The sequence below is a fragment of the Mucilaginibacter arboris genome, assembly GCF_009754915.1.
In the GTDB taxonomy this organism is placed as follows: domain Bacteria; phylum Bacteroidota; class Bacteroidia; order Sphingobacteriales; family Sphingobacteriaceae; genus Mucilaginibacter_A; species Mucilaginibacter_A arboris.
The window spans coordinates 287,668-334,738 of sequence record NZ_WPIK01000003.1; the positions used below are offsets into that span (position 1 = coordinate 287,668).

Sequence of the window (47,071 nt, forward strand, 5' to 3'; positions counted from 1 at the left end):
ACAAATTGAATACTTGCTTCTGGATTATTAATCACGCTGCTGTATAATAGGAATTGTTAGATAATAATAAAGTATTTTGATTATTTGGCTGAACTTCGTAGGAAACAGTAGTTGGCTGGGTAAATGTTAAATATTCAATTACCTCATCAGCGTGCGGGCCTTGAAAACCTAAATCTTCAATTCCAGCCCAGTCCCGGTCAAATTCTTCCTGGGAAGTATTTGAAAGAATCTCTTTTAGTTTTTGAGCCATTTCTGAAATCATTTTACTAAGTTAAGTATTTATCCGGATAAATTACCTTAAAAGGCCGTAATATTACCTCTTCTATAGCTATTACGCAAACTTGTACCCTTTGGTTTATAAACATGTATTCATGTCTCTTTTCATTAAAATGCATCGTAACTACTTTGTTGTAATTATCATTAGCTCTTATAGATTTGTATGGAAATAAACCTTTCAATTTTAAGTATGCGATAATGTTTGGAAGGATAAATTTACTGTCTTCCTTAAGTTTTCCACTTTGTTTCAACACTTCAATGGTTTGTGCAATATATCCTGCTGGTGATTTACATTACCCATTAAATCATAACAATCTTTTGATAGATCGAGCTGACAACGACCAATAATATACTCTTTGCCTCTCTTTTTATATGAACCTTCTCCCCAAGCTTTTGCCCAGTCCATATTCGTATCCCAAAAGTAATAACCAAAGCCTAACCAAGCGTCAGCGCGACGGCACTCATAAGGGCCGTCTGTTTCAATTTCATCAACGTTGTCTTTATCCTCTAAAGTTTGATAGGCAGTAATAATCATTGTTAGCTTATTGTAAGATCAAGAATTTTAAACTAACAGTTCTATTAACAATGTTATGAGGAATAATCTTGTACTCCCATTTTTTACCATCATGTTTTGTTGTGTATTCTGATGCATACTTGCAATACTTTTCTGCCGCAATCTTTTTTGCTAAAACCTCATCTGCTTCTACCTGGTTAAACATTTTTGTTTCGAGCATATAAATTGTGTCAGCTGTTTCAACGATAAAATCTGGTTCATATCGTTTAGAATTGTTATCCCAATAGATACGAAATTGATTACGAGCAGGTCTAAGCCATTTTAACACTGCCTGATCGTTTTCTAATATAAAAGCCAAATGCTGTTCTGTTTTAGAATCAAATTTATACTCGAAATGGCAGGCTTTTGTAAATCCTCTGAAAATGTATTTTGTAATTGCACCTGTTGGTTGTACCGTTTCCCTATAATCTTTGTGTCCATTATTGATTAAAGCTGAGAAATTCCATGGTTCAATTGCTACAAAAGGAAAAATCTTTGGTTCCGGGTAATCAGGTTCGATAAGTTTAAAGTTGGCTTTCATTTGCCAATAAACCTTTTCGGCAATTGCAGCTTTAAATTGAAAGATTACCTGATCGATATCAGCGGGATTTGAAAGGTTTGCTTGTAAAGCCTTGTAAGCCTGACCAGCTAATTTATATAGTAAATCTGCATTTTCATCGTAATCAATCTCCGGATAATTAATAACCTCAGCAATAATCGTTTTTACAGAATTGCCATAATAACCGCTGCTGCGCGCCGACAATGTTTCTATCTGATTATCCTTCAAACCCATTCTTATGATTTCCTGATCTAATGCCTGATAAGTTAAACCGGTAGTATCTAAATTAAAATCAGTAAAATAAGCTTGTACATCACCAAGGACTAAATCCATCCTTGGTATTTCGATAATGTTATTTTTATAATCTGTCACTATTGATTTATAAATAACTTTTGCTTCTTCTAAAATTTGTTTGGCAAATAGATTGCCTTGGCCTCTGTTCAGGTTTGTTTCGACTTGTGCTATAACCTTTCTCTCAACTTCATCTTTCTTTAAATCATCTACTTTATTTATACCTAACATTGAACTAAAATCAGGTAATACATTAATAATGGCTTGTTTTGCATCAAGCGTATTTTGTGCCTGCTGCTTTTGCTGAACGTCAGCTATTTTATTTACTTCCTGCTGTTCTGTATCTAATTTAGTTTGAACAACTGTTTTTGATGTTACGATTTCTGTTTTAATATTCAAGTCTTCTACAGCTATCTCTATAAAACTGAGTTTGTTTAATACAGAGTTTGGGTTTTTAGCTGCTTCAATAATACTGTCAAAATTTTCATGTGCTACAATTGTAAGTTTATCAATCTTGTCCACTCCGGTACGTTTTCCGTTGTAAGGAAGCCGCAATCCTCTGCCAATGGTTTGTTCTACCAGTACGGAAGCATTTGCAGCCCGAAGCGGCACAATGGTATATAAGTTGGTAACATCCCAACCTTCCTTCAGCATGTTAACATGGATAACGATTTCGATTTCGTTATCAGTAGATTCAAGAGTTAAAAACTGTTTTTCAATGTCTTCATCCCGCTTTGTGGTAGAATCTATTTGCAATACTTTTCCTTTATATTCACCATCATAAAATTCCTCCGAATTAATTAGCTCAAAAATCTCTTTTGCATGAGCTATATCTTTACAAACTACCAGGATAAAAGGCTTTACTAATTTTACTGCTTCGTTTAAGGCATATATTTCTAATTCCTTTTTAGTATCCTGATGAATGCTGATCGCATCTTCCAACTTTATAATTTCTAATTGTCTTTCGTCAATTCCTTTAGCATCAAAATTTTTCCGTTTGGCGATTGCAGGGTTCTTTACATACTTACCATCAGCCAATGCCTGCGCTAAAGAATATTCATAAACTACGTTTTTAAAATAATTCCCTTTTTCATCAATTGGTGTAGCGGTTAATTCTAAACCTAAAACTGGCTTTAATTCATTAATGGCATTTTTAGATGCATCTGCATGGTAACGGTGTGCTTCATCCATCAAGATTACCAGATCATCCAAATTTGAAAGATATTCCCAGTAAGATTGCCCCAAATATTCCGACAACCGTTTAATACGCGGAGCCAAACTCACGCCATCTTTTTTGCCGCCTTTATTGTCTGAATTAAATTTTGAAATATTGAAGATGTTGATCCGTATTTCACTATCACCAAACAAAGCGCCCTGTTGTGTATAATTATCGCCGGTGATGATAATTGGCCGGTTATGTACAAACTCAGAAATACCGTTAAATACATACTTGTGATAAGCAGGATTGCCAAAATCTTCAATCAGTTTATCGTAAATGGTTAAGTTGGGAGCTAAAACAAAGAAGTTCCGGATTCCCTTTTCCAAGTACAAATAAGCAATACAAGCACCCATTAAACGGGTTTTGCCTACGCCTGTTGCAATAGAAAAAGCAAGTGATGGAAAGGTCCTTTCAAAATCTTTGCATCCCGGAAATTGGACTTGTACTTTACTTAATTCTTCAGCAAGGTTTGCTTCTTTTAGCAGGGAAATTTCATCAGTTATACTTACAACTATATCTAATGCTTTTTGCAGTGGTTCCCGTAAAGATAAGCGTTGTTTTATATTGTTTGCAATCGTGTTCATCAAGGCTTATTCGAAAAGGGATTGCTGGTTTTTTGATTTCTTTTTGCTTTTCTGGTCAGCTATTTCCTGTACAGAAATGGTAGCTTCATTTTCTTCGGATGCTTCTTTTACCGGCATATTTACAATGTTCAAACTGTAATCATCTTTGCCAAATTCGCAGCGGCCCAATAGCATTTGCGGAATTTTTTTGATGCTGATATTGGCATATTTGTTTTTGCAACCTTGTTGAAAAGCTTTGCAGCAGATTAAAAGCGTTTCGCCGGCTTGCATTTCGTTATGGATGCGGTCGAGGCTTTCTACAGTTAAAAACTGCGTGGTGGTAAATATAAAATCCTGTTCGGCGGATTGCCCTTGTTTCCAATAAACGTGTTGGTGTGGCTGGTAACGAAAGCCTTCCTGTTTGGCCATGGCTGCGGCCAGCATTTGTGGGTTGTATTCTTTGGAGATAATCCAGTTGCCGTATTGGTCCTGGTTGAGCAGGGAAGGTGCCAAAGTGTAAAATTTAAAACCGCCGCCGCCTTGCCAATTTACGGCTTTGCTAATTCCGCCTTGCTCACCATCAACTACTTGTTTTAAACGCGGGTAACAATGTGTTTTGGCATGTTCTCCTAATTCGATACCGATCCATTTTCTGCCCATTTTGTGCGCCACGGCTGCTGTTGTACCTGAACCGAGAAAAGAATCAAGAACAAGATCATTAGGCTTGGTACTTAATTCTAAAATTCGTTGAATTAAACGTTCTGGTTTAGGTGTTGCAAATACATTATCAGAATTGAATTGTTTAGCTTCTTTTTTTGCATCTTGATTATCACCAACTTCAACACGAAACCAAATCGTTTTAGACACAATCCCATCTTGCACTTCTGATAGAAACTTTTTTACTGAGGGAACATTGTTTCCAGATTCTCCAAACCAAATTCTATTATCCTTAATTAAAACTTCAAACCTTTCTTTTGAAGTTACCCAACAACGACTTTGTGGAGGTTTAACGATTCTTCCAGAAGGTAAAGTTATTGGATAATCATTTGTGACAGAATAGGTCTTCACAGAAAAATCTGCTGCTTTCCAAACACCTCTTAAATCACTATCTGGATTCTTATACCTAGCATTCATTTCATCTGTTCTTGGTAACAAAAATGGCCGCCAGACTTCTTTACTCTTCGCATAAACTAAAATGTGATCATGGCTATCAGACATCCATTTAGCATCATTTTGAGGTGAATATTTTTTTTCCCAAATAACATTGGAAACAAAGTTTATTCGGCCAAAAACTTCATCACAAAGCACTTTTAAATAATGGCTTTCGTCATCATCAATACTAATCCACATTGATCCTTCATCTGATAATAGATTGCGGAGAATAGTTAAGCGAGGTTTTATTAAATTCAGCCATAAAGAATGCTCAATTCCGTCATCATAATGTTCAAAAGCATTGCCCGTATTATATGGAGGATCGATGTAAATACATTTTATTTTCCCTGCGTAATCCTGTTCTAATGCTTTTAAGGCTAAAAGGTTATCGCCGTGAATAATCATATTTTGCGTATCTGCATCACCATAAGAATATTCAGGGTTTTCAATCAATATGCGTGGTTCCAGCTTCGGTTCTTCACCTTTGCCAATCCAGGTCAGTTCTAATTTCTGGTGTTTTTGTTTCGGCATTCTTTAAATCAATTTCCACTTAATGGTAAATAGTTCTTTGGTTCCCACTTTTTGCTGTAAGCGTTTTTCTACGTCGCTAAGTAAGGTTTCTTTCTTCTCGTCAATTTCATCCTGGGCTTCATATAGAATGCGTCTTTTATCGCCTCTTTTTTTCTCCAGGTCTTTAATTTGCCTTTGCGCTTTTACTTTTTCTTCCAGGTTAAGCATTTTTTTAGCTTCGGCTTTGCGTAGTTTTATTTCGGCATCAAAATCTTCTATTTCTTTTTGCAGTCCAATTTTCATATCGTCTGCCCATTGATCAAGTTTCTCGATCTCCACATCAAAAAATTCCCGGTTTCTTTTCGTGTTTTTCTCAACCAGATTTTCCTGCTCGTTGATAAAAATTTCTTTAAAATGGTTTTTAGTATGATATGGAAGATTGCATTCTTCTCCTTCGGTTGCCGTTAACGAAAAGAAGCGTGCAGATAAACCGGATTCGATAACTTCACCGTCATCGGTTGTATTAGCGATAACGATATAATCTTCTTCATCAAAAGCGGAAATGGTAATCAGCGAAAGCTGCATCCAGCCTTGTTTGCCAATAAAGTTTTCTAATGGCGTGCTAACCGTTTGATTTTTAGGATATTCAAAAACTAATTCTTTTGCTACAGTAATACTGTTTTTACAGGCAATTAATAGGCGTTGCGCTAATGGATGGCCAACGCGGTAAATGTTGGTATCATCCGGAACATACACTTCCGACTTTTTCTGGCCTTCTTTAGGCTTCAAAACCATATACGGGCCGGGATGAATATTTTCGGCAGGAAACGGGTTTTTGTTTAATGTAAAAGCATAATTTTCATTGCTAAAAGAAGCATGTCCGTTTAGGTAATATTTGGTTACTTCCCATAAATTACGCTCAAAAATATTTAGGTAACCTTTGGTTTTTTCGTAATCTATTCGCAGTTTTTCTCTTACTTCTTCATCAATATTTTCTAAAAGCCTTTTTTTTGTATCTTCAATACGTTCGGTAATGTCATCTTTTAATTCGTCTTGCAGCTCATCAAAAGCCTGTTCTATACTTGCCGGATCCCTGCAATCGTTATAAATTTTGGCAATCCTTTTTTCAAAATCAATTCCGCTTCCAATACTGCCTAAAACCTCATCACTCGCCCCAAAAACGCCATCAAATAGTTTAAACTTTTTATCCAGCAGTTCATACACTCTTTTATCGGCAGCGTTGGCTTTATTTAAAAAGTTAACCACAACCACGTCGTATAACTGCCCGTAACGATGGCAGCGGCCTATGCGTTGCTCTATACGTTGTGGGTTCCAGGGCAAATCATAATTAACCACCAAAGAGCAAAACTGCAGGTTTATGCCTTCAGCAGCAGCTTCTGTAGCAATCATGATGGTAGCTTCATCCCTAAAATAATCTACTAAAGCAGCTCTTTTGTCCGCAGTAGGAGAGCCGGTAATCCTGTCCGTGCCTTTGTGTTTTTCGAGCCAGTTGCGATAAATATTGTTTGAATTTTTATCGTTGTTTGTGCCGTTAAAAAGTATGACTTCTCCTTCGTATCCTTTGCCTGGTTCGGATAAAAGGTTAAATAAATATTCCTGTGTCCGTTTTGATTCTGTAAAAATCAGAGCTTTTTTATTGGCACCTAATTCGGATAATTTTTCAAAGCCTTTGTTTAATGCTGTAAACAGTTTTTCGGCTTTTGTATTAAATGGGATGTTATCGGCCAGGTCACGAAATGATTTTAGGTCATTTATTTCATCTTTAATTTGTGCAACTGCTTCGTCTGATAGTTCAACTGCCGTATTATCCGGAAAATTGTCTTCGTCTGCTTCTGCAGTCCATTCATCTTTTATCTCATCAAATAATTCATAATCGCTTTCGACGCGCTCCTCAAATATATGCTCCGAAATTTTATCTTCCAGCCTGTTTGCTAAAGCACTAAGTGTACCTGATATGGCATAGGAAGAAGAAGCCAAAAGCTTTCTTAATATTAAGGTAATAAGCTGTCTTTGGCCTACCGGTAAAGCAAATAATACATCTCTTTGCAAGTAATCCGACACTAAATCGTAAAGTTTTTGCTCATTTTCAGAAGGAAAGAATTCCTCAACAATGGCATAACGATTGGTGTAATTGATGTACTCTTTAACCTGCCTTCTTAAAGTTCGCTGGCAAACAGGTTGCAGCCTTTCTCTTAAAGTATCAAAATTTTCTTTGTCTGCTAATCTTGAAAACTGACTTTTAAAGCTTTTTAAATCACCAAAAACGTAATCATCAATTATGCTTACTAATCCGTATAGTTCTAAAATCGAATTTTGAAGTGGTGTTGCTGTAAGCAGTACTTTTTTTCTTTCAGATAAGGCATTTTTAATAGCATTTCCAATCTTATTAGAAGCTTTGTAAACATTTCTTAATCGGTGCGCTTCATCAATTATTACTAAGTCCCAGGTAACTTTTTTTAAATAAAATTCTTTATTCCTGGCAAAGTGGTAAGAACAAATAACAATTTTATTTTCCTGGTTAAAAGGATTAGCTACGCCATCTTTAATCATTTGGTTAAACGACTTTGCTTCCAAAATAACAGAAGGAAGAAAAAATTTGTCCATCAGCTCCTGGTTCCATTGTTTACGAAGATTAGAAGGTGCAATGATTAAAAGTCTTTGTTTTTTTTCTGCCCAATTTTGGGAAAGTATAATACCAGCTTCAATTGTTTTGCCTAAACCTACTTCATCAGCTAATATCGCCCCATTAGAAAGCGGAGATTTAAACGCGAACAAAGCGGCATCTACCTGATGTGGATTTAAGTCGACTTGGGCGTCTTGCAGAGAAGCAGTAAATTTGTTTATATCATTTGCCGGCTTTCTTATAGTTAAATCATAAGCTAAAAATTTAGCATGATAAGCGGTTAAATTCATTTTAGTAACTGCTGCTGGTGTTTGTTTCGTTATAAAGAAAAGTATAGCAGTTGCTAAAATTAGTCATTTAATCTAATTTTTATAATTGAAATTGACCTTTCTAAATTAAGGGGAAGATTGCTATTAAAAAGTTTGGCCCTGGATTCAATTATCTATTTTTTGTTCGTTGAGCGTTTTAATGCTTAAAAATGGTTGATAAAAGAAGCATGGCTATCAACACTCATACTTCTTTTATCAACTCAAAACTTACAACTCATAACTCACAACCGGCAACCGATTTACTTGATCAAATGGATCACGCCCGTCCGGCTTGGTGCACTGTTTTTATAGCTCATGCCCATCCATTCATTGCCATTTAAGTAAGTTGCTTCTATTTCCCAAACGTAAACACCTTGTGGTGCCGGCTGTCCGTTCATCATGCCATCCCAGCCTTCGGCAGGTTCTCCGCGTGCGGTTAGTTTGGTGGTTTCCCAGATTACTTGTCCCCACTTATTAAATACCCGCATGTGCCAGCGTTTAATGCCCGAGCCTTTGGCTTTAAACGTAACGATCTCGTTAAATTTACTGGTTGGCATAAAGGCATTCGGTACAAAAAGCTGTCCCGGAACGCCGGTTATTTGTACGGTATGCGTAATAGAATCGGCACAGCCCTGCAAATTGTAAACAATCAATTGAACTTTGTAAATACCCGTATCGCGGTAAGTATGTTCCGGATTTTGTTTGCTTGCACTGATGCCATCGCCAAAATTCCATTTCCATAAAATAGGGTTGTTCGTGCTTTTATCAGCAAAAGAAAAACTATAATACGGATACGCTATTACACTGTCTGGTTTTGCTGCAAAGGCTGCTTTTGGTGGAAAATAGACATTGATGTAGTTTTTCATCGTCAGGGTATCGGTACAGCCCAAACCATTTTTGGCAATTAAAGTAATGGTAAAAGGAGTATTCCGGGCAGTAAAAGTATGCGTTGGGTTAGGGGATACAGCTGTGCCGCCATCACCAAAATCCCACATATAAGTGTTATCTCCAGTAGTTTGGTTTTTAAAGTTAACGGTAAGTTGTTTACAGCCGCTTTGCACATCCGCAGTAAAGCTTGTTTTTGGCTGCGGATAAACGGTGATAGACTGATAAGTAGAAGTATCGGAACAACCGTTGGTAGCAGACAATTTTACGTTAAAAACCCCGTCTTTCAGGAAAGTATGGCTTACTACTTCCGGTGCGCTTTGCGTATTTACAATTGTGCCATCACCAAAATCATAAGTAAAATAGGTGCCGCCTTTGGTATTGTTGTAAAACTGGACTGTCCATGGTGCACAACCTGCTTTCTGGTCTCCGTTTACAACCAATTGCGGGAAAACAGAGTTTGGCGAAATGCGGATATTATATTGGGTTACACTTGTACCGCATTCATTTGTTGCAGTCATTTTAACTACATAGGTTTTGCTTACTGCAGAAGTATAAATGTGGGCAACGCCCTGGTTATCGTGGGTAACCAGGGTTTGGCCATCACCAAAATCAAAAGTATAAGTGTTGTTGGTTCCCGGAGAAGTATTGTTAAAGTTTACGGTGAAAGGAGAGCAGCCAACTGTTTTATCAGGCGTAAAAATAGAGATAGGTTTCGGCCTAACGGTTACACCGGAAGTAAACGTACGGATGCCGCAAGCTGTTAAAGCTTTCAGCGTAACGGTATAAGTAGTGTCTTTGCCATCAGTACGCGGCAGGAAAGTAACCGGCAGCGGATTTACTTGGGTCGAAGTGCTTCCGTTGCCAAAGTTCCAGGTATAAGTAGCGGCATTTTGCGGGTTGGAAGTATTGGTGAAAGTTACTGTTAATGGCCCGCATCCTTTGGTTTGATCTTGGGTGAAGCCCGCGGTTACTTCTTTTATCGTAGTAAAAGTATGGGTAAAAGAAGCATCAGGGCAACCATATTTGCTTGAAACTACTAATTTAATCACTACCTGTTTATTATCTTCTGTAATGGTATAACCTGGAAAAGTAAAACCACTTCCAAAGAAAACACCATCTGCATACCAGGTATAAGTATTGTTGCCTGCCGCTGCAGTTGCGTTGATGTTTTGCGCATCTAATTTAAAAGGGATGCAGCCTAAATCATTTTTGTAAGTATAAGTTGCGTTGGGCAAAGGGTTAACTGTTACGGTGATAATATTACTAACGCTTTGCTGCGGGCCGTTACATAAAACCGAAGTAACAATTCTGCGGAACTGCGTAGTAACAGTTAAGCTGTTTACCTGGTAATTCGCTGTATTTGCCCCGGAAATATTTGTCCAGGTGGCACCATTATCAGTACTGCTTTGCCAGTTATAGGTGTAGTTGCCATCGGCACCGGCAGGCGCGCTTCCATTAAGCAGTTTCGGTGTATTGTTATAGCACACTTCCTGATCGCTTGCTACCGTGTTATTGGTAATTGGAGGTTGTACGATGATATAAACCGGCTGACTGATTTTAGTACAAGGGCCGGAAGTTACAATTCTTCTGATATACAAGTTTTGCGTTCCGGTGAAGGAATAATCTTTACCCGTTTGATTAGCAATAGTGGTCCAGGTAATTTGATCGGTACTGCTTTCCCAGCTATAAACAAAGCTTCCGGTTCCACCAGTTGGCTGATCACCTAAAGCGGTAACCGTTTGTCCGTAACAAACAGCGGTGCTGTTAAAGCTGATGGTATTGGTTAAATCGCGTAAATCAGAAATTGTTACATCATCCGCAGAAGTAGAACAAGCACCTGTACTGGTAATGGTCCAGCGGAAAGTGTAACTCTGGCCCGGCTGTAATCCGTTTACAGTTGTGTTATATTGGGTATCATCTGCAAAACCAACGCCGGTTTGTCCGGAAGTTAAAGTCCATTTTCCGGCAGAAGGGGCAGGATTGTTCCCCTTTAAAACATAGTTGCTGGCACTACAAATCTGTTCGTCTGCACCAGCGTTTGCTTGCACCGGTTGCGGCAATACGGTAACGCTTGCATCTACCGTTGGCCCTTCGCAGCCGCCCGGACTAATTGGGGTGATGTGATAAACAATCGTTGCCGCAGTAGTTAAATCAGAAATCAGGATATCATCAATCCGTGTGGCAATTACCGGTTGTTGATTAACTGCATTTCCATAGATACCTTGTACATTAGCCGAAGTCCATTTCAGCAAAACACCCGGCGTGTTGGTAGTAAAAGTGATACCGGTAGGGCTTCCGCTGCAAATCTGGTTTCCTGAATTGGTAAGGGTTACCCTTGGAATTGGCGTAACGGTAACGGTTAGGGTGAAAGGCGTGCCCGGACAGTTGTTGTTAATTGGCGTAATGGTATAAGTAACCGTTCCATTGTTGTTCGGATCAGCATTAACCAGTACATCGTTAATATCGCCTGTTCCGCTTGCACTATTTCCGGTAACAGAAGCAGATGCAGAAGAAACCCAGGTAAAAGAAGTATTATTTTGTTGCGCCGTTGGATGATAACTCAGCGCAGTTCCGGTACAGATAATTTTGGTTGATGCACTGGTTATGGTGTTGGTATTTGGCGGATTAACCGTTATCGTTACTGCATTGCTGATATTATGCTGAGAACCACTGCATAGCGCAGTGCTAACTACCCTCCGATACTGGGTAGTTGCAGTAAGTGCGCCCGGCTGATAAGTGATCGTGTTGCTGTTGCTGATGCCAAGCCAGGTTGTGCCGCCATCTGTACTGTTTTGCCATTGATAGGTAAAGTTGCCGTCTCCTCCGGTTGGTGTACTTCCGGTTAATAATGCAGGAACATCATTATAACAAATGCGCTGATCGGCAGTAATGGTGTTATTGGCAATTGGAGGTTGTACAATTACATAAACCGGCTGAGAAACTTTAACGCAAGGGCCGGAACTTACAATTCTTCTGATGTAAATATTCGCCGTTCCTGTAAAAGACAAATTCCTGCCGTTCTGGCTGGCAATACTTGTCCAGTTAATGCCGTCGCTGCTGCTTTCCCAGCTATAAACATAGCTGTTGGTCCCGCCTGTTGGCTGATCGCCATTTATGGTAATAGTCTGTCCGTAACAAACAGCCGGACTAACAAAACTGATGTTATTTGTTAAGTCTAATAAATCAGTAATTATAACATCATCAAGACTTGAAGCGCATTGCGAAGCGCCGGTAATGGTCCAGCGGAAAGTATATTGCTGGCCTGGTTGTAGTCCGTTTACCGTTGTATTATATTGAGTATAATCAGCAAAACTTATACCTGTTTGTCCGGAAATGATCGTCCAGTTGCCGGAAGAAATCCCCGGATTGTTCCCTTTTAAAGTATAACTGCTTGTACTGCAAATTTGCTCATCAGGCCCGGCATTAGCTTGTAAAGGTAAAGGCTGAACTGTGATGATTACGGTTACTGGTACACCTTCGCATCCTGATGCACTTACTGGTATAATCTGGTAAGTTACAGTACCGCTGGCAGTAGAGGAGGAGTTGTTTAAAACATCATCAATCCGGCTGGCATAAACAGCGGCTTGATTATTATTACCGGAAATGCCTGCCGAAGCAGTACTTGTCCATTTAAACTTTGTACCGCTTAAGTTAGCCGTAAATGTGATACCGGTAGGCTGTCCGCTACAAATGGTGTTACTGGTTTGGTTAACGGTAATTACCGGCAGTGGTGTAACGGTAACGGTTAAGGTAAAAGTCCTGCCCGGGCAGCCACTGTTAAACGGGGTAATTGTATAAGTAACCGTGCCGTTATTGTTTGCATCGGTATTGGTAAGTACATCATTAATGTCACCTGTTCCGCTTGCTGTATTTCCGCTAACCGTACCTGATGCAGAAGAAACCCAGGTAAAAGAAGTATTGGCAGCCTGCGCAGTTATATGATAACTAAATGTTGCCCCGGTACAAATAGTTGCACTGGAAGCACTGGTTACGGTATTTGTATTTTGCGGACTAACCGTTACCGTTACTACGTTACTAACATTTTGCTGTGCACCGCTACAAAGCGCTGTAGTTACTATCCTGCGAAACTGTGTAGTAGTAATTAAGGATACAGGCTGATAATTGATACTTGTAGCGCCACTAATCGTATTCCAGTTTGCACCGTTATCAATACTTTGCTGCCATTGGTAACTATAGCTGCCATCACCTCCGGCAGGTGTACTTCCGTTTAATACAGAGGGAGTATTGTTATAGCATATTTGTTGATTGGCTGTAACTGTATTGTTGGAAATGGGAGGCTGTACCTGAATATAAATAACGTTACTGGTTTTAACACAAGGGCCGGAAGTTACTATCCGCCTGAAATAAATAGAACTGGTTAAAAGCATAGAAAGGTTAGCGCCAGATTGTCCGCTTACACTGGCCCAGTTAAGCCCGTCGCTGCTGCTTTCCCAGCTGTAAACGTAGCTATTGGTCCCGCCGGTTGGCAAATCTCCGCTTACTGTAACGGTTTGTCCTGAGCAGACAGCCGGACTGGCAAAGCTGATGGTATTGGTTAGATCTGACAGGTCATTAACAATTACATCATCAGAAGTTACAGCACACTGTGCAGCGCCGGTAATCGTCCAGCGGAAAGTATAGGACTGGCCGCCCTGTAACCCGCTAACTGTAGTATTATATTGAGTGGCATCTGCAAAAACCACTCCTGTTTGGCTGGAAACCAAACTCCATCTGCCAGAAGAAATTCCCGGATTATTTCCTTGTAAAACATAAGTCGGAGCAGAACAAATTTGCCCGTCCGGCCCTGCATTGGCCTGTACCGGCAAAGGCTGTACGGTTATGGTAACGGTAACGGGCGTTCCTTCACAGCCCGAAGGGCCAATAGGCGTAATGGTATAAGTTGCAGTGCCCGCAGCAGTAGTGGAAGTATTGGACAGAACATCATCAACGCGGCTGGCAACTACAGGAGATTGACTATTATTTCCATAAATACCACTTGAAGCAGAAGTTGTCCATTTAAAAGTCGTCCCGCTCAAGTTAGAAGTAAAAGTGATACCGGCAGGTTGTCCGCTGCAAATGGTATTAGCAGTTGAATTTACTGTGATGATCGGCCGTGGCGTTACCGTAACTGTTAATGTAAAAGAAGTACCCGGACAGCCATTGCTGCTTGGAGTAATAGTATAAGTAACTGTTCCGTTGTTTAAAGGATCGGAATTGGTAAGTACATCATTGATGTCGCCCGAACCAGTTGCCGTATTTCCGGTAACAGTGGCAGAGGCAGAAGAAGTCCAGGTAAACGTACTTGCGGTAACTTGTGCCGTTGGGTGATAACCTACCGTATTTCCGGTACAAATGCTTTGACTTGAAGAACTGGTAACCGAATTTCGCGGATTAATAGTAATGATTATTTCATCCGAAAGCTGGTCACAAGGTACAGGATTGCCAGTTATTACCACCAATGTTAATTTTACCTGCCCGGCATCAATTTCAGCGTTTGAAGGCGTATAAGTTGCTGTTAAAGAAGTTCTGCCAGGCGAAAATGTTCCGTTTCCGCCAGTCCATTGGTAGCTTTGTGCCGGCGGACCGGTAATTGTACCTGCAAGTTGTACTATACCATTAGGACAAATGGTTTGATCCGGCCCTGCATTTATAGTTGGTGATTGCTTAAAATTAAGCTGTTGTGAAGCAGAAGCCGAACCGCAATTATTGGTTTCTGTAGCGGTAACCGTATAAACACCAAAATCTGTAAATAAAATTTGGGGATACTTTGAACTGGCGCTTGTTCCGTTCTGGTAGCTGTAAGCACCTCCGGTTACCGTCCAGCTATAAGTATTTGCCTGGTCTGTAGTTGTACCCGTAAATATGGTTTGGGTATCGCCGACGTTATTGGCAAAAGTAAGTGTCTGGTTAGTTCCGCAATAATCTTTATTAGGTGATAAAGTAACCGTTGGTGTGGTATTTACAGTAATGGTTTGGGATGTACTAACGGCACCGCAATTTTCTGTTCCTATAGATAGAGTAAGGGTATAAATTCCGGGAGAAGAAAACTTGATCTGAGGATTATGACTTGCAGGAGTTGTATTGTTAATAAAAGCTGCTGTTGCCGGCCCGGTTACAGACCAGGTATAAGCATTATTTTGCGGAATGTTATCACAAGAAGGATCAATGGTTGATTGATCTGTTGGAGAAACTACATCATTGCTGCAAATTGTTGATGCAGCCAAAGCAAACTGTGGCTGGGGTTTAGCTAAAACACAAATGGTTTTGGTTACGTCCGAGGCCCCGCATGCACCGCTGCTTCCATTTTGCAGTTTTAAGGTAACAGTATGCTGGCCTGGTGAAGTAAATGTATAGGTAAAAGGAGTTCCTAAAGTATAATTAAATTGTATGGCAACCCCATCTACAAACCAGGTATATTTTGCATTATTATTACTGCAGTTTGCACTTGATGCATCCTGCCCGGGATCTGAAGTATTGGTAAACGAAACGGGTTCATTTAAGCAGGCACTAAGCTGCGCTGTAAAATTATTGGATGGAGGACGGACTACCTTTGCATAAACACTTGTAGGCGAACCCAATGTACCGCAAATCCTACTGCTTACCTGAGCATTAACCTGGAAACTGTTGGTTTGGCCACCTCCTGTATAACCGCATGAACTTTGAGTATAGTCATGCGTTAATCTCCCGCTTAAATTAATAATATCACACAAAGTGTAAATGGTTGTGCTTCCGTCTCCCCAATTAACAACATAAAGGTTCCCTGGATAATTATATTCAATACCGTTAGGTGAGGTATAATCAACAGTATAACTTAAAGTACCATGTCCGCCGCTTAAACAAACTGTATTACTACCCGAAGTACCAAAATTAGTATTTAGATTATTGTTAATTAGCTGATAGGCTTTTGTTCCTTCATGCCCACCCTGTGTAGCTTTAACAAGAATGGTGTAATTAGCGTAATTGGCATTAAAAGCAGTGCTTGGGTTCAGGGTAACAGTAGTTTCATTAGTTTGGGTTAGTTCGTTACGAAAGGTTGCAGTTACGGCAGAGCCGGAAGTAGACGCATTTCCGAAATAATACGGATCAGTTGTCCCGGAACAATTGCCAAATATCTCAGGGTTATCACTATTGATGCTTGAACCGGCTATTGCCGCCTGTACAGCAGTTCCGGCAACTATATTGATACTTGCAGTGGAAGAGGTAACCGCCGGAAGGCTTGATTTTATTGCTAAATTATAGCCATTTCCTGGTGCCAGGTTAGCAGGAATGGTACCGTTAAGAAAGGTTGCATAAAAGCCCGTATAACTGCCAATCTCTATATCAGGGGTTCCACCCGGAACAGAAGAAATATACAGCTTATAAACATTGTCAGGACTGATACAGTTATTGCCAGAGGTAATTGTAAACGGCACCGCAATACTCGAACCAGGCGTATAAGGGCCGGCATCAACAGTGCTAATTGTTAAAGTTTGTGCTTTAGATAAAGTAGCAAAAAGTGTGAAGAACGCAACCAAAAAAATTACTTTTTGCAGCATATAGTAAAATTGTTTCATTCCTTCATCAGCTTAAAAAGTTCAAATGAGGTTGTACGTTTTTTAATACAGCAGGTTTCGATGATAATTTTCTACAGCTTTAAACCGGGTAACATAAAAATTACGATACGTTTTTTAGGTGATAAAAACAGTATAGTGAATTGTTAATGAAATAATTAGAAAATAATGGGCAATGCGGCAGGCGAGTACAGGATGCAGCTTCGTTTTATTTTACAGATTTTGATCGCTGATTATAAACCAAGCCCGGCAACAGCTTTATTAATGGCGATATAAAACCAGAACTACTGATGGTAAAAGCAATTTTATGATTTGTAATGAATTTTGGAAAACGAGGATTAAAGCAGGATTTGGTAAAGCTGACCGGGGGATAAAAATGAAATTATGGGCCGTATAAACTGTATATCAAATGTTTTTTTAGGTGCTAAAAGAAGCATGTTGTTTTTGCTGTGTACTTCTTTTATCGGCCAAAAATTGATGGCACAAACCGCAGGCACCAAAATGGATTGGGTCAGCAAAGTTGGCGCGCATTCATCTCCCATAAAAAAAACAGAATTTAAAGTAAATGCTTACGGTGTTGTAAATGATAGCACGGCTTTAAATACAAAAGCCATCCAAAAAGCTATTGATGCCTGTGCAGCAAAAGGCGGCGGAATAGTAACTTTTGCTCCCGGAAAATATTTGACCGGCTCTGTTTTTTTAAAAAAAGGTGTTCAGCTACGTTTGGATAAAGGCGTAGAAATTAAAGGCAGTCAGGATATTAAAGATTACCCGGAAATTGATACGCGCATTGCCGGTATCGAAATGAAATGGCCTGCTGCATTAATTAATGTTCTCGACCAACAGCAGGTTGCCGTAACCGGGGAAGGATTGGTTAACGCCCAGGGAAAAGTTTTCTGGGATTACTACTGGAATTTAAGGAAGGAATACGATCCGAAAGGCCTGCGCTGGATTGTAGATTATGATGCCAAAAGGCCCCGCACTTTGCTGGTTTCCAACTCTTCGGATGTAACTATAAAAGGAATTACTTTACAACAGGCCGGTTTCTGGACGGTGCAGCTTTTGTACTCCAAAAACGTAACGGTTGATGGCATTACGATCCGGAACAATATTGGCGGCCATGGCCCTTCAACTGATGGAATTGACGTGGATTCTTCTTCCTGGGTTTTAATCCAGAATTGTGATATTGATTGTAACGATGATGATTTCTGTTTGAAAGCTGGCCGCGATTGGGATGGTTTGCGGGTAAACCGGCCAACGGAATATGTAGTGATCCGCGATTGTGTTGCCCGAAAAGGTGCCGGATTATTAACACTTGGAAGTGAAACTTCAGGCAGCATCAGGCATGTTTTGGCAACTAATTTAGTTGGAAACGGAACCAGCAACGGCTTAAATATCAAATCGGCAACAACGCGCGGTGGTACAATTGAAGATATTCACTTTGAAAACATCACCATGAACGGCGTTGGAACAGCGATGCAAATTACCATGAACTGGAACCCGAGCTACAGCTATTCTAAATTGCCGGAAGGTTATACGGAAGAAACTTTGCCGCCGCATTGGAAAAAAATGCTGACCAAAGTAGAACCGGCATCCAAAGGAATACCTCATTTTAAAGACGTTTTTTTAGAAAACGTTAAAGTTACCGATGCCAAAAAAGCAATCAATGCAATTGGTTTGCAGGAATCGGAACTGATCAATTTCAACCTGAAAAATGTTACGATAGAAGCAGCAACTGCAGGCGATATTGAATTAGCGCAAGGCTGGAAGTTCGATCAGGTATCCATTAAAACAAAAGACAACTCGCAGCTTGGGGTTAAAAGTTCTTCCAACATGAAAATTGCAATGTCAGAAAAGTAAGATAACATGAAAATACTTGTACAAAAACTGTTATTGCTTGCTTTTACACTTGCTGTTTTTAACACGGTAAAAGCTCAAAATACTTCGCCGGTTTCCATACAAGTTGATTTTAATAAGGAAACCGGTCCAATGAAATCAGTTTGGGCATGGTTTGGAAACGATGAACCAAACTATGCTTACATGAAAGACGGGCAAAAGCTGTTAACAGAACTGGCTGCTTTAAGTCCGGTCCCGGTTTATTTAAGAACACATAATTTAATGACTTCCGGTGATGGTACGCCTGCTTTAAAATGGGGTTCAACGAATATTTATACGGAAGATAAAAACGGCAATCCAGTTTATAATTTCACCATTGTTGACCGGATTTTTGATGCCTACATCAAACGAGGAATGAAGCCACTGGCACAGATTGGTTTTATGCCCGAAGCTTTATCCACGCATCCGGAACCTTATCAGCATCACTGGCGGGCAGAAGCTGGTTATCAGCAAATTACAACCGGCTGGGCTTATCCTCCGAAAGATTATCAGAAATGGGGCGAATTGGTTTATCAATGGGTGAAACACTGCGTGGAGCGTTACGGCAAAAAAGAAGTGGAAAGCTGGTACTGGGAAGTTTGGAACGAACCAAACGGTTATTACTGGAAAGGCACCGTTCCGGAATTTTACAAACTGTATGATTATGCTGCTGCTGGTTTAAAACGCGCTTTACCGACAGCAAAAATTGGCGGGCCAAACGTTGCAGGAACAGGCGGAGCAGGCGGAAGCAAATTTTTAAGAGGTTTTATAGAACACTGTATTTCGGATACCAACTTCGTTACCGGCAAAATAGGTTCTCCGCTGGATGCGGTTTTGTTTCATGCAAAAGGTTCGCCAAAATTTAAAAACGGCATAGTAGAAATGAATATGGCACCGCAACTTCGCGATATTGAAACCGGATTTAAAATAGTAAGGTCTTATCCTCAAACTCAAAATCTCCCTGTTATTCTGGGCGAATCTGATCCGGAAGGCTGCGCAGCTTGCGGTATTCAAACCAATCCTGAAAACGCTTACCGCAACGGAACGATGTTTTCCAGTTACACCGCTGCTTCTTTTGCAAGGGAATATTTATTGGCGGATGAATACCAAGTCAATTTTAAAGGAGCAGTTTCCTGGTCGTTCGAGTTTGAAAACCAGCCTTGGTTTGCCGGTTTCCGTGATGTAGCTACAAATGGCGTAGATAAACCCGTTCTAAACATTTTTCGGATGTTCGGGAAGATGAGCGGAACGCGCGTTCAAGTAACAGGCACCAATTTTTACCCGCTAAAAACAGTACACGATTCCAGCGTTAGGAACCAAACGGATATTGGCGGACTGGCTTCAAAAGATAAAAACACTGCTGCGGTAATGATTTGGAATTATCATGATGATGATCGTTTAGAACCTGCAACTCCTGTTAATATCAGCCTAAATGGTTTACCAGCTAAAACGGTAAAAGTAACCCGATATTTAATCGATCAAAGCCACAGCAATTCCTACAATATCTGGAAAAAAATGGGATCGCCGCAAAAACCAACCACAGCACAAATTACAGCACTTGAAAAAGCAGGAATGCTGCAAACGGATGGAAACCCGCAGCAAATGTTGGTGGCAAATGGACAACTAAAAATGAATATTAATTTGGAACGGCAAGGTGTTGAACTGATTAAACTGGACTGGAAATGAGGTTAGTTCTGTTATCGACCGCAGGGAGAAATCTTCATCAAAGAAGAATTACTTATTAGATGAAGGTCCTTCGACAGGCTCAGGATGACAAGGCGCATATCTTGCAATGCCAAAAAAGAACGCCAAGAAAAAAGAACGCACAAAGAAATAGAGGTTCATCCGCAATATTTTAATAAAGTTTTAGGATGACAGAACGAAATATTTTAGATTAAAAATGAATCAAAATTTACGCTTTTGCTTGCTATTGATCTTGCTGCCATGCTGTTTTTATGCAGAAAAAACTTGTGCGCAACGGCAAATGGAAAACCTTGGCCGGGGCGTAATTGCTGTTCGTAAAAGTGCCGATTCAGTTTATGTAGGATGGCGTTTGCTGGGAACTGATCCTGATGAAATAACCTTTAACCTGTATCGTCAATCAGGAAATGCAAGTCCTGTTAAACTCAACTCTTCTCCAATAAAACAAACTACTGATTTTATCGATGTAAAAGCAAACTCGTCCGAACCCAATTCCTATTTTGTAAAACCGGTACTAAAAGGAGCAGAGCAGCAGGCGGGTAAAGCTTATACGCTGGCAGCAAATTCGCCCATTCGGCAATATATTTCTATTCCAATTCAAGCTCCTCCTCCCGGAGAAGTGATGGGAAGCAAATTTTCGTATAGCGCTAACGATGTTTCTGTTGGAGATTTAGATGGTGACGGCGAGTACGAGCTAATTTTAAAATGGGACCCTTCCAATTCTAAAAATCCACCGCAAAAAGGCTTTACCGGAAACCAGATTTTAGATGCTTACAAAATGGATGGAACAAGGCTTTGGCGTATTGATCTTGGTAAAAATATTCGTTCCGGAGCAGCTTATACGCAGTTTTTGGTTTATGATTTGGATGGAGATGGCAAAGCAGAAATAGTTTGTAAAACTGCTGATGGAACGATAGACGGACAAGGAAAAATCATTGGCGATGCTACGAAAGACTGGCGGTTTAAAGAACCGGAAAGCGACCCGAAATACGGAAAAATTGTAGAAGGGCCGGAGTATTTAACCGTTTTTAACGGATTAACCGGAGCGGCTTTAGCGACAGAAAATTATACGCCAAACCGTTATCCGTTAGATGGTTGGGGCGGGATTGGCGGAAACGGCGGAAACGATAATACCGGAGGCAGGCCGGATCGGTTTAGCGCTTGTGTTGCCTATTTAGATGGCGTGTACCCAAGCGTAGTAATGGTCCGTGGTTGGTATGGCCGTTCGGCTTTATCTGCCTGGGATTTTAGGAACGGAAAATTAACGCAGCGTTGGATTTTTGATTCTAAGGATGCTAAAAATCCTTATTCCGGTATGGGCAACCATAATTTAAGTGTTGCAGATATGGACGGTGATGGAAAAGATGAAATTTGCATTGGCGCCATGACAGTGGATGATAACGGAAAAGGTTTGTACACAACAGGTTTGCGCCATGGCGATGCTTTACATGTAAGTGCGATGGATCCGTCAAAATCAGGTTTACAAGTTTTTGGCATCCACGAAAGTGAAGAAAAAACGCTTGCATTAAAAACGCCAGGTGTGGCAATGTTTGATGCTAAAACAGGAAAAATTCTATGGAGTTTAGGGCCGGGAGTTGATGTAGGAAGAGGAGTTGCTGCTGATATCGATCCAACTCATGCTGGTTTTGAAAATTGGGGCGGGCCTGGCGGTTTACGAGATATAAATGGTAAAACCATCACAGAAAAAGCACCTTCATCAACTAATTTTCTGGTTTGGTGGGATGCGGATTTAACGCGCGAATTATTAGATAAAAATCACATTGATAAATGGAATTGGAAAACTGAAACAACTGACCGCTTATTGACTGCTGAAAATTGCGTTTCTAACAACGGCACCAAAGCTACACCTTGTTTAAGCGCAGACTTGTTTGGCGATTGGCGTGAAGAAGTGGTCTGGCGAACAGCAGATAACAAAGAACTTCGAATTTACACAACCACTATTCCTGCTAAAAACCGCATTTACACTTTAATGCATAACCCGGAATATCGGCTAAGTATTGCCTGGCAAAATGTAGCTTATAATCAACCGCCTCATACAGATTTTTTTCTGGGAGAAGGTATGGCAAAACCACCCCGGCCTAAAATTTATGTGCTAAAAGAAGCATCAGTTCAAATTAAAAATATCAAACCTGCAAAACCATAAGTTATGAATCAAAAATTACGCTTCTGCTTTTTATTGTTTTTTGTGCCATGCTGTTTTTATGCACCTAAAATTAGTGCGCAACGGCAAATGGAAAACCTGGGCCGTGGTATCATCGCCGTACATAAAAGTGCTGATTCTGTTTTTGTAAGCTGGCGCATGTTAGGCACGGAGCCGCAGGATATTGCCTTTAATTTGTATCGTAAAACAGGAAATGCAGCGCCTGTAAAACTCAACAAAACACCAATAACAGAAAGTACAAATTATGAAGATGCCAGGGTAAATTTCTCTCAACCCAATACTTATTTTGTAAAACCGGTTTTAAAAGGCGCGGAGCAGGAAGCGGGCAAACCTTATACATTGGCAGCAAATGCGCCGGTGCAGCAGTACATCAATATTCCACTTAAAACACCGCAAGGTTATACGCCCAATGATGCTTCTGTAGGCGACCTGGATGGTGATGGCGAGTACGAAATTATCCTGCACCAAACCGGCCGCGGCCGCGATACGCCTTCGCCTGGGCTTACAGATCCTCCTATTTTCCAGGCTTATAAGATGGACGGAACATTATTGTGGACGATCAATCTCGGTAAAAACATCCGCGAAGGCGCGCACTACACCCAGTTTATGGTTTATGATTTAGATGGAGATGGCATAGCAGAATTTGCCTGTAAAACCGCAGACGGAACGGTAGATGGAAAAGGAAAAGTAATCGGCGATTCTACCAAAGACTGGCGTACATTAAATGTTGAACCAAGAAACGTGATGTACGGGAAAATAATGAACGGACCGGAATACTTTACCATCTTTAGCGGCAAAACCGGCGAAGCTTTGGCTACTACCGATTATATTCCAAGCCGTTATCCAACCAATGGCTGGAACGGTCATGGTGGTAATGGCGGCCACGATGATACTGGTAACCGTGTTGATCGTTTTACGGCTTGTATTGCTTATCTCGATGGCGTTCATCCCAGCGTTGTAATGTGCCGTGGTTATTATGGCAGGTCAGTTTTGGCTGCCTGGGATTGGCGGAATGGAAAACTGACTTCACGTTGGGTTTTTGATAGTAAAGATGGCGAAAATCCGTATTCCGGCCAGGGTTATCATAATTTGAGCGTAGCAGATGTGGATGGCGATGGCAAAGATGAAATTGTTTACGGATCGATGGTGGTGGATGATAATGGCAAAGGGCTTTTTAGTACCGGTTACCGTCATGGCGATGCGTTGCATGTTTCCGATCTGGATATTTCAAGGCCGGGTTTAGAAGTTTTCGGCATCCACGAAATTGAAGAAGGGACAAAAGGGCCAGGCGTTACGGTTTATGATGCCAGAACAGGAGAAACTTTATTTAAAGGTTCCATGGACCAGGATGTGGGAAGAGGCGTTGCCGACGATATTGATCCGGCTTATCCCGGAGCAGAAATGTGGTGGTCGGGCTCCAACGGTTTATACACCATAAAAGGGGTACGAATTGGAGATGCGCCCAGATCAACCAACTTTTTAAGCTGGTGGGATGGCGATTTAAACAGAGAATTGCTTGATGGCAATCACATTGATAAATACAAAGGCGGCAGATTATTAACGGCGGAAGGCTGCGTTTCCAACAACGGAACCAAATCAACACCTGCTTTAAGCGCTGATTTATTTGGCGACTGGCGCGAAGAAGTGATGTTCCGCACGGCCGATAACCAGAATTTAAGAATTTATACCACAACCATTCCTACCAAACATAAAATTTATACGTTGATGCACGACCCGCAATACCGGTTAAGTATCGCCTGGCAAAACGTGGGTTACAACCAGCCGCCGCATACGGGTTTTTATTTGGGAAGTGATATGAAAATGTTGCCGAAACCCAATATTGTGTTGGTAAAAAAAGCATCAGCACAAAAGAAATAAGCACCATGAACAGCAACAGATGGAGTTTTTTAGGTGGTAAAAGAAGCATGCTTCCTGCTGTCATGCTTCTTTTATCAGACAAAAGCTCAACTTAAAAACCTAAATCATTAAACTTATCACTATGTTATTTTTTACAAGATCAATTCAGTTAAAAACCAGGAGCAAATGGATGGTTCCGGTGCTTGGGTTTTTGCTGGTCCTGTTTCCCGTTTTTATCCAGGCGCAAAGCAACTCGGATGGACGAAAAATTACTTCTTTCGATCCCGACTGGCGCTTTTTAAAAAATGATGCAACCGGGGCAGAAAAACCGGCTTTTGATGATGCTAAATGGCGAAAACTGGATGTTCCGCACGATTGGAGCATTGAAGGCCCATACGATCAGAACAATCCAACTGGTCGTGGTGGTGGTTATCTTCCTGCCGGAATTGGCTGGTATCGTAAAACTTTTACCTTAGACGAAGCAGATGCCAAACGCAAAGTTTCTATAGAATTTGATGGTGTAATGGCTAATAGTGATGTCTGGATCAATGGTTTTCATTTGGGAAAACGTCCTTATGGTTACAGCAGTTTCAGTTATGATTTAAGCGGACATCTCAACTTTGGCAAAGGAAAAACAAATGTAATTGCGGTTCGTGCAGATAATTCTTTGCAGCCGGCTTCCCGTTTTTATACTGGCGCAGGTATTTATCGGCATGTTCGTTTGGTTTCTACGGATGATGTTCATTTTGATCATTGGGGAATTTACATTACAACATCGCAGATTACTTCTGCAAAAGCACAGGTAAAAATTCAAACTAAAATCAGCAATACATCTTCCGCATCTAATGAAATTACTTTACAAACATCTTTAATTGATCCTTCCGGGAAAGCTGTAAAATCAACAGAAAGCAAACAAACTCTTGCTGCCGGAAAAACTGCTGATGTTACTCAGGAATTGGAAGTAAGCAATCCACAATTGTGGGATTTGGAACAGCCGAACTTGTATCGCGCCGTTACCAAAATCATTGCTAACGGAAAAACTTTGGATGATGAAACCACAACTTTCGGCATCCGAGATAGCAAGTTTGAGGCAGCAACCGGTTACTGGCTCAACGGAAAAAATATCAAGATAAAAGGAGTATGTCTGCATCATGATGGCGGCGCAGTTGGCTCGGCAGTTCCTTTAGCAGTTTGGGAACGAAGATTTAAGCTGTTAAAAGAAGCAGGCGTAAACGCTATCCGCACTTCACATAATCCGGTTGCGCCCGAGTTTCTGGATTTATGCGACCGGATGGGTTTCCTGGTAATGGACGAAACTTTTGATACCTGGACAGCCGCAAAAGCTAATGGTGAAAAAGGTTATAACCTGTACTTTACTAATTGGTGGGAAAAAGATACCCATGATATGGTTGTTCGTGATCGTAACCATCCATCCATCATTATTTATAGTGTTGGCAATGAAATTCATGATAATTTGGATAATCCCGAAGGATTTAAAAAATACAAAGATCAGCAGGATTTGGTGCATCAACTTGACCCAACTCGTCCGGTTACAATGGCTTTGTTCCGCCCAAATGTTTCCAAAGTTTATTCAAATGGTTTTGCAGCGATGATGGATGTAGTTGGCCAGAATTACCGTGAAAATGAATTGATTGCAGCACATGAAGCGCATCCGGATTGGAAAGTCATCGGTACAGAAAATACCCACGTATTAGCCCAATGGTTGGCATTGCGTGATAAACCTTATATGGCTGGCCAGTTTTTGTGGACTGGCGTTGATTATTTAGGCGAAGAAGATTGGCCGAATGTAACGAATAATCAAGGTTTGTTTGACAGGACCGGAGCTTGGAAACAGCAAGCTTTGCAGCGGCAAAGCTGGTGGTCGGATAAACTGGTTGTACATATCGTCCGCAAATCTGATAATGCCGGCGCAGGAAATTGGGTTAACGATTGGACGCCGACTGATTTCGATACTTATGATAATGCCAAAATTCAGGTTTACAGTAATTGTGATGAAGTAGAACTTTTTTTAAACGGGAAATCTCTCGGCACAAAACCAAAACCCGCCAATGATTCGCCAAGGGAATGGGACGATGTAACTTTTGAAAAAGGTACGCTCAAAGCAGTAGGCAAAAATAAAGGTGCAGCGGTTGCTTCCGAAGAATTTAAATCTGCCGGAGCACCTGCTAAAATTGTGCTTTCTGTTGATAAAAGCAAATTAGCAAATATTTGGGATGACGTTTCTTATGTTACTGCAACTATTGTTGATGCGCAAGGAATTCCTTGTCCAAATTCAGATAAATCCATTAAGTTTAGTATAAGTGGCGGCGGAGAAATTGCTGCTGTGGATAATGGCAATATTGCCAGTCACGAACTTTATCAAACCACCGAAAGAAATGCTTATCGCGGAACTTGTATTGCTTTGATCAAAGCCAAAGCTGCATCAGGAAAAGTTACTGTAAAAGCAGCATCGACAGGTTTGGCTGATGGTTCGGTTTCGATTGATTTAATTTCATCTCCAACAAAATAAAAATATGAAAAGAAATAGATCTTTCAACCCTAAACCAATGCTGTTTTTAGCAGCACTTTTTGTGGTTTTCTGCGGATTTATTTGGCAGCAAAACCAGCATACACTTTATGTTATAGGTGATTCTACAGTAAGAAACTCTAACAAGGAAACCTGGGGCTGGGGAACTTTTATCGGCGGTTATTTCGATACCACGAAGTTAAAAACCAGCAACCAGGCAATGGCCGGAAGAAGCACACGAACTTTTATAAAAGAAGGCCGCTGGGATAAAGTATTATCTACTTTAAAAGCAGGAGATTTTGTAATGATGCAATTTGGTCATAACGAAGGCAGCGTTCCGGATACTACAAAAGCTGGTTACCGAGGCGTTTTAAAAGGTATTGGCGACGAAACAAAAGAACTGGTTTGGCCGGATGGAAAACCCGAGACCGTGCACACTTACGGCTGGTATTTAAGCAAATTTGTAAAAGAAGCCAAAGCAAAAGGCGCAACGGTTTTCATCTGTTCCATGATCCCGAGGAACGAATGGGCAGACGGAAAAGTTAAAAGAGCAAACAACGATTACGGCAAATGGGCGCAGGAAGTGGCGCAACGTGAAGGAGCTTTTTTTATCGACTTAAATAAAATTACTGCTGATAAATACGACAAAATGGGACCGGATGAAGTGAAAAAACTTTTCCCCGGCGATCATACACACACCAGCCAGGAAGGTGCAAAAATTAATGCCCAATCTGTTGTGGACGGCTTAAAGGAATTGAAAAATGACCCGTTGAAACCGTATTTTTTATAAAGAAAACACCGATAAAAGAAGCATTGAAAATTAAGTTAGCATTGGAAATTCAAAACTAAATGAACGCATCATTCCCCTAACCCCCTTCAAAGGGGGAAAAGAACCTGGGCGCATATCTTTCTATCAAATATTTTAGGTTTAGAAAGGTAGGCGTTATACAATTCCCCCTTTGAAGGGGGTTAGGGGGATGACCTTATTTCAACCTAAAAAGCATTACAACCATGAACAAAAAACATCAACTCAAAACCCTGTTGCTCACAGCAATCACGCTCCTCGCTCTTTCCTCCTTCATCCTATATCAACAAAACAAACCAACTCTTTACCTCATCGGTGATTCCACTGTTAAAAACAGTAAAGACAAAGGCGACGGCGGTTTATGGGGTTGGGGACATTATATTGGTGCTTACTTCGATCAGAATAAGATCAATGTAGAAAACGATGCTTTAGGCGGAACAAGCAGTCGTACTTTTCAATCCAAAGGTTTGTGGGACGCTGTTCTCGTAAAGCTGAAAAAAGGCGATTACGTAATGATGCAGTTCGGACATAATGATAGCAGTCCGTTAGATGATACCGCCCGCGCCCGAGGCACCATTAAAGGTGTTGGCGAAGAAAGCAAGGAAATTTACAACCCGATCCTGAAAAAACAGGAAGTGGTGCATACTTACGGCTGGTACATGCGCAAGTTTGTAAACGAAGCCAAAGCAAAAGGTGCAACCGCAATTGTGTGTTCGCCCATTCCAAGAAACGAGTGGAAAGACGGCAAAGTAGTGCGTTCTGTAAACAGTTACGGACAATGGGCGCAGGAAGTAGCCAAACAAACCAATGCTTCTTTTATCGACCTAAATTCGATCACTGCGGATAAATATGACCGGTTGGGTGCCGAAAAAGTAAAAGAATTTTTCCCCGGAGACCACACGCATACCAATGAAGCAGGCGCCATATTAAATGCAGAATCGGTTGTGGCAGGATTAAAAGAATTGAAAAATTGTTCGCTGAACGAGTATTTGTTGAAGAAATAAGGTTAAAGAATAGGTTATCTTGTTAAATTATTAATTGCAATTACACATAATTTGTAATACATATTTTGTAGTATATTTGTATATGATTATCAGATTTAGCAACAGTTATTTGGAAAGTATAGCTAAAGATGAAAGCATAAAAGGCAAGCCGAAGTATGATAAAAGCGTAATTATAAAGTTTAAAAAAACTTTAAAGATTTTACAAAGGATGCCTGATACAAAAAGTTTGCGTTTGTTAAATAGCTTGAATTTTGAACCTTTAAAAGGAAAGCTTAAAGGAAAATATTCGGTAAGGGTAGATTACCATTACAGGTTGATTTTTTTGATTGAACAAGACGAAATAACAGTAACAGAAATACTACTTATAGAAGATTTAAGTAATCATTATCAATAAAATGGGTAACGATAAAATTTTAGATAAAGAAGGCAATGAAATAGTGTTAGCTATTGAATTGCACCCTGGCGAAGTTTTAAAAGATGAATTAGAGGCCCGGAAAATAACAAAATCGGCCTTTGCTATGAAGATTGGAATGTACCCGGGCCATTTTGGAGATATTGTAAAAGGTAAGCGGAATATTACGGCTGCTATCGCTTTAAAGCTGGAAGCGGAACTCGGAATAGCAGCCGAGTTTTGGATGGCCTTGCAAACAGATTATGATTTGCACAACGAACGCAGTAAACTTAAAAATAGCGCTTAAAAAGCTTTCAGAAAACTATTCTCCTTTTACTCTTCAGGATACTACAGGATGCATACCAAAAAATAATCAGCTAATATGCGGGCTTAAACCAATAAACCTGCTTCAGCCTAAAAGCAGATCGTTAAATTGTATGCAGTTGAAATTAAACCGATTGCTGAAATGGTATGCAGGCATTTTGCTTGCATTGCTTTTATTTTCAGCATTTACAGATGAACAAACCATTTCGCTTACCGGAACATGGCGTTTTAAAACCGATCCTCAAGATGTAGGCATTCAGCAGAAATGGTTTAACAGAACGCTGGACGAAACCATCAAACTTCCGGGTTCTATGGCCGAAAATGGTAAAGGCGATGACATCACTTTAAAGACCAAATGGACGGGCAGCATTTACGATAGTTCCTGGTATTTTAACCCACATCTGGCTAAATACCGACAGCCCGGCAATATCAAAATTCCATTCTGGCTGACACCTGCTAAACACTATGTTGGTGCGGCCTGGTATCAAAAAGATGTTACGATTTCCAAAGACTGGAAAGGCAGGCACATTACGCTTTATCTGGAATATGCGCATACCGAAACCAGGGTTTGGGTAGATGACCAGGAAATCGGGATGCAAAACAGCTTGGTTTCTCCGCATATTTATGATCTCACCCAGTATCTTTCGCCCGGAAAACACACGATCAGCATCAGGATCGATAACCGGATTAAGGAAATCAACGTTGGGCCGGATTCACATAGTATCACCGATCATACCCAAGGCAACTGGAATGGTATTGTAGGAAAAATGGCTTTAACAGCAGGTTCTCAGGTTTACCTGGATGATATTCAGGTTTATCCTGATCTCAAGAATAAGCTGGCTCGTATTAAGATCAGCATAAAAAGTGATGTAAAAACAGCATCGTCCGGCTGGTTGAATATTTCTGCAAAAAGCTTCAACACCAAAACTATCCAGCAAATTAAAATGGTTAAAGGTGAGTACAAGCTTGAAAATGGAGAAGGAACGGCCGAAATTGTTTTACCAATGGGTGCTCATTTTTTAACCTGGGATGAGTTTAATCCTGCGCTCTATCGTTTAACTGTTCAATTAGTTTCCCGGAACGGAAGTGAGCAAACCAAACAGGTTCAGTTTGGAATGCGGGAATTTAAAGCAGTAGGCCGCCATTTTGAAATGAATGGCCGTCCTGTTTTTCTTCGCGGAACAGTTAATAATTGCGAATTTCCTTTAACCGGATATCCGTCTATGGATGTTCCGGCATGGACACGCATTTTTAAAATTGCACGCGTCCATGGCTTAAATCACATGCGATTTCATTCTTTTTGTCCGCCGGAAGCTGCTTTTATTGCTGCTGATCTGGCAGGATTTTATTTACAGCCCGAAGGGCCAACCTGGGCCAATCACGGTACTTCTATCGGCGACGGCAAACCGATCGATCAGTATATTTATGATGAAACCAACCGAATGGCGAAGTTTTACGGCAACTATGCCTCGTTTTGCATGATGGCTTACGGCAACGAGCCGAGGGGAAAGCAGGTGGAATTTCTAACCAAGTTTGTAGATTACTGGAAAGCGAAAGACAGTCGCCATTTGTATACCGGCGCTTCTGTTGGCGGCAGTTGGCCGGTTATTCCAAATAACGAATATATGGTTCGTGCAGGCGCGCGGGGTTTGGCCTGGGATAAACGGCCGGAAAGCGAATCGGATTACGCTTCGCAAATTGCTTCTTTTACCGTGCCTTTTGTGGCGCACGAAATGGGACAATATTGCGCTTTTCCGGATTTTAAAGAAATTAAAAACTATACGGGCGTTTATCGCGCTAAAAACTTTGAACTTTTTCAGGAAGATTTACAAGATCATCACATGGGCGATGAAGCTGAAAAGTTTTTAATGGCTTCCGGTAAATTGCAGGCGTTGTGCTATAAAAATGAGATTGAAAAGGCTTTGCGTACGCCTAATTATTCCGGTTTTGAATTGCTTTCTTTGAATGATTATCCTGGACAAGGAACTGCGTTAGTTGGCGTATTAAACGCTTTTTGGAATGAGAAAGGATACATCACTCCAAAACAATTCAGTCGTTTTTGTAATAGTACTGTTCCTTTGGCGCGTATTCCAAAATTTGTTTTCAGTAATAATGAAAGCTTTAAAGCAGCGGTAGAAATTGCGCATTTTGGTGCAGCTCCGCTTACTAATGCACATACTTCTTGGAAAATTACCGATAAAAAAGGTATTGTGCTGGCAAAAGGAAGTTTTGAACCGAAAACGATTCAAATTGGTAATAATATCAGTTTAGGCGAGGTTAATTTTCCGCTTTCCAACATCACCAAAGCAACAGCATTAGATCTGGAAGTTATGGTTAACAACACTTCTTTTGCTAATGATTGGGATTTCTGGGTTTATCCTGCAAAACTTCCCGAAGCAAAATCTGATAACATTTATTACTGTACTACTTTAGATGATAAAGCCAAAGAAACGCTGGATAAAGGCGGAAAAGTGTTTCTGGAAGCAGCCGGAAAAGTGGTAAAAGGCAAAGAAATTGTGCAAACGTTTTTGCCGGTTTTCTGGAATACTTCCTGGTTTAAAATGCGCCCGCCGCATACTTTAGGTATTTTGTTGGATCAAAACCATCCGGCTTTTAAAGATTTTCCAACTTCTTTTCATAGCGATTTGCAGTGGTGGGAAATCGTAAACAAAGCGCAGGTAATGCACCTGGAAGATTTTCCGCCGGGTTTCCGTCCGCTGGTCCAACCGATTGATACCTGGTTTTTAAACCGTCGTTTAGGTTTGATCATGGAAGCGAAAGTGGGCAACGGAAAACTCCTGGTTTCCAGCGCTGACCTCACTTCCGATCCCGAAAATCGTCCGGCTGCACGCCAATTGTATTATAGTTTGCAAAAGTATATGGCTTCAGATCAGTTCAACCCAAAAACCAGTGTTGATTTTAACGTGGTAAAAGATGTATTTGAAACTGCATCGCACGAAGTTTTCAGCACTTATACCAAAGATAGCCCAGATGAACTGAAGTCAAAACCGGAGCAAAAGAAATCAACCTAATGCTTCTTTTATCACCTAAAAATATGAATAAACTTAATTTATTAAAGAAGATAACTTTTGCCGGGATTGCATTTCTCGCTGTTGGAATTTCTACGCAGGCGCAACCGCTTCCATCTAAAAAAGAAGTGTTAAAAGTGATGCAGCTCACCAATAATTACTTTATGCAAAAGTGGCCTGACCCCGGAAAAGAGATCACCACGAACAGGACGCGGCCAAGTAATATCTGGACGAGAGGCGTTTATTATGAAGGCTTGATGGCTTTATATCAAATAGATAAAGACAAAAAATATTACGATTACGCGGTAGATTGGGGACAAAAACACCAGTGGAACTTACGTAACGGCATTACCACCAGAAATGCGGATGACCAAACCTGCGGCCAGACGTACATCGATCTGTACCAAATGGACAAACAGCCGGAACGCATCAAAAACATCAAGGCATCGATTGATTTGATGATGAAAACGGATAAAATTGACGACTGGACCTGGGTTGATGCCTTGCAAATGGCCATGCCGGTTTACGCAAAGCTTGGCGTTCAATATAAAGACAACGCTTATTTCGAGCGGATGTATCAAATGTACAATCATACCAAAACAGCAGAAGGCGGCGGTTTATACAATACCAAAGAACATTTGTGGTGGCGCGATAAAGATTTTGTGCCGCCTTACAAAGAGCCAAACGGCGAAAATTGCTACTGGTCGCGCGGAAACGGCTGGGTTTTCGCAGCTTTGGTCAGGGTGATGGATTTGATACCGAAGAACGAAGCGCACCGGGCAGAATATTTACAAACCTTTAAAGAAATGGCGGCGGCTTTAGTGCCCCTGCAAAGAACAGACGGATTTTGGAACGTAAGTTTAAAAGATCCAACCCATTTTGGCGGAAAAGAAACTACCGGAACTGCGCTTTTTGTTTACGGCATGGCCTGGGGAATTAACAACGGCGTTTTGGATGCGAAAATTTATCGTCCGGTTCTGTTAAAGGCATGGAATGCGATGGTAAAAGATGCCGTTCATCCCGATGGCATGTTAGGTTTTGTACAGGGTACCGGAAAAGAACCAAAAGATAGTCAGCCGGTAAGTTATACCAATATTCCTGATTTTGAAGATTACGGCTTGGGCTGTTTCCTGCTGGCCGGAAGCGAAGTTTATAAATTGAAGAAATAATAAGATGAATTGTAAACCACTGATTTTATTTTTCTTACCGGCCATGCTTCTTTTACCGGCAAAAAAAGTGTGCGCGCAAAAAATAGCGGTTTCCAATGTTTATCAGCCAGCTTCTTTTCCGCTTGTTCATCAGCAAAAAGCGGCTTCCATTTATATTGATTCGAAGGATGCAGCAGTCGTGCCGGTTGCTGCCGAAGCTTTCAAAAACGACTTAACAGCCATAACCGGAGCTGTTTCCGAAGTAAAAAAAGATGCTGCAGGTTTAGATACTTTCCCGGTAATCATCGGAACTTTAGGACAGTCAAAATGGATTGATGCTTTAGTAAAATCCAATAAAATTAAAGCCGAAAAAGTTCGGGGAAAATGGGAAACTTTTTCTATTTCGGTAGTTGATGCGCCTTTTACCGGCATAAAAAAAGCATTGGTGATTTTCGGAAGTGACCGAAGGGGAACAGCTTTTGGCGTTTTTGAATTATCAAGAATGGTGGGCGTTTCGCCTTTATGCTGGTGGGCAGATATTGTACCCGAACATCAAAATGCTTTATACATTTCTCCAGGAGAAAGCCTGGAAGGCCCGCCTTCTGTTAAATACCGCGGTATCTTTTTAAACGATGAAGATTGGGGTTTGCAACCCTGGGCAGCCAGAAATATGGACAAAGAGGTGAAAGACATCGGCCCAAAAACTTATACCAAAATTTTTGAACTGCTGCTTCGGATGAAAGCCAATTTCATCTGGCCGGCTATGCACCCTTGCACCAAAGCTTTTTATTTTTATCCTGATGACCCGAAAATTGCCGATCAATATGCCATTGTAGTTGGTTCCAGCCATTGCGAACCGATGCTGCGGAACAATGTTTTTGAGTGGGCGGAGAACTTTCAGAATGAATACGGACAAAAACCGGGCGAGTGGCGTTACGATCTGAACCAAAAACAAATTGATCAGTATTGGTCGGACAGGATTCAGCAATCCAAAAATTACGAATCGGTTTATACGGTTGGCATGCGTGGGATCCACGACGGAAGTATGCCCGGGCCGAAAGATAAAAACGAAAAAGTGAAGCTGCTGGATAAAGTAATTACTAACCAGCGTTCCATTTTTGCTGCTGATTTTACCAAACCTGTTAACCAGGTTCCGCAGATATTTTGTCCGTATAAAGAAGTGCTTTCCCTTTACCAGGCCGGTTTAAAACTGCCGGACGATGTGACGATTGTTTGGGCGGATGATAATCATGGTTATGTTCGTCAGCTTTCCAATCCGCAGGAACAGAAACGTTCTGGCGGAAGCGGCGTTTATTACCACATTTCTTACTGGGGCGCACCGCAGGATTATTTGTGGTTGTGCAGCACTTCGCCTTCGCTCATCTCGTACGAACTCTCTAAAGCATATCAATACGACGCTAAAAATTTATGGGTAATTAATGTGGGGGATATTAAGCCGGGCGAAATGGAGACGCAATTTTCCATGGATTTAGCCTGGAATGTAAACCGCTGGAAACCAGAAAATGCTTCTCAATATGCAGCATTTTGGGCTGAAGAAACGTTTGGAAAAGCATTTGCAAAACCAATTGCAAAAATTAAAAGTGAATATTACCGGCTTTCCCAGACTGCAAAGCCAGAACACATGAACGCTGTGATTTTTACGGATGCAGCAGTAGATCAGCGTTTAAAAGAATATCAGGCAATTGCAAAAGAGGCAGAAGAATTGCAAAAGCAAATTCCGCAGCGTTTACAGGATGCCTATTTCGAGCTCATTTTTTACCCGGTAAAAGGAGCATGTTTGATGAACGAAAAGGTGCTTTATGCGCAGAAAAGTTTAGAGTTAGCAGCAAATGGAGACAAAACAGCTTTAGATTTTTCCCGAAAATCTGAGGCAGCTTTCCAACAAATCCAAATCATCACCAAAAAATACAATGAACAAATTGCGGGCGGCAAATGGAACGGTATAATGAGCTGGCACCCGCGGGACCAGGAAGTTTTTAAAATGCCGAAAATAGCAACAGAAGAGATGGTTGAAGAAGGGAAAAAGTTAAAAGTTCCGACTAATTCTAAAGATAAAACGATCACCATTCAGGCTGCTTCTTTTACCACTAAAAAAGATGCGCCTGATGCAAAAATTACCACTATAATCGGATTAGGAGCAGGTGGAAATGGGGAAACTTTGCTTCCGGTAATGATTAATCCCGTTGATCAGAATCAGCTTAAAAATGCAGCTTACTTAGAATATCAGGTGGATTTGCCCAAAGGCGATCATCGCATCAAAATTAAATGTTTGCCCACTTTTGGTGTTTATGAAGGCCGTGGCGTTCGATATGCAATTAGCGTAAATGATGAAACTCCTCAAGTAATTAATGTGGCTCCAGCTTCAGAAAATGCAGTTTGGAAACAGAACGTTTTGCAGGGATATGCTTCCGGCGAAACACTGCATCACCTAAAAAACAGTGGTAAAAACAGCATTAAAATTTATCCGCTTGATCCCGGAACGGTCATTAATCAGTTAGAGATCAGGTAAAAAAACCGGCATGAAAAAAATACTTTTACAACTCGTTATACTTCTTTTACCGGTTATAAATTATGCTCAAAGTATTGGTAATTACGTTTCCGGGTTTAAAAAGGCAGGAAACGAACTGTCTTTTACCACAACCGGCGGAGAAGTGAAGCTTGATTTTTGCACCAGCAGTATGTTCCGTGTCCGTGCTTCGTGGAATAAAAAGTTTGAAGCGGATGAAAATTTAATGGTAGTTAATTACCGCTTTCCGGATATTAAATTAACGGTTGCAGAACAAAAAGATCATTTTAAAATCTCTACCGATTCGCTTTCGATCAATATTTTTAAAGCGCCTTTTCGTATCGATGTTTTTAATAAACAGGGGCGTTTGCTTTCTTCGGAATCGCCTTCACCACAACAAGAAAACTTATTTAAGCAAGGCGATACGGTTGGCTGTCGTAAAACAATTATGCCCGATGAGCATTTTTTTGGTTTTGGCGAACGGATGGATTTTCTCGACCGAAGAAGCAAAAAACTGAAACTAAATGTTGGCCGCGGCAACGAAATGCCTTATATTATCGGTGCTTATAATATTCTGGAGGCCAATTATTGCCCGGTCCCGTTTATGATGAGTACGCGTGGTTATGGCATTTTTCTGCATAATTCTTCTGCTACCGAGTGGGATGTGGCGGCTTCTAAAAATAACCAGCTTAATTTTAAAGCTGTTGACGGACCGCTGGATTATTACTTTATGTATGGCCCGGATTTTCCATCCATCTTAAATCAATACACCACATTAACTGGTAAAAGCCCAATGCTGCCCCAATTTGCTTTGGGCTTGCATGTAGGAACTTATAGCGGCGGAACCTGGGGTTACGAAGCTAAAACTTCAACACATTATGTAGTAGAACTGGCAAAAAAGTTTAGGCAAATGGGCATTCCTGCTGATCTGATCTGGCTGGATTCTACCTGGCGACTGTTTGGAGAAGTTGGCGGAAAAGGCGCAACGAGTTTTGAATGGCGCGAAACATTTAAAGATCCGAAAGCGATGTTCGACAGTTTGTATGCCATGAATTACAAAATGGTTGGTTTGCATATCCGTCCGCGGGTGGATAATGCCAGGAAGCTGAACTTGCTGGATCAGGCAAAAGCCAAAGGATTTACTTATCCTGAAAATGGAAAACCTGGAGAATTTGTTAATTTTTTCGACCAGAAAGCAGTGGATTGGTGGTGGCAAAACGGCTTAATGCGTGTTGCTGCACAAGGGGCAAAGTTTGTAAAAACAGATGAAGGAAGCGCTTTTGCTTCGCTGGCGAATGAAAGTGATAAAGTCGGGCCAACGGGAAAAGAAGCAGAACGTTTGCATAACGTATTCCCGATCGCTTATGCCAAAGCTCCTTTTGAAAAGTTTCAGGAATTTAACAAAGTGCGCGGTTTAAACCATACGCGCGAAGGTTACAGTGGCATCCAGCGTTATCCGTTTATTTTTGCCGGCGACTGGCCAAGCGAATGGCAATATTTTGCGCCCGTAATTAAAGCAGGCATCAATATCGGACTTTCGGGCGTAGGCGATTGGGGACATTGTATGGGCGGATTTGAGCATCCGGCCGATCCGGAATTGTACATCCGTTGGGTGCAGTTCGGCATGTTTAGTCCGGTTGCAATGGTTTTCGGCATGGATCATCCCGGGTACAAAGAACCGTGGAATTATGGCGATGCCGCTTTAAAAAACTTCAAAAAATACGATCTGCTGCGTTACCGCATGATCCCGTATTTATACTCAACCCAATATCAGCAATATAAAACCGGTTTGCCCATGATGCGCGCGCTGGTTTTGCAGGATCAGCAGGATGAAAACACGTACGAAATTGGCGATCAATATATGCTGGGCGATAACTTGATGGTTTGTCCGGTTACTACAAAACGCGCTGTAACGCGTACCGTTTATCTGCCAAAAGGAAACTGGTTTGATTACTGGACGGGCAAAAAATATTCCGGGAAACAGTATGTGCATGTTTTAACTCCGTTAGATACCATTCCGCTTTTTGTAAAAGCTGGCGGCATTATCCCGATGCAGCCCGAAATGAAATATTTTGGCGAGAAGAAAGCCGATGTGATCACGCTGGATATTTTCCCCGAAGGGAAATCAAGTTATAATTTGTATGAAGATGATGGCAAAAGCTTGGCTTACCAGCAGGGACAATTTGCGATTACGAAGATCGATGCTTCTTTTACCGGGCAAAAATTAGAATTTGCTATTGCAAAACCTTTCGGGAGTTTTATTCCTGAAGCACATCGTTACCTTGCTAAAATCCGTTGGAACGGAGAAAAGCCATCAGCAATAACAGAAAACGGAAAGCCCATAGCTATTGCTTCCAATCCAGCTAATCTTGAAAAAGCTGCCGGTTGGTTTTTTGATGCCAATACAAAGATTTTATGGGTAAAAACAGCATCATCCAATCAGGCAAATATTCAAATCATTATTTTATAGTATGATGAAACGGTTCTTACTTCAATTCCTGATGCTTCTTTTACTGGCAAATTTTGCAGAAGCTGCAGGTTCTCCCAGAACAAAATACAATTTTAATTCCGGCTGGAAATTATTTGTTGGCGATCCGCAAGGCGCAGAAGCAATAGGCTTTAATGATGCCGGTTGGAAAGCAGTAACGCTGCCGCATCCCTGGAACGAAGATGCTGCTTTTAAGGTTTCTATTGATGATTTGCCAACTGGGATTGCCTGGTACCGCAAACATTTTAAAATACCAGCAGGCGATGCCGGTAAAAAGGTTTTTTTGGAGTTTGAAGGGATCCGGCAGGGAGGGGATTTTTATTTAAACGGAAAGTTTATCGGCAGAAACGAAAACGGTATCATGGCTTTTGGTTTCGATATCACTTCCCTTTTAATCCAAGGCGAAAATGTAATAGCAGTCCGCACGGATAATTCCTGGAACTATAAAGAGAAAACAACTGGTTCCGCTTTCCAATGGAACGATAAAAATTTCAATGCCAATTATGGCGGCATCCACAAAAATGTTTGGCTGCACGTAACCGATAAATTGTACCAGACGCTGCCCTTGTACGAAGGCTTGCAGGCAACCGGCGTTTATATTTATGCCAAAGATTTTAATATTCCCGCCAAAACTGCAGCGATAACTGCCGAAGCGCAGGTTAAGAACGATTATTCCTCAGCCAAAACTTTTCAGTACGAAGTAGAAATTAAAGACCTGGACGGCAAAACGGTAAAAGTATTTTCCGGAGAAAAAGCAACGGTCGGCCCGGGGGAAATGAAAACGGTAAGTGCTTCGGCCAAAATCAACAACCTCAACTTCTGGAGCTGGGGCTACGGTTATTTATATACTGTTTTTACCCGGTTAAAATTGGGCAATGCAGTGGTGGACGAAGTGCAAACGAAAACCGGTTTCCGCAAAACAGAATTTAAAAACGGGATGGTTTATTTGAACGGCCGTGTGCTGATGATGCATGGCTACGGGCAGCGTACAAGTAACGAATGGCCGGCTATTGGCAATGCCGTGCCTGCGTGGATGAGCGATTACAGCAATAATTTAATGGTAGAAAGCGGTGGGAATTTAGTGAGATGGATGCACATTACACCCTGGAAACAAGATGTAGAATCTTGCGACCGTGTGGGTTTGATCCAGGCAATGCCAGCCGGTGATTCGGAAGGCGACGTGCAGGGAAGGAGATGGGAACAACGCAAAGAAGTGATGCGGGATGCTATGATCTATAACAGAAATAACCCGAGCATCTTTTTTTATGAAAGCGGAAACAAAGGCGTGAGTGAGTTACACATGCAGGAAATGAAAGCCATTCGCGACCAGTATGATGCAAACGGCGGCCGTGCTATTGGCTCACGTGAAATGTTAGGCAGTAAAGTGGCCGAATACGGCGGCGAAATGCTGTATACGAATAAAAGCGCCGGTAAACCTTTGTGGGCGATGGAGTATTCGCGGGATGAAGGGCTGCGCAAGTATTGGGACAATTTTACGCCTCCTTTTCATAAAGATGGCGCCGGGCCGTTGCACAATAACGAAGATGCAAGTGCTTATAACCGCAACCAGGATTCTCATGCTTTGGAGGATGTGGCGCGCTGGTACGAGTTCTGGAAAGAAGGGCCGGGAACGGGAGACAGGGTGAGCTCCGGTGGGGTGAATATCATTTTTTCAGACTCGAATACCCATCATCGCGGCGAGGAAAATTACCGTAGGAGTGGTGAAGTGGATGCGCTTCGGATTGCAAAAGATGGATTTTATGCGCACCAGGTGATGTGGAACAATTGGGTAGTGCCGGATAAAACAGCTATCCATATCATCGGCCATTGGAATTATGAGCCGGGAATTAAAAAAGATGTTTATGTAGTGGCCAGCGGCGATAAAGCAGAACTGTTTGTAAATGGGGTTTCACAGGGTTTTGGCGGGCAAAGCAACCGTTATGCTTTCACTTTTAAAAATGTAGCCTGGAAAGCAGGAACTTTAAAAGCCGTTTCTTATGATCAGTCTGGTAAAAAACTGGCCGAAACGCAAATCAAAACAGCAGGCCAACCAGTAGCTTTAAAGCTCACTGCTTTTCAAAGTCCGACCGGGATGAAAGCAGATGGCGCAGATTTAGCTTTTGCCGAAGTAGAAGTGGTCGATGCCGTGGGAAACCGGTGCCCTACAGCTTTAAATACGGTTGATTTTACATTGAACGGCCCGGCAGAATGGCGCGGCGGACTGGCACAAGGCTCTGATAATTACATCCTGTCTAAAAGCCTTCCGGTAGAATGCGGCGTAAATAGGGTAATCATCAGATCTACCACACAAGCCGGAAAAATCACGTTAATAGCTAATGCACAAGGTTTAAAACCAGCAACTTTGGTTTTGCAATCTGCCCCGGTTAAAGTTATCGATGGTTTGGCTTCAACTTTTCCTGCCGATGGTTTGAAACCTGCTTTAAAACGCGGCCCTACGCCTGCCGGCCCTTCTTATACCGTAACCCGGAAATCGGTAAAAATTTGGGGTGCAACTGCAGGCGCCAATAGTGATAAAACCCAGGCGAGTTACGACGATAACGAGTTAACAGATTGGGTAAACGATGGCAATGTTGCTACTGCCTGGATTAAATATGAACTGGCTGAAGAAACAACGGTAAACGAAGTAGAATTAAAGCTTAATAATTTTAGAAGCCGGGTTTATCCAATCAAAATTTTGGTTGATGGCAAAGAGGCTTTTAATGGTTTGACCGAAAAGAGCTTAGGTTACTGTACGTTAACCTGCAAACCAATAAAAGGCAAAACGGTAACTATCCAGCTAACAAATGGTAATATTACGCAGCCCACGGGCAATTCAGGAGTGGAAGTGAATGGCAAAAAACTGGATGACGGCGTAACCCGGGATGATAAAAACGCAAAAGGAACGCTTAGCATTATCGAAGCAGAAATTTACACTAAACCCTAAAATGATCATGAAAGTAGCTTTTAAAATGAAATTAAAACCTGGCTTTGAACGGGAATATCAAAAACGTCATGACGAGATCTGGCCGGAGCTGGCGCAACTGCTTAAAGATAACGGCATCAGCGATTATACTATTTTTCTGGATGAAGAAACCCATACTTTGTTTGCTGTGCAAAAATTATCAGGCCAATCTTCGCAGGATTTAGGCCAGACGGAAATTGTAAAAAAATGGTGGGCTTACATGGCTGATCTCATGGATACGAATCCTGATAATTCTCCGGTTTCAGTTCCTTTAAAAGAAGTTTTTCATCTCGATTAAAACCTCAATTTAATATGAAGAAATTAATAGGATTAGTTGCCGCAACAGCAATACTGTTTTTAGCAGGTAAAAATGGTGATGCCCAAAATATGGGTTTAGCGCAAAATTTTTGGCCGACAATCAAAAAGGAAATGCACCCCTGGACACGTTGGTGGTGGATGGGCAATGCCGTGGACGAGCAGAATGTTGCATCACTTTTAAAACAATACCATGATGCCGGGATTGGCGGCGTTGAAATTACGCCGATTTACGGGGCAGTGGGTTACGAGCAGCGTTACCTGGATTTTCTCTCGCCTAAATGGATGGACGTATTAAATTATACGGTAAAAGAAGCAACAAGCCTCAATATGGGTGTTGACATGAACACCGGCACTGGCTGGCCTTTTGGCGGTCCGCAAATTACGCCTGAACTGGCTGCATCTAAATTGCTCATCCAAAAATATCCGTTAAAAGCAGGGGATGCCTTAACGGAAAAAATACAGGTAAACGATGCAAGGCAAAAAGCTGTAGCTAAATTACAGGCGGTAATGGCTTATGGTGACAAAGGCGAAGTGATAGATGTAACAGCAAAAGTTGCCGCAGACGGAACTTTGAACTGGAAACCTACAACCGGAAACTGGCAACTGTTAGCTGCTTTCGATGGTAAATCCCGGCAAATGGTTAAACGTGCTGCGCCAGGCGGAGAAGGTTTGGTAATGGACCACCTTAATAAAAAAGCAGTTGATGTTTACCTGAAACGATTTGACGATGCTTATCAGGGTAAAATCCCCGGTATCAATAATTATTTTAATGATAGTTATGAAGTTTTTGGTGCGGATTGGTCGCCGGCACTTTTTGATGAATTTCAGAAACGGCGAGGCTACGATTTAAAGCAGCACCTTTTAGAATTATCTTCCAAAGATTCTACTAACGAAAATGTGGCCCGCGTTAAATCTGATTACCGGGAAACCATGAGCGATATGGTATTGCATAATTTTACGGAGAACTGGACAGATTGGACACATAAAAATCATAGTAAAACAAGAAATCAGTCGCACGGTTCGCCGGGAAATTTATTGGATCTGTACGGAACAGTTGACGTGCCGGAATGCGAAACTTTTGGTTCAAGTTACTTTCCGATTCCAGGTTTGAGGCGTGATAGCGCCGATGTCCGCAATGTAGATCCTGATCCTATGATGTTTAAATTTGCTACTTCGGCAGCTCATGTAAACGGAAAACCTTTCGCTTCTTCCGAAACTTTTACCTGGCTGGCAGAGCATTTTAAAGCTTCGCTTTCTCAGTGTAAACCCGAAGTGGAAAACATTTTTCTTTCGGGCGTGAACCACGTTTTCTTTCACGGAACCGCTTATACGCCGCAGGATGTTCCTTTTCCGGGATGGTTATTTTATGCTTCGGTTAACTTCTCGCCAACCAATACTTTCTGGCCGCATATTAAAGGCATGAACGATTACATCACCCGCTGTCAGTCGGTTTTGCAGGATGGCAAAGCAGACAACGACATCCTGATGTACTGGCCGGTTTATGATGTTTGGAACAAGGCATCGGGTATGGAAATGCTGCTGGCTATTCATGGCATAAATGCATGGCTTCGTCCAACGCAGTTTTACCAGCAATCCAAACAGTTAACGCAGAAAGGTTATACCATAGATTTTATTTCGGATACACAAGTTGGTGCAACTAAAGTAGTCAGCGGAATGCTGCAAACTAATGTTAACGCTTCGCCTTATAAAGTTATCATCATTCCAGAATGTAAAATGATGCCGGTTGCTACCTTGAGAAATATTTTGCAATTGGCCAATAATGGCGCAACGGTAATCTTTCAAAAATTACCAGAAGATGTACCAGGTTTAAATGATCTGGAAGGCCGCAGAAAAGTATTTAAACAAATGCTGGCCACACTTAAATTTTCTGCCGGTAAAAACAGCATCAGCGAATTTAAAACCGGGAAAGGGTCTGTATTATTAGCTTCCGATTTACAATCAGCTTTGGATTTTAAGCAGGTAAAACGGGAAGCTTTAACAGACTCAGGGTTAGAATTTAACCGGCGCAGAATTGATGGCGGTAAATATTATTACCTGGTTAACCACACGGCAAAAGCAATCGATCAGCAAATTATTTTAAATGGTGATGGAAAATATGCAGTGATATTAGACCCTCAATCTGGTGATAGCGGAATGGCTGAAACCTCTTCTGCTAATCATCAGCTTACTGTTCATCTGCAGCTAAAATCCGGGGAAGCATTAATTTTAAAGGTTTATAATCAGCAAAAACCTGCTGTTAACAACTGGGTTTATTTAAACAAACCCACGAAAACCATCAGCGTAAATAACAATTGGAACTTACATTTTACAGCAGGCGGGCCCGAACTTCCTGCAGGCCAAAAGCTGAGCAAGCTGGGTTCGTGGACAGAACTGCCGGGCCCGAAAGTAACAGCTTTTTCTGGTAGCGGTGTTTATACCAGCACCATTTTTTTGCCGGTAAAAACAGCAAAAGAGTATGTGTTGAATTTAGGCAGGGTTGCAGAAAGTGCGCATGTTTGGATTAATGGGAAAGATGCAGGCATTTTGTGGGCAAACCCATTTGAAGCAAGGATCGGAAAATATCTTCATGCCGGAACGAATACAATTAAGGTTGAAGTGGCCAACCTGATGGCCAACCGCATCAGCGATATGGATAAAAAAGGTATCCAGTGGCGTAAATACCATGAAATTAATTTTGTAAACATCAATTATTTACCTTTTGATGCTTCCAAATGGCAACCCATGGCTTCTGGTTTAATCGGGCCGGTTACGGTTGTGGGTTATAATTAGTTTTTTGTGGAAGGAACCCTTTTTATTGATACTTTTATAGTGCGAAACCTAAGTATTAATGAAGCCGATTAAATTTTTTAGTTTTATAAAAGTAGATGAATATTCTGCTACGCCAAAATACCTGCAGCTAACTAATTCTATCCTCACAGCTATCGAAACCGGAAAAATTCAAAAGGATGATCTGTTGCCTTCCATTAATGAATTAAGTTACGAACTCGAGATTTCGCGGGATACGGCCGAAAAAGGTTATAAATATTTGAAAAAGCTGGGCGTTTTAGGTTCTATTCCTGGTAAAGGTTATTACATCATCAGTACAGATTTCAGGCAGACTTTAAAAATCTGCCTGCTTTTTAACAAGTTAAGCTCTCATAAAAAAATAATTTACGATTCTTTTATTGCTGCCATTGGTGAGAACGTAGCGATTGATTTTTACATTTACAATAATGATTTTTCTTTATTTAAAAAACTGGTAACCAACAAAAAAGATCAGTACTCGCATTTTGTTATCATCCCCCATTTTATTGAAGGCGGAGAAAATGCACATGAAGTCATCAACCTCATCCCGAAGGAAAAGCTGGTTTTATTAGATAAAAAAATACCCGGTGTAAATGGAGAATATGCAGCAGTTTACGAAAATTTTGAGAAAGATATTTATGTATCGCTGGACCAGGCACGCGAGCAATTAAGCAAGTATAACACCATTAAACTCATCTTTCCGAAAGATAGTTATTTTCCGAAAGAAATCATCAAAGGGTTCAGCCGTTTTTGCCAGCAATATGCTTTTACCCATAAAGTGATCAGTTGTTTAACCGAGGAAGAATTGCAGGAAGGCGTAGCCTACATCAACCTAATGGAAAACGATTTGGTGGTCCTAATTGAAAAAATTATTTCTTCTAACTTTGAAATTGGTAAGCAAATTGGGGTTATTTCTTATAATGAAATCCCTTTAAAAAAGATTATTTTAAATGGCATTACCACCATCTCTACTGATTTTAAAGAAATGGGTACGCTGGCTGCACAGTTGATTTTAGAAAACTCTCCGCGGCATGTAGAAGTTCCTTTTACTTTAACTTTGCGAAATTCTTTGTAAATTCAACTCCTTACCAAGAAGATGGACAATAAAAATTATCTGATAAAAGAAGCATTTGCTTATATTTAAGAATGGAATTTGGAAAAGTAGAACCACACGAAGTAGCAGCCATTGATTTTACATTACCTGCCGATCCTGGTTTTACAACAGATACTTTAAAAAGCAATCGGTCCGGGCAAAAATTAAAAATACATGTAGGCTGCGTTACCTGGGGGGCTAAAGACTGGGTAGGCGAAGTTTATCCTCCGGGAGTAAAAGAAAGCATGTTTTGGGAGGCGTATGCCAAACAGTTTAACTGTATGGAACTGAACGCAACCTTTTACCAGGTCTATCACACAGAAACGCTAACAAAATGGAAAGAAAGGGTGGCAGTAAACCCAGATTTTTTGTTTTGTCCGAAGTTTTCCAGGCAAATTAGCCATGCTGCCTCTCTAAAAACCGTTTATGAATTAACGACTACTTTTTACGAAGGTATTTTAGCTTTTGGTGAGAAATTAGGGCCTTTGTTTTTGCAGTTAAGCGATTATTTCGGCCCTGAACGTTTTGCAGAATTAGAAACTTATTTAAAGCAATTGCCAAAGGATATACCTGTATTTGTAGAGTTGAGGCATGAGCGCTGGTTTTCGGATAAGCCATTGCAGGAAAAGGTTTTTTCCATGTTAAAAAATTTAAATATAGGCGCCGTTATTACTGATGCAGCCGGAAGGAGGGATGCTGTACACATGCACTTGCCTACGCCCGCTGCTTTTATTCGTTTTGTTGGAAACCAATTGCACCCAACAGATTACCAGCGGGCCGACGACTGGGTGAAACGGATCAAAACCTGGCAAGAACAGGGATTGGAATCTTTATTTCTGTTTGTGCATCAGCATTATAATGTTACAGAACCTAAACTTGCCGATTATTTTATTAGTAAATTGAACCAGGAATTAGGCTTAGCTTTAAAAAGGCCACAATTTATTCAAAAGCCTTTGGCGCTGTTTTAAGTGGAAAAGAAAGTTTTAATCAAGAAAATAGGTGATAAAAGAAGCATCATCCGTTTGAGCAATAATGCTTATTGTGGGTAACTTCTAATATTTTTAACAGTTTAGTTAAGACTTCGCTCATTCTGCTAACAATAGCCTTAATTTTATCGGTTTTTGTGGTATTTTTGCTGTCAACAATGTTCCTTATGGTTCATGTCGATAAATATTACTGATTTTTTGACTTTAGTTAGGTGAAAATCTCCTAATTAATTTTTTACATACAATACAACAATATATTCATATACACACTATCCGTAGGTGTTTTGTTAATTTCGATAAACTTAGACCGTACAAACACCTGTAAACCCCTTAATAGCTAAGGATATAGAATTTTTTAGTTAATCAATTTTTGAAACAGATATTTTTATTTACCGTAAATGCTTTTAACATAAATCTATGTTAGATTTAGTATTTTTTTGCTTAAGCTAATATTATACATGAAAAAAATTTACTTAGAGTTTTCCCTGAAAATATTTTTAGTGCTGTTTTTATCCCTTTTAAGTTTAGCAGTACAG

Annotated in this window: 25 protein-coding genes (1 of these 25 cut by a window edge); 18 read left to right on the forward strand and 7 right to left on the reverse strand. The window is 40.9% G+C overall.

The features are described 5' to 3' along the window. The 7 genes from GO621_RS19015 to GO621_RS04570 all read right to left on the reverse strand — a co-directional run. On the reverse strand, nt 1-35 hold the 5' end (the start) of the coding sequence (locus GO621_RS19015; RefSeq protein ID WP_157564589.1) for a protein-export chaperone SecB. The gene continues 382 nt to the left of window position 1, outside the view; 35 of the gene's 417 nt are visible here — the first part of the coding sequence; it begins with the start codon at nt 33-35; its stop codon lies off the left edge, out of view. Beyond that, on the reverse strand, nt 32-262 hold the full coding sequence (locus GO621_RS04545) for a hypothetical protein (protein ID WP_157564590.1): 231 nt from the start codon (nt 260-262) through the stop codon (nt 32-34). The genes GO621_RS19015 and GO621_RS04545 overlap by 4 nt, the downstream gene beginning before the upstream one ends. A gap of 261 nt (nt 263-523) precedes the next feature. Further along, on the reverse strand, nt 524-811 hold the full coding sequence (locus GO621_RS04550) for a hypothetical protein (RefSeq protein WP_157564592.1): 288 nt from the start codon (nt 809-811) through the stop codon (nt 524-526). 7 nt (nt 812-818) lie between these two features. Continuing rightward, nucleotides 819-3,482, reverse strand: a complete 2,664-nt coding sequence (locus tag GO621_RS04555) for a DEAD/DEAH box helicase (protein ID WP_157564594.1) — start codon at nt 3,480-3,482, stop codon at nt 819-821. Nucleotides 3,483-3,488: 6 nt separating this feature from the next. Then, nucleotides 3,489-5,144: a site-specific DNA-methyltransferase gene (locus GO621_RS04560; protein ID WP_157564595.1), complete on the reverse strand. Its 1,656-nt coding sequence runs from the start codon at nt 5,142-5,144 to the stop codon at nt 3,489-3,491. A gap of 3 nt (nt 5,145-5,147) precedes the next feature. Continuing rightward, nucleotides 5,148-8,057 (reverse strand): SNF2-related protein, encoded by a 2,910-nt coding sequence (locus GO621_RS04565; protein WP_157564597.1) that lies wholly within the window; start codon nt 8,055-8,057, stop codon nt 5,148-5,150. Nucleotides 8,058-8,335: 278 nt separating this feature from the next. Beyond that, nucleotides 8,336-16,516 carry a PKD-like domain-containing protein gene (locus tag GO621_RS04570; RefSeq protein ID WP_157564599.1) on the reverse strand — a complete coding sequence of 2,727 codons (8,181 nt, stop codon included), beginning with the start codon at nt 16,514-16,516 and terminating at the stop codon, nt 8,336-8,338. 381 nt (nt 16,517-16,897) lie between these two features. Here GO621_RS04570 and GO621_RS04575 point away from each other — a divergent pair, with 381 nt between their 5' ends. The 18 genes from GO621_RS04575 (at nt 16,898) to GO621_RS04660 (ending at nt 46,517) form a co-directional block, all read left to right on the forward strand. Further along, nucleotides 16,898-18,373 (forward strand): glycoside hydrolase family 28 protein, encoded by a 1,476-nt coding sequence (locus tag GO621_RS04575; RefSeq protein WP_232335589.1) that lies wholly within the window; start codon nt 16,898-16,900, stop codon nt 18,371-18,373. A gap of 6 nt (nt 18,374-18,379) precedes the next feature. Beyond that, the gene (locus tag GO621_RS04580) at nt 18,380-20,074 is read left to right on the forward strand and encodes a GH39 family glycosyl hydrolase (RefSeq protein ID WP_157564601.1); all 1,695 of its coding nucleotides are present in this window, start codon (nt 18,380-18,382) and stop codon (nt 20,072-20,074) included. 298 nt (nt 20,075-20,372) lie between these two features. Continuing rightward, complete coding sequence (locus GO621_RS04585) at nt 20,373-22,253, forward strand: rhamnogalacturonan lyase (RefSeq protein ID WP_198170133.1); 1,881 nt, start codon at nt 20,373-20,375, stop codon at nt 22,251-22,253. 3 nt (nt 22,254-22,256) lie between these two features. Then, nucleotides 22,257-24,149, forward strand: a complete 1,893-nt coding sequence (locus tag GO621_RS04590; protein ID WP_198170134.1) for a rhamnogalacturonan lyase — start codon at nt 22,257-22,259, stop codon at nt 24,147-24,149. 121 nt (nt 24,150-24,270) lie between these two features. Then, a complete protein-coding gene (locus GO621_RS04595; RefSeq protein WP_232335590.1) occupies nt 24,271-26,658 on the forward strand; it encodes a glycoside hydrolase family 2 TIM barrel-domain containing protein in 2,388 nt (795 codons plus the stop codon). A 4-nt stretch (nt 26,659-26,662) separates the two neighbouring features. After that, nucleotides 26,663-27,445, forward strand: coding sequence for a rhamnogalacturonan acetylesterase (locus tag GO621_RS04600; RefSeq protein ID WP_157564605.1), 783 nt, complete (start codon nt 26,663-26,665; stop codon nt 27,443-27,445). Nucleotides 27,446-27,666: 221 nt separating this feature from the next. Further along, complete coding sequence (locus GO621_RS04605) at nt 27,667-28,464, forward strand: rhamnogalacturonan acetylesterase (RefSeq protein ID WP_157564606.1); 798 nt, start codon at nt 27,667-27,669, stop codon at nt 28,462-28,464. An 82-nt stretch (nt 28,465-28,546) separates the two neighbouring features. Next, nucleotides 28,547-28,858, forward strand: a complete 312-nt coding sequence (locus tag GO621_RS04610; RefSeq protein ID WP_157564608.1) for a type II toxin-antitoxin system RelE/ParE family toxin — start codon at nt 28,547-28,549, stop codon at nt 28,856-28,858. A 1-nt stretch (nt 28,859) separates the two neighbouring features. Then, nucleotides 28,860-29,162, forward strand: coding sequence for a HigA family addiction module antitoxin (locus GO621_RS04615; protein ID WP_157564609.1), 303 nt, complete (start codon nt 28,860-28,862; stop codon nt 29,160-29,162). A 130-nt stretch (nt 29,163-29,292) separates the two neighbouring features. After that, nucleotides 29,293-32,211, forward strand: coding sequence for an exo-beta-1,4-galactosidase (locus GO621_RS04620; RefSeq protein WP_157564612.1), 2,919 nt, complete (start codon nt 29,293-29,295; stop codon nt 32,209-32,211). A 23-nt stretch (nt 32,212-32,234) separates the two neighbouring features. After that, nucleotides 32,235-33,377 carry a glycoside hydrolase family 88/105 protein gene (locus GO621_RS04625; RefSeq protein WP_157564614.1) on the forward strand — a complete coding sequence of 381 codons (1,143 nt, stop codon included), beginning with the start codon at nt 32,235-32,237 and terminating at the stop codon, nt 33,375-33,377. A gap of 4 nt (nt 33,378-33,381) precedes the next feature. Beyond that, on the forward strand, nt 33,382-35,886 hold the full coding sequence (locus GO621_RS04630; protein WP_157564616.1) for a glycosyl hydrolase 115 family protein: 2,505 nt from the start codon (nt 33,382-33,384) through the stop codon (nt 35,884-35,886). Nucleotides 35,887-35,896: 10 nt separating this feature from the next. Beyond that, nucleotides 35,897-38,353 carry a glycoside hydrolase family 31 protein gene (locus GO621_RS04635; RefSeq protein WP_157564618.1) on the forward strand — a complete coding sequence of 819 codons (2,457 nt, stop codon included), beginning with the start codon at nt 35,897-35,899 and terminating at the stop codon, nt 38,351-38,353. Nucleotide 38,354: 1 nt separating this feature from the next. Next, nucleotides 38,355-41,315, forward strand: coding sequence for a glycoside hydrolase family 2 protein (locus GO621_RS04640; RefSeq protein WP_157564620.1), 2,961 nt, complete (start codon nt 38,355-38,357; stop codon nt 41,313-41,315). A 7-nt stretch (nt 41,316-41,322) separates the two neighbouring features. Then, nucleotides 41,323-41,631 (forward strand): L-rhamnose mutarotase, encoded by a 309-nt coding sequence (gene rhaM / locus GO621_RS04645; protein ID WP_157564660.1) that lies wholly within the window; start codon nt 41,323-41,325, stop codon nt 41,629-41,631. Between the two features lie 14 nt (nt 41,632-41,645). Continuing rightward, nucleotides 41,646-44,441 carry a glycosyl hydrolase gene (locus tag GO621_RS04650; RefSeq protein ID WP_232335591.1) on the forward strand — a complete coding sequence of 932 codons (2,796 nt, stop codon included), beginning with the start codon at nt 41,646-41,648 and terminating at the stop codon, nt 44,439-44,441. A 58-nt stretch (nt 44,442-44,499) separates the two neighbouring features. Next, the gene (locus tag GO621_RS04655; protein ID WP_157564622.1) at nt 44,500-45,531 is read left to right on the forward strand and encodes a GntR family transcriptional regulator; all 1,032 of its coding nucleotides are present in this window, start codon (nt 44,500-44,502) and stop codon (nt 45,529-45,531) included. Nucleotides 45,532-45,602: 71 nt separating this feature from the next. Then, on the forward strand, nt 45,603-46,517 hold the full coding sequence (locus GO621_RS04660; protein WP_157564624.1) for a DUF72 domain-containing protein: 915 nt from the start codon (nt 45,603-45,605) through the stop codon (nt 46,515-46,517). The last annotated feature ends 554 nt before the right edge of the window (nt 46,518-47,071 follow it).

Excerpts from the sequence above, each read along its gene's own strand:
- GO621_RS04545 (WP_157564590.1), bottom strand. The coding sequence starts at position 262 with ATGATTTCAGAAATGGCTCAAAAACTAAAAGAGATTCTTTCAAATACT.
- GO621_RS04550 (WP_157564592.1), bottom strand. The coding sequence starts at position 811 with ATGATTATTACTGCCTATCAAACTTTAGAGGATAAAGACAACGTTGAT.
- GO621_RS04555 (WP_157564594.1), bottom strand. The coding sequence starts at position 3,482 with ATGAACACGATTGCAAACAATATAAAACAACGCTTATCTTTACGGGAA.
- GO621_RS04560 (WP_157564595.1), bottom strand. The coding sequence starts at position 5,144 with ATGCCGAAACAAAAACACCAGAAATTAGAACTGACCTGGATTGGCAAA.
- GO621_RS04565 (WP_157564597.1), bottom strand. The coding sequence starts at position 8,057 with ATGAATTTAACCGCTTATCATGCTAAATTTTTAGCTTATGATTTAACT.
- GO621_RS04570 (WP_157564599.1), bottom strand. The coding sequence starts at position 16,516 with ATGAAACAATTTTACTATATGCTGCAAAAAGTAATTTTTTTGGTTGCG.
- GO621_RS04575 (WP_232335589.1), top strand. The coding sequence starts at position 16,898 with ATGGGCCGTATAAACTGTATATCAAATGTTTTTTTAGGTGCTAAAAGA.
- GO621_RS04580 (WP_157564601.1), top strand. The coding sequence starts at position 18,380 with ATGAAAATACTTGTACAAAAACTGTTATTGCTTGCTTTTACACTTGCT.
- GO621_RS04585 (WP_198170133.1), top strand. The coding sequence starts at position 20,373 with ATGGAAAACCTTGGCCGGGGCGTAATTGCTGTTCGTAAAAGTGCCGAT.
- GO621_RS04590 (WP_198170134.1), top strand. The coding sequence starts at position 22,257 with ATGAATCAAAAATTACGCTTCTGCTTTTTATTGTTTTTTGTGCCATGC.
- GO621_RS04595 (WP_232335590.1), top strand. The coding sequence starts at position 24,271 with ATGTTATTTTTTACAAGATCAATTCAGTTAAAAACCAGGAGCAAATGG.
- GO621_RS04600 (WP_157564605.1), top strand. The coding sequence starts at position 26,663 with ATGAAAAGAAATAGATCTTTCAACCCTAAACCAATGCTGTTTTTAGCA.
- GO621_RS04605 (WP_157564606.1), top strand. The coding sequence starts at position 27,667 with ATGAACAAAAAACATCAACTCAAAACCCTGTTGCTCACAGCAATCACG.
- GO621_RS04610 (WP_157564608.1), top strand. The coding sequence starts at position 28,547 with ATGATTATCAGATTTAGCAACAGTTATTTGGAAAGTATAGCTAAAGAT.
- GO621_RS04615 (WP_157564609.1), top strand. The coding sequence starts at position 28,860 with ATGGGTAACGATAAAATTTTAGATAAAGAAGGCAATGAAATAGTGTTA.
- GO621_RS04620 (WP_157564612.1), top strand. The coding sequence starts at position 29,293 with ATGCAGTTGAAATTAAACCGATTGCTGAAATGGTATGCAGGCATTTTG.
- GO621_RS04625 (WP_157564614.1), top strand. The coding sequence starts at position 32,235 with ATGAATAAACTTAATTTATTAAAGAAGATAACTTTTGCCGGGATTGCA.
- GO621_RS04630 (WP_157564616.1), top strand. The coding sequence starts at position 33,382 with ATGAATTGTAAACCACTGATTTTATTTTTCTTACCGGCCATGCTTCTT.
- GO621_RS04635 (WP_157564618.1), top strand. The coding sequence starts at position 35,897 with ATGAAAAAAATACTTTTACAACTCGTTATACTTCTTTTACCGGTTATA.
- GO621_RS04640 (WP_157564620.1), top strand. The coding sequence starts at position 38,355 with ATGATGAAACGGTTCTTACTTCAATTCCTGATGCTTCTTTTACTGGCA.
- rhaM (WP_157564660.1), top strand. The coding sequence starts at position 41,323 with ATGAAAGTAGCTTTTAAAATGAAATTAAAACCTGGCTTTGAACGGGAA.
- GO621_RS04650 (WP_232335591.1), top strand. The coding sequence starts at position 41,646 with ATGAAGAAATTAATAGGATTAGTTGCCGCAACAGCAATACTGTTTTTA.
- GO621_RS04655 (WP_157564622.1), top strand. The coding sequence starts at position 44,500 with ATGAAGCCGATTAAATTTTTTAGTTTTATAAAAGTAGATGAATATTCT.
- GO621_RS04660 (WP_157564624.1), top strand. The coding sequence starts at position 45,603 with ATGGAATTTGGAAAAGTAGAACCACACGAAGTAGCAGCCATTGATTTT.